The organism is Borborobacter arsenicus, from assembly GCF_003934165.1.
Lineage (GTDB): Bacteria > Pseudomonadota > Alphaproteobacteria > Rhizobiales > Rhizobiaceae > Pseudaminobacter > Pseudaminobacter arsenicus.
In genome coordinates this window covers 113,321-170,991 of record NZ_RKST01000006.1, presented here as the reverse complement: position 1 = coordinate 170,991, position 57,671 = coordinate 113,321, and the positions used below count along the sequence as shown (strand labels likewise).

The window sequence follows — 57,671 nt, the reverse complement described above, 5'->3', positions numbered from 1 at the left end:
TCGACCGTATCGACCACGAAGCCGGTGACACCGTTGTCAACGATCTCAGGCATCGCGCCTTCGTTCCAGGCGATGACCGGCGTGCCGAAGGCCATCGCCTCGATGACAACCAGCCCGAACGGCTCGGGCCAGTCGATGGGAAACAGCAATCCTGCCGCGTTGCCGAGGAAAGCCGGTTTTTCCGTCTCATCGATCTCGCCGATAAAATCGACCATATCGTGATCGAGCAGCGGTTCGACCACTTCGTGAAAATAGGGCCGGTCGTCATCGCCGATCTTGGCGGCGATCTTCAGTCGCATCCCGCTTCGGCGCGCGATCTCGATCGCCCGGTCGGGACGCTTGTCTCGTGACAGCCGGCCGAGAAAGGCCAGATATGGTTCACCGATGCCACGCTGAGATTCAGGCAGCGGCTCATAAAGGTCCAGCGGCAAGCCGTGATGGACGGTGCCGACCCAATTGGCGGCAGGCAACGGCCGCCTTTGGCGGTTCGATATGGAGATCATCGGAAAGCCCTGCCAAAGCGCATAGGCCGGGGCGAGGTCGCTATAGTCGAGACGCCCATGCGGCGTGGTGACGGTGCACTCGCGCATATGCTCGAACATCGGGAAATGCAGGAAGTGGCTGAGATGAAAATGCAAGATGTCGAATTCCGCCGCGCGGCGCTGGACCTCATGCAGCATGGCCAGGTGCGCGGCGATTGCCGATTTCAGCGGCGACGGGTCGAGCCGCAGGGCCCGTTCACGTACCACCGCCAGCCTAGCGCTCGTCTCCGCCTCTCCGGTGGCGAAAAGCGTGACATCGTGGCCGCGTGCGACCAGTTCTTCGGTAAGGTAGGAGACAATCCGCTCGGTGCCGCCATAAAGGCGTGGCGGGATGGCTTCGTAAAGCGGAGCGATCTGGGCAATTCTCATAAGTCTGCGTGTCGGTAAAATCTGGCCGGCAACCAGCCCGGGTGCCAAGCGGGAAACCGACAGCGGCCGCTTTGGTTCCTCAAAAACCGGAAGATGCGCCGTGCAGCGGCCGTCGCCACGCCATCAAAGGGCTGCAAAAATACGCCGCAAATAAGATCCAAGCGTCGCCGCGCGTACGATCATGAGCACGATCATCGCGAGCCAGAGGCCATGGTTGCCCAGAAGCTGCTGGAGAGCGATGGCAGACGCCAGAAAGACAAGGGTGGAGACAAACATGCTGTTGCGCAATTCGCATGTCCGCAATGCGCCGATGAAGACGCCGTCCAGCATGTAGCTGCCCACCGAAACGAGGGGAAGAATGACCACATAGGGCAGGAATTCCGCCGCCGCCAGCTGCACCTCGTTCTGGTTGGTGAGCAATGAAACGATCGCCGGGCCTGCAAGCGCGTAGCAGGCAGCAAAAAGCGTGGCCACCAGCGCTGCCCAGAGGAAGGCCGCCTTGATGACGCGATAAAGTGTATCGCGGTTCCGGGCGCCGATGGCGGCACCGACAAGCGTTTCGGTGGCGTGGGCAAACCCATCCAGGCCATAGGACATGAAGCTGTGGAGATTGAGCAGCACCGCATTCGCAGCCAGGATCGCGTCGCCCTCGGCCGCACCGCTGCGGGCAAACCAGCCAAAGCATATCAGCAGGAAAAGGGTGCGCAGGAATATGTCGCGATTGACGGCAAACAGGCGCAGCAGCGCCGTTCCGTCAAGGATATCGCGCCAGGCAATAGGAAAGGCGGAGCCGAACGGCTTGACGATGACCAACCCGGCGGCGAAGGCGATCCATTCGGCAATGGCCGTGCCGGCACCTATGCCGGCGACACCCCAATCGAAGACGAATACGAGGGTGAGGGTGGCGATCAGATTGATGAAATTGAGGGCGACCTGCAGCAGCAGCGACACCGTGACCCGCTGCTGCCCAAGCAGATAGCCGAGCAGCACGAAATTGCCGAGAGTGGCCGGAGCCGACCAGATGCGCGCGGAAGAATAGGCGGCCGCGCTTTCCTTGACCGCATCGCTGCCGCCCAGAAGCGTCAGCCCGATGTTGATGAGTGGCGTCTGCAAAAGGATGATGGCGGTGCCGCCGGTCGCGGCAACCAAAAGGGCGCGCAGGATATGCTTGCGCATCAGCACGGCATCCGATGCGCCCCAGGCCTGGGCGATCAGTCCCGTTGTCGCCATGCGCAGGAAGCCGAAGCTCCAGAACAGGAAATTGAACAGCACGCCGCTCAGCGCCACACCGCCGAGATACCAGGCGCCGGGCAGATGGCCAGCAACGGTGGTGTCGACCAGCGAAAGGATCGGTTGCGCCAGATTTGCCAGGATGATGGGAAGCGCCAGCGTGAGCATGCGGCGGTTCCAGTTCACCTGAGCCGCCACGGACCCCGACACATTCATTCTCCACAGGCTGCTCAATCAGCCCGGTCTTTTCCGCACTGAACTTTTCGTCGCGAGCCTATGCCGTGTTCGCGCCGCCGCCACAAGACGCGAAAGCCCCCGACCGAGGTTGTCTGTGTCCTCATGGACCCAGTTTCAGCCAATCTGTCATTCTGCTCTGGAAATTTGCGGCGCAAGACGCTAGGTAAGGCGCGTGCGGGACGGCCCGCACCTAAGGACGTTCGGGGACGGCCCCATTGATTTCGGAGATCCGAAGTAATGGTTGGCCAATTTGCCCGAACTCTCTCTTCACAATCACCATTCATTATGCCCGAGCCCGGCTTCGCCCACCGGGAGCAATCACGCGCGGCTATGCGTGATTGACGGCCGACGGCCGATACCCTCTCTTTCCAGACAAGGAAAATCTAGCATGGCATGGATCTATCTGTTTTTTGCGGGCCTGTTCGAAGTCGTCTGGGCCTCGACTATGAAGCAGTCCGAGGGCTTTACCAAGCTGACGCCGACAATCATCACCATGGTCGCGATGTTCATCAGCTTCGGGCTCCTGGCACTGGCGATGCGGACCCTGCCTCTGGGCTCCGCCTACGCCATTTGGACCGGCATTGGCGCGGTTGGAGCATTCATCGTTGGCCTCGTGTTTTTCAGCGAGCCAGCCACGATCTTCAGGATTGTCAGTGTCTGCCTGATCGTTGCCGGCCTGACCGGCCTGAAACTCAGCTCCGGGCACTGACGGCCGACGTCGGCCGCTTTCTCCAGCATTCGCACTCTCGCAACCTTTCGTGTCTATTTTCCAACACATGACGACCGAAAATTGCATCGAGCCGAATGCCGGCGTCTGGCTTCGCGCTTCCCTATCGCCGGACAATCCCCTACATTGCGGCCCTTCTGCGGGGGCGGGAGTTAAGTGTGCGGCGTGCGGGACTGTTGCGCAAAGCCTATCTGACCGCGTCCAGGATGCTTGAGTGAGAGTTCCGAAATCTAAAACTTCCCGGCGCCTTTGCCTGCTTTTAGGCACAAGTCTCGTCAGCAGCATGGTTGCTCTGGCGCCCGCACCGGCGTTCGAGCTGTTCGGCCTCAAGTTTTTCGAGGGTAAGAAGGCCGACGCCGAAGAGGTGATTGGTGATCCGCAAGCTTATTCGGTCGATGTCGCCGTCTCGGGCGAAGACAGCGACATCGAAAAAAAGCTCAAGGGTGCGTCGACCTTATGGAAGGACCGCGAAAAGCCGGCTTCGGGCGCCGCCGGGCTTCTGGCCAAGGCGCGCGGTGACTACCGCCGGCTGTTGGCCACACTCTACAGCGAAGGCCGCTATGGCGGCACGATCAGCATACTGGTGGATGGGCGTGAGGCTGCCGACCTGCCGCCCGATACCGTTCTGCCCGACCCGGCAGCCATTCATGTCTCGATCGACCCCGGCCCGGAATTCCTGTTCGGGCAAACCAGCATCGTCAATCGAGCGCCGCCGCCATCTTCGCGCCGTGACGAGGTGAAACTGCCGGAGGACGAGGGATTTGCGCCCGGACAGCTTGCCCGTTCCGGCGTCATCCTGCAGGCAGAACGTCTCGCCGTCGAGGCCTGGCGGCAGCAGGGCCATGCGAAGGCCAGGGTGGCGAGCCGCAGCGTCGAGGCAGCGCATGATCGCGACATCGTCGATGCTACGCTGACGCTAGAGCCCGGCCGCAAAGCCTATTATGCGCCTGTCACCGTCGAGGGCACCGAGCGGATCGACCCGAAATTCATCGCCTGGATGACGGGGCTCGAACCGGGGCAGGAATATGATCCTGACGATCTCGACCGCGCCACCAAAAGGCTGGGGCGGCTCGACGTCTTCCGCGCCATGCGCTTCCAGGAAGGTGACGAGATCGGCGCCGACGGATTCCTGCCGATGAACCTGGTGGTGCAGGAGCGTCTGCCGCGGCGTTTCGGCGTCGGCGCCAGCTATTCCACGCTGGATGGTGCCGGCTTCGAAGCCTATTGGCTGCACCGCAACCTGTTCGGCAGGGCCGAACGTCTTCGTCTCGAAGCCAAGGTCGCCGGTATTGGCGAGACCCTGGACCCGGCCGACTTCACCTACCGGATCGGGGCGACCTTCCTGAAGCCGGGCGTCTATACGCCCGACACCGATTTCGTCGCCTCGCTGATCGGCGACCGGGAGGTGCTGGAGCCCTATACCCGCACCTCGGTCAATGCCGAAGTCGGCTTCACCCATATGTTCACGCCGGAGCTTTCAGCGCGCTTGTTGCTCACCGGCGGCGTTTCGCGCTTCGATGACGATGTCTTCGGGAGACGAGAATTCGCCAATATCGGCCTGCTTGGCGGCGTTATCTATGACAGTCGCGACAACAAGGTCGACGCCACGGAAGGCTATTATTTCGAAGCCACGCTCGAACCCTTCTACGAATTCAACTACGGCAATGCCGCTGCGCGGATGACCGCCGAGGCCCGCGCCTATTACGGCTTCGGCGAAGACGATCGCATCGTCGCCGCGGGCCGCGTGAAGATCGGCAGCATCGGCGGCGCGCCGATCGACGAGATCGCGCCCGACAAGCTGTTCTTTGCCGGCGGCGGTGGTTCCGTTCGCGGCTACGCCTATCGCAATATCGGCTTGCCGGGCCCGGATGGCACGATAACAGGCGGACGCTCCCTGATCGAGGGCTCTGCCGAGTTGCGCGCCAGGGTGACCGACACAATAGGCCTCGTCGGATTTATCGATGCCGGCTATGTCGGGGCCGACACATTCCCGCATTTTTCGGAGGATCTGCGCCTGGGCGCGGGTGGGGGCCTGCGCTATCTCACCGGTCTCGGACCGATCCGGCTCGATGCGGCCGTACCGCTCGATCCGCGGGACGGCGACCCAGACGTCGCTTTCTATGTCGGAATAGGACAAGCGTTTTGACCCGGATCTTTCTGGCCATCGCCCTTTTCTTACTTGCCCTGCCGGCCCTTGCGCAGGACGAGCAGGCCGACCGCTCCTATTTCGTCGGCTTCGTCGAGGATCAGCTTTCCAGCCCCAACCGCCAGATACGCATCAACAATATCCAGGGCGCTCTCTCCTCCAATGCCACCATCGGCGAGATCACCATCGCCGACCGGGAGGGAATCTGGCTGCGTATCACCAATGCACGCATCGTATGGACGCGCTCCGCGCTGCTGCTGGGGCGGCTGAATATCGACACGCTCGCCGCCGATCGCATCGACGTGTTGCGCAAGCCGCTGCCCGACGAGAGTGCGCCGGCTCCCGAGGCAGGGGGATTCCGGGTGCCGGAACTGCCGATTTCCATTTCGCTTGGCGCGCTCGAGATCCCGCATGTCACTTTCGGCGAAGACGTGTTCGGGTTGGCGTCGGAAATGGCCATCACCGGCCGGCTGCAACTCGCCGGCGGCTCGCTCGACACCGCCCTTAACGTTACACGGCTGGATGGCCCAGGCGGCCAGCTCACCCTGACCGCCGCCTATGCCAATGCCAGCCAGGTGCTCAATCTCGATCTCAAGCTCGACGAACCGGCAAATGGCGTCGTTGCCAACCTCCTCAATATAGAGGGCCGCCCGCCGGTGGCGCTCGCCTTGCAGGGAGAGGGGCCGCTTGCCGAGCTCGACCTTGCTCTGACCCTTGATGCCGACGCCCAGCGTGTACTGACAGGCACCACCCGGTTGCGCCGGCAAAGCGACGGGCTTGCCTTCAACGCCGATGTCGAAGGCCCGATCGCACGGCTGATCTCGCCGAGGTTCCGTTCTTTCTTTGGAACCAATACGACGCTGCAGGCAGCCGGCTCCGTCAAGGATGGCGGAGGAATGGTCCTCGACAATCTCGACCTGCAAAGCGCGGCTCTCAAGGTTAAGGCAGCGGCACAAACTACAGCCGATGGTTTCCTCCAGCGGTTGACGCTCGATGCCAGCGTCGACAATGGCACGGCCGAGAAAGTGCTTCTGCCGCTTCCGGGCGAAAACACTGTGCAGCGCGCGGCCGTGAAGCTCGCTTTCGGCGATAGCGCGGGTGAGGAATGGACCGGCTCGGTCCAGATAGACGATCTTTCGACGGAAACCTTTTCATCGAAGTCGGTGGAAGTGCTTCTTTCGGGTCTGGCGCAGAACATCGCCACGCCGGCGGAACGCCGGATCACGTTTACGGCCACTGGCGGTGCGTCGGGCGTCACCGCCACCCGTGCCGATATCGCCGAAGCGCTTGGCGACCGGGTCACCCTCGACATCGGCGGTGACTGGCAGGCCGGGCAACCGGTCAAGCTGGCCAAGGCGCTGCTTGCCGCCAACGGCCTCAGCCTGTCGATGGAAGGCGATATTGCCGAATATGCCTTCAATGGCGACATCGGCATCAAGGCAAGCGCGCTGGCACCTTTCTCCGCCCTTGCCGGGCGAGACCTGTCCGGCGGCATCGATCTTGCCGCCAAGGGCGAGGTGAAGCCGCTGACCGGCGCTTTCGACCTCGCGCTGGACGGAACCGCCACCGGTCTTGGCATAGGCACCCCTGCCGCCGACAATCTTCTGGAAGGCCAGACCCGCATTACCGGCGGCATCGCCCGCGGCGAAACCGGTCTGATGGCGCGCCAGTTGCGCATCTTCAACGACCAGGTCGAGGTGACGGCGGATGGCAGCTTCGCCACCGGCGCGTCCGACTTCAACTTCGATCTTGCAATCAGCGATCTGGCGCTGGTGTCGGAAAAAGCTGCCGGCAGGCTGGCGGCCAAGGGACGCGCCAGCGGCAGCGATGGCCTCATCGGCCTGACCTTCGGCGCCGAAGTGCCCACCGGTTCTCTTGTCGGCAAGACGCTGCGGGAAGCGGTGATCGGCTTTGAAGGCACGCTGCGCGACAAGGACCTCAACGGCCAGCTGACCGGCAATGCCTTTCTCGACGGCGTCAGGGTCGAACTGGCATCGGCATTGGCCGTTTCGGAAAATGAAAAGCGCCTCGGCGACCTCGCATTTACCGCCGGTGGAGCGAAGATCACGGGCGACGTGACCCAGACCAGGGAAGGGCTGATCGAGGGCAAGCTGGTGCTCGACGCCGCCGACATCTCGACCGCCGCTGCCCTGCTGCTTCGCGAGGCGACCGGCGCCGTCAATGCCGATATCGCCCTCAGCCATCGCGGCGGCAAGCAGAACGCCGCCATCAGGGCCGATGCCAACGGGGTTGCGGTCGACACGATCAGGCTCGGCAAGGCCAATCTCGACGCCACGCTGGAGGATATCTTCAACGTCCCCATCGCCAATGGCACATTGGGCGCAAGCGACGTGTCGGCTGCCGGCATCGACATCGCCACCTTGCAGGCGACGGCCCGCCAGGAATTCCAGACCACCAATTTCAGCGCCGATGCGACGCTGAAGAACGGCACCACGGCTTCCACCACCGGAGCATTGTCGCCCGTCGAAGGCGGTTACCGCCTCGCCTTGCGTGATTTGGAGGTCCGGCAAGGCAATCTGGCAGCCCGGCTGGTCGAGCCCGCCGCCCTCCAGATGCGTGGCCAGAGGATCGGCATCGATAATTTGCTGCTCGATGTGGGCGGCGGGCGTGTTAGTGCACGCGGAGAGATTGCCGACCGGCTCGACCTGGCCGTGAACATAACGGATCTGCCGCTGGCGATCGCCAATACGATCAAGCCCGATCTGGCGCTTGCCGGAACCCTCAACGGCACGGCCAATATCGGCGGCACCCGCGCCCAGCCCGATATAAGCTTTTCGGCACAGGGCCGTTCACTTGCCGCCGCCGCATTGCGGCAGGCAGGGCTGCGCTCGATCAACCTCGACGCCGAGGGCACTTCCACCACGAGCCGGCTCAATGTGAAAGCCGCCGTCACCAGCCCGGAAGGCCTGCGTGCCACCGTCAACGGCGCGGTGCCGCTCGACAAGGGCGCTATGACGCTCGACGTTGCCCTCGAAGCATTTCCGCTGGCAGTCCTCAACGCGGTTGCCCCCGGCCAGGAGCTTGGCGGCACATTGTCGGGCACGGCCAGGCTGACAGGTACATTTGCCGACCCGGCTGCAGCCTTTACGCTGCGGGGCGCCGGGGTGCGTGCTGCAGCGCTTCAATCGGCAGGTGCCGCACCGCTTGAGATCAACGCGACAGGCAATTTCACCGGCAGGGTGCTGACGCTGTCTTCGGCCGAGGCCAACGGGCCGCAAGGGCTATCCGTCTCGGCCAGTGGCCGCCTGCCGGTTTCCGGCACCGGCGTGGAGCTTTCCGTGCGCGGCGAAGCCCCCTTGGCGCTTGCCAACCGGTTCCTCGCCGAGCGCGGGGCGCAGGTGAGCGGAACGCTGCAGGCGAATGCCACCGTTTCCGGCAGTCTTCAAAATCCCGTCATTCACGGAATGTTCTCGACACAGGGTGCGGAATTCATCGATCCCGAGAGCAACACCCGCCTGCGCTCCATCGCCGTCATGGGCACGATCGACGGTGATCGCGTCACGCTTCGCAACGCCTCGGCCAATCTGGCTGCGGGCGGTTCGGTTGCAGCCGCCGGCACCATATCGCTGGACGCGGCCGCCGCTTTCCCTGCCGATCTGCGCATCACTCTCAACGATGCCCGCTATGCCGATGGCAATCTGGTGGTCGCCACGGTCGGCGGTGTGCTGACTGTCACCGGCGGCCTGGCCCGTGACCCGCTGATTGCCGGCACGATTACCGTCAGCCGCGCTGAGATCACCGTGCCGGACAGTTTTGCCGGCGGGGCTGCAGCCCTCGACGTCAAGCATCGCAACGCCCCGGCAGGCGTTCAGGCGACGCTGAGACGGGCACGTGCCGACGACGGCACGCCGACACCGACCAGCAGGCCGAGCGTGGCGCGGCTCGATGTGACGGTGAACGCTCCTGCCCGCATATTCGTGCGCGGGCGTGGGCTCGATGCCGAGCTTGGTGGCTCGGTGCGGCTGACCGGGCCGGTCACCGATATCCACCCGGTCGGGGGCTTTGAACTCATCCGTGGCCGCCTCGGCATTCTCGGCCAGCGCATCACCTTCGACGAGGGCACGGTAACGCTGGTGGGCGACCTCGATCCGTTCCTGAACTTCGTCGCGCGTTCGGGCGGCAATGACATCACCGTCTTCATCACCGTCACCGGCAGGGCCTCCGACATCAGCGTGAAATTCTCCTCGCAGCCGGAACTGCCGGAAGACGAAGTGCTGGCGCGCCTGATCTTCAACCGCAGCATCAATGAATTGTCGGCCTTCCAGATCGCCCAGCTTGCGGCGGCCGCCGCCGAGCTTGCCGGCGGCTCCAACACCTCGCTGCTCGGCAGCCTGCGTGGCGCGACCGGCCTGGATGATCTCGATGTGGTGACCGATAGCGAGGGCAATGCGGCCCTGCGTGCCGGTCGTTATATCCAGGATAATATCTATCTGGGTGTCGAGGCGGGCGCCCAGGGCACGACGCGCGGTACGATCAATCTCGATATCACCGAGGATCTCAAGGCGCGCGGGGCGGTCGGCTCCGGCGGCGATTCGAGCCTCGGCGTCTTCTACGAAAAAGATTATTGAACCCTGTTCCGGCAAGCACGGCTGCGCATAAATTGGCGATGTCGAAGTTTCGCCTGCACAGGCATAGGCAAGCCCGCGCGATCAGTCTAATAGGGTCACCTTTGGCGATGCCCGCCCGAACGGAAACGCAAGACGGTCCAGAATTTGAGCTCCAGCCGTAGAAAGTCTGAAGTCGATCGAGGCGAGATCGTAGCCGTGATTCGGCGCGTTCTGGCCGAAAATGGCCGGGAATATGTTGGGTCCTATGCGATAGCGGCCGTTTGCATGGTCGCCGTGGCGCTCACGACCGCCTACCCCGCATGGATCATGCGCGACGTGATCGACGACATATTCTATCGCCAGCGCAGCGACCTGATCGTGCTGATCTGCGCATCGATCCTGGCGGCCTTCACCCTTCGCGGCGTGGCAAGCTATATGCAGGCCGTCATCCTGGCCAAGGTGGGAAACAATCTGGTCGCCCGCTACCAGAGGCGATTGTTCGACCATTTGATGAAGCTCGATGTCAGCTTCTTCACCGAGACGCGATCGGGCCATCTTGCCGCCCAGATCAACCAGAATGTCGGCGGCATCCGCGATCTGCTGTCGATGACGCTGACGGCTGTGGCGCGCGACCTGGTGTCGCTGGTGGCCCTGGTCACCGTCATGGTCATGCAGGACCCGCTGCTGTCGGTCATCGCGTTCCTTATCGGCCCGCCGCTCATCTATGCCGTCAACTATCTGATGCGGCGGCTGCGGCGTGTCACAAGGCAGGCGGTGGAGATCAATTCGCATCTGATAGGCTCCATGCAGGAAGCGACTCAGGGCGTGTCGGTGGTCAAGGCCTTCACCATGGAAAGCCAGCTTTCGCGCAAGATGAGCCAGCTCATCGACCATGCCGAGGAGCGCTCCAACAAGATCGCGCGCGTGTCGGAGCGATTGACGCCGATTTCCGAAATGCTGGCCGGTTTCGCCGTGGCGGGTGTCATCGCCTATGCCGGCTACCGCTCCACCCATGGCGGGTTGCTGCCGGGCTCGACCGTTTCCTTCATCACGGCGCTGTTGCTTGCCTACGATCCCGTCCGCCGTCTCGCACGCCTCCAGGTCGGGCTCGAGCGCTCGCTGGTCAATGCACGGATGATCTATGAGATCCTGGACATCGAGCCGCAGCAGGGCGACGCACCGGGGGCACCCGAACTGAAGGTGGACAAGGGCGAGGTCCGCTTCGAGAGGGTATCCTTCTCCTATGCGCCTGACCTGCCCGTGCTGAACGAAATCAGTTTCGTCGCCGCGGCCGGCAAGACCACCGCCATTGTCGGCGCCTCGGGAGCCGGCAAATCCACCATCACCGCACTGCTCGAAGGCTTCTACGATGTCGATAGCGGCTCGATCAGCATCGACGGACAGGACATATCCAAGGTCACCAAGGCCTCGCTGCGCAACGCGATCGCCTATGTCTCGCAACAGCCTTATCTCTTCGAGGGGACCATTGCCGATAATATCCGCTATGGCCGCGAAAGCGCGAATGATGGGGAGATCAGGCAGGCGGCCGATCTCGCTGCCGCCGACCAGTTCATCGGCCAGCAGCCGCAGGGCTATGATACTCTGGTTGGCGAAAACGGCGTGACTCTGTCGGGTGGCCAGCGCCAGCGCATCTCGATCGCCCGAGCCATCGTGCGGCAGGCCCCGATCCTGCTCCTCGACGAAGCGACCTCGGCGCTGGACAATGAATCGGAAGCACGTGTGCAAGAGGCGCTGGCCACGGTCATGGAAGGGCGCACGACCATCGTGATTGCCCACCGGCTTTCCACCGTGGTCAATGCCGATCATATCATCGTGCTGGAAGAGGGCCGGCTGGTAGAGGAAGGAACACACGACGCACTGATCACCAATCCGCATGGCGTCTATGCGCGCTTCCACCGACTGCAAAGCGGCAAGGGGCTCGGCCTGGTGGACGATACGAAACAGATGGAGCCCCCGGCCAAGGCTCCAGGGCCGGCACGGCCGACACGGAGAAAAACCGCATGAGCGATATGGGTCTTGTCATTGTCGGGGCAGGCGGCCGCATGGGCCAGACGCTGGTCCGCACGGTCCATTCAATGCCGGGTGCGCGGCTGGCGGGCGCAATCGAACGTCCCGGCTCGCCCTATGTCGGGCGCGATGCCGGCGAATTGGCCGGCATCGGCATCGTCAATGTTCCGATCACCGACGATCCGCTTCCGGCCTTTGCCAAGGCTGATGGGGTGATCGATTTCACGTCACCGGCGGCAAGCCGGGAATTTGCCGGCTATGCAGCCCAGGCCCGTATCGTCCATGTGATCGGCACCACCGGTTTCTCGGCCGAAGACGACGCTGCCATAGCCGCCGCGGCGCGGCACGCCACTATAGTCAAATCCGGCAATATGAGCCTTGGCGTCAATCTGCTGGCAGAGCTGGTGGAGCAGGCTGCCCGGGCGCTCGGGCCGGACGATTTCGACATCGAGATCCTCGAAATGCATCACCGCCACAAGGTCGATGCTCCGTCCGGAACCGCGCTTATGTTTGGCGAGGCGGCGGCAGCCGGCCGCGACATCAAGCTGCCGGACAACAGCGTGCGCGTAAGGGACGGCTATACCGGCCCCCGGCAGGCGGGCTCGATCGGCTTTGCCACGCTGCGCGGCGGCTCTGTGGTCGGCGACCATTCGGTCATCTTCGCCGGCGCCGGCGAACGCCTGACGCTTACCCATAATTCGGAAGACCGCTCGATCTTCGCCCGCGGCGCGGTAAAGGCCGCCCTTTGGGCCCATGGCCGCAAACCCGGCCTCTATTCCATGCACGACGTGCTGGGCCTGTCCTGAAGACTCGTGACGGACCAGCCTCCCCTTTCACCTTCAAGGAGCAAGTTATGACCGGAACCCTTGTGCTCGTGCGCCACGGCCAGAGCGAATGGAACCTGAAGAATCTTTTCACCGGTTGGCGCGACCCCGGCCTGACCGAGCGGGGCGTCGCCGAGGCCAAGGCAGCAGGCGCGAAACTTGCCGCGCGCGGCTTGAAGTTCGACATCGCCTTCACCTCCGCGCTGACGCGTGCCCAGAACACCTGCCAGTACATTTTGGATGCCACCGGCCAGGGCGATCTTGAGACCATCCGCAACGCGGCGCTGAACGAGCGCGACTATGGCGACCTCAACGGCCTCAACAAGGACGATGCGCGGGCAAAATGGGGCAAGGAGCAGGTGCATATATGGCGCCGCTCCTACGACACGCCCCCGCCCGGCGGCGAAAGCCTGAAGGACACCGGTGCGCGCGTATGGCCCTATTACATGCACGATATGCAGCCGCATGTGTTGCGCGGCGAAACCGTGCTGGTCGCCGCCCATGGCAATTCGCTGCGCGCGCTGATCATGGCGCTGGAGGGGATTTCGGGAGAGGAGATCGTCAACCTGGAACTCGGCACCGGCGTTCCCATTGTCTACAAGCTCAACGCCGATTCGACGGTGGCTTCAAAAGAGGTACTGGCCGGGTAAGGCTCCCGGCCCCGCGCTGGCAGGCGGCCATTTTGTCTCAACTTCGACCTGAAATGGTATTTCGGCAAAATGCGCGTTGACACGGTGACGCTGCCCGCTTACATCAGCGCCCACCAGCCCAGATGGCGGAATTGGTAGACGCGCACGGTTCAGGTCCGTGTGCCGCGAGGCGTGGAGGTTCGAGTCCTCTTCTGGGCACCATCATCCGCAGAGCCTGATTCATTCAGGCTCGCACCCTTATCTCCCTTTATTGAAGATCACGGCTGCGAGCGACAGGGTGTCGAGCGACACCGATCTGCTTGGGCTCAGGCAGCAATCCTGCGGCGATGAAGACAGGACAGGCATGGTCCCGGAGCCGGCCATGCCGATGCCGGCATCCGGCGCAAACATCGTCGAAATGATGTCGTTCCGCATACATTGCCGACAATTTTGCCTGAGCAAAACAGGCACGAGGCGTCCCCCCAAGGGTTCTCCGCAAAACCAAAAAGCCCCCGCCGTGGCGAGGGCCTTATTTGGTGCTGTCGAAGCTTGTTAACAGCCAGACCGCGTTTTCTGAACTGCTAGGCAGTAATTAGTACATATCATCCAACAATCAAAAATCAAAGCGTAAATACTTAATAGGAGAGAGACTATAAAAACAGAGGCGGATTCCTCTTGTGGAGGAATCCGCCCAGCAGATCAGAAGACGCCGTCTGACAGTAACTACATAGGTGGCCCATTCTGGTCAATCTGACATGAATGCACCTCAAGTAGCCTTCCGCTGCGTTGGAGGCAGCGCTTCTGTGGGTTGTAACTATGAGTTACGGCGTGTCGACACATTCAACTGTGGACGCTGGAGAGTCGGCACGACACCCACAATAGTAGATAATATTTACTGAGTCGCTTCGCCTGTCAAATTACATAAACTCATATGCCTTATATAGGTGGCGCATTTACTATATTAGCTTCATTTGACGTTCCCCAAAAAGTAAGCATTATACGAACAATTGTGAAGGTAGGGGGCGACATGACAGAGCGTGCATTTGCGTTCGATATTGGAACCAACAGCCTAGGCGGCTGTGTTTTCAAGCTAGATACTGACGGGCGCCCCATCGCTTTAGAACATATGCTTGTACGCATCTTCTCGGATGGCCGCGAGCCGAAATCCGGCAATTCGCTGGCCGAGGGGCGTCGCGTGGCGCGTGGCATGGCGCGCCGGCGTGACCGCTACAAGCGCCGGCGCAAGGCGGTTCTGCGCACGCTGACCGAATATGGCCTGATGCCGGCCGACCAGCAGGCGCGCAAGGAACTGCTGGCCGAAACCAGTGATCGCAGCCCGCGGGAGGCGGTCGAGCAAGCGCTTGCCGATGTCTACAATCTGCGGGCGCGGGCGCTGTCGGAAAAGCTGCCGCTGCATCATATCGGCCGGGCGCTGTTTCACCTCAACCAGCGCCGCGGCTTCAAGTCGAACCGCAAGGCGGATCGCAAAAGCAACGAGAAGGGCGCCATCGAGATCGGGGCCAATCGGCTGCATGAAAAAATGCAGGAGGCCGGCGCCCGCACGCTCGGCCAGTTCCTGGCCATGCGGCGCGCCAAAGGCGAATGGGTGCGCGTGCGTAGCGGCGCGCTCGGCGAGGAGGGCGCCGATGACGGGAGAAACTCAAAGACTACCTATGATTTCTATCCCGTCCGCAAACTGCTTGAAGAGGAATTCAATGCGATCTGGGAGATGCAGCAGCCATATTACCCTGAGGTGCTGACGGAGGATCGTCGCAGCCATCTGTTCAGGGTGATGTTCTATCAGCGGCCCCTCAAGGCGGCCATTGTCGGCAAATGCAGCTTCAATCCGGCTGAAACCCGTCTGCCCAAGGCGCATCCGCTGTTCCAGCAATTCCGGCTCTACAAGGAGGTCAATGAGCTGGAAATCGTGTTGCCCGACCAGTCCCACCGCAAGCTGACGCTCGATGAGCGTGATACCTTGGTGCGGCAGCTTAAAGGTATTCGGAAGACAACCTATAAAACGCTCAGGAAGACCCTCAAACTTTCTGGTTCGGAATTTCGCTTCAACAAGGAAACCGACAATCGCGTCGACATGATCGGCGACGAGGTTAATGCGGCGTTGTCGGACAAGAAGGCGTTCGGCAATCGCTGGGCGACCTTCTCCACTGACGAGCAATGGACGGTCATCGATCAACTGCGCGAGCAGGAAGATCCGCTTTCCCTGCATGAATGGCTGGTCGTAACCTACGGTGTTCCGGACGATGCGGCCGAGGTGGTGGCGAGCATCCATCTACCCGACGGCTATGGCCGGCTGGGCCTGACGGCTATATCGTCGATGCTGGAGGAACTGAAAGCCGACGTGATTCCCGAGGCGGAAGCGGCAAAGCGGGCAGGCTACGATCATGCCCTGGCGCCCACGGATGGTGATCTTGATCGGCTGCCCAAATACCAGGAAATTCTGGAGCGTCGCATTCCGCCGGGTACCGGCGAGCCCGACGACCCTTACGACGTCGCCAAGGGGCGCATCACCAACCCGACGGTGCACATCGCGCTGAACCAGATGCAACAGGTGGTGAACGGGCTCATCCGGCAATATGGCAAGCCGGAGCAGATCGCCATCGAGCTTGCCCGGGACTTGAAGCTTAACGAAAAAGAGAAAGCCGAAGTCAACCGCAAGATCGGTGAAAACACGCGTGCCGCCGCAAAGCGCTCTGAAAAGCTGCGCGAACTCGGCCAGAAGGACAATGGCCACAATCGCAACCTGCTGAAGCTGTGGGAGGAACTCAACCCGGACAATCCGGAGGACCGCGTCTGCATCTATACCGGCAGGCCGATCGGCATCCGCATGCTGTTTTCCGGCGCCGTCGATGTCGATCATATCCTGCCCTGGTCGCGCACGCTCGATGACAGCCAGGCAAACCGCATCCTCTGCGTGGTCGAGGCCAATCGCGTCAAACGCGATCGCGCGCCGGCCGAGGTGGCCGAATGGGCGAGCGATTACGACGCGATCCTGGAACGTGCCAACCGCCTGCCGCGTAACAAGCGTTGGCGCTTTGCCCGCGACGCGATGGAAAAATATCAGGACGAGGAGGACTTTCTTGCCCGGCAATTGACGGACACACAGTATCTGTCACGCCTGGCGCATGAATATCTTGTCGCGCTTTATCCCGCCGAGGAAGCCGATGGCGACGGTGTGCTGAAGCGCCGCCGGCATGTCCGCGTCATTCCAGGCCGCCTGACCGAGATGCTGCGGCGCAATTGGGGGCTGAACTCGATCCTGCCGGATCACAATTTCGCTGGCACCGCGCAGGCCAAGAACCGCAAGGATCATCGCCATCATGCCATTGACGCCGCCGTGGTCGGCGTCACCACGCGCAGCCTGCTGCAAAAGATCTCCACCCAGGCGGCCCTGCGCGAGACGATCGCGCTGGAGGAAACGGTTGCGGATATTCCCGAACCGTGGCCGACTTTCCGCGACGACCTCAAGGCCATGGTCGAGCGGATCGTCGTCAGCCATAAGCCCGACCACGGCACGCTGCCGAAGCCCGGTGAAAACGGGCGCACCGCCGGTCAGCTTCATAACGACACCGCCTATGGCATCACCGGCGAATGTGACGCGCGGGGAAACACCATCGTGGTACGGCGCAAGCCCTTCCTGTCGCTCACCGACAAGGACATCCCTAACATCCGCGATGATGAGTTGCGTCGCCGCCTCTATTCCGCCACCAGCGGCCTGACCGGCAGGGAGTTTGCTGCGGCGCTCGACTATTTTCGCAAGACCGACCAGAAATTCCATCGGATCCGCCATGTGCGGCTGACCGAATCCCTGTCAGTCATCCCGATCCGCGACAAAGAGGGCCGCGCCTACAAGGGCTATAAGGGCGACGCCAATTTCCGCTACGACGTGTGGGAATTGCCGGACGGCAAATGGGTCGCCGATGTCGTCACCATGTTCGACGCCCACCGGCCCGACCGGGACCCTCAGGCCGCCAGGCCGCATCCGGCTGCACGCAAGGTCCTGAGCCTGAAGCAGAACGACATGGTGGCCTATGAACACCCGAAGGACGGACTGACGATCGGCCGTGTCGTCAAATTCAGTACGGCCGGCCAGATTTATCTTGCCGGGCATAACGAGGCCGGCGCATTGAAGGCACGGGATGCCGATAAGGACGACCCGTTCAAATATTTTTCGAAGGCGGCCAGTGGGCTGCGTGAGATCGGCGCGCGCCAGCTCCGTGTCGATGGGACCGGGCGAGTGTTCGATCCCGGCCCGCAGGACCGGGAGACCCGGCTGGAGAGAAAGGCGAGGCTGGGAGATTAACCACAAAATACATATCTTCTGTGCACCTAGTGATTGTATATATATTATCATACAATTATGGAGCGTGTGGTCGATATTGAAACCGATGGGCTTTTCCTTGCTACGCATCGCGGCTTTCTGACCGTAAGCGAGGCGGGCGAGGAAAAAGGGCGTATCGCGCTTGATGATATCAGCGCGCTGATCGTGCATGCCCATGGCACGAGCTGGTCCAATTCGGTCATGCTGCGCCTGTCCGAGCGTGCGGTTCCGATCGTGATCTGCGGCACAAATCACGCACCGGTCGCCTGTGTCTGGCCCATGCAGGGCCATTACCAGCAGGGCGCGCGCATGCGTGCGCAGATTGGCGCTTCCCGCCCGCTCGGCAAGCAGATCTGGCGTCAGATCGTGGCGGCCAAGATACGCATGCAGGGTCATGTCCTGTCCTTGGCGGGAAAGGAGGCTGGCGCTTTTGATCTCCTGGCTCGCAAGGTGCGTTCGGGCGATCCCGACAATATCGAGGCGCAGGCCGCAAGGCGCTATTGGAAGGCTTTGTTCGGACCGGATTTTTCGCGTGATCGCACCGCAGACGGCGCCAACGCGCTCTTGAACTATGGTTATACCGTGCTGCGGGCCGCAGTCTCGCGGGCGGTTTGTGCGGCCGGTTTGCATCCGACCATCGGTGTGTTCCATGCCAACCGGGCCAATGCCTTTGCGCTTTCCGATGACCTGATGGAGCCCTACCGGCCGCTGGTTGATCGCATCGTGCTTGGAATGGTCGCCCAAGGAAATGTCGAGGTGACGAGCGAGGCCAAGCGTGAGCTGACGGCAATCACCACGCTCGATCTGGAGAATGGTGACGGCACCGTCTCGCCGCTCGGTGTCCAGGTCCAGCGTTTCGTCCACTCGGTTGCCACCAGCTTCGAGACAGGCAGTGTCTCGGTCGCACTGCCCAGCGGCAACGCAAGCTGCTCATCGGCATCGGCAACAAGCAGCTTAGCAGTTCAGAAAACGCGGTCCAGCGGCAACCGATTGGTGCCTTTCAGCACACCCTTGCCGAGCTTAGCAGTTCAGAAAACGCGGTCCAGCGGCAACAGGCGCGGCCTTCATGATGTGCCGCACAATAGCTTAGCAGTTCAGAAAACGCGGTCCAGCGGCAACACCGCTTGAACACGCGTTGGGCGGTGAATTAGCTTAGCAGTTCAGAAAACGCGGTCCAGCGGCAACGGCGAAGCGGCTGACCATAGGCTTCGCAGAAGCTTAGCAGTTCAGAAAACGCGGTCCAGCGGCAACAAAGCCAGGAGGCGCCCGTGGCGCGTGCGAAGCTTAGCAGTTCAGAAAACGCGGTCCAGCGGCAACGAAAGCGCCCAGTCATCACGGATCGAGCCTAGCTTAGCAGTTCAGAAAACGCGGTCCAGCGGCAACCAGCCACTGCAGGACACCGCCCATGCCGCGCAGCTTAGCAGTTCAGAAAACGCGGTCCAGCGGCAACTTTGGCGATCTGATGCCGATGAAGTATGGCAGCTTAGCAGTTCAGAAAACGCGGTCCAGCGGCAACTGCGGCCGGACGGTACCCGCGCGGCCGGCAGCTTAGCAGTTCAGAAAACGCGGTCCAGCGGCAACTATCGCGAAGCACGGCAGATGATCGGCGACAGCTTAGCAGTTCAGAAAACGCGGTCCAGCGGCAACGTTCTTTGCCTTGTTCAAGATTTCATCGAAAGCTTAGCAGTTCAGAAAACGCGGTCCAGCGGCAACTATCCGGGCCAGCGGTCAGCCTTGCGGCATAGCTTAGCAGTTCAGAAAACGCGGTCCAGCGGCAACGATCCGAATAAGTCAGATGAGGAAAACGCCAGCTTAGCAGTTCAGAAAACGCGGTCCAGCGGCAACTGATCGATATACTTCCACAATTCGGCCTTGAGCTTAGCAGTTCAGAAAACGCGGTCCAGCGGCAACTGGACGGGCTTTTTGCGTCTCTGCGGGAACAGCTTAGCAGTTCAGAAAACGCGGTCCAGCGGCAACTTGACGGCGACTTTCAGCTTGTCGGCGTTGAGCTTAGCAGTTCAGAAAACGCGGTCCAGCGGCAACCAACTGCGGACCTATGCGCTCGGCGCGATGAGCTTAGCAGTTCAGAAAACGCGGTCCAGCGGCAACGGCGCCGGAAGACGACCGCCTCGTCGACCTAGCTTAGCAGTTCAGAAAACGCGGTCCAGCGGCAACCAACCGCGGACCTATGCGCTCGGCGCGATGAGCTTAGCAGTTCAGAAAACGCGGTCCAGCGGCAACGGCGCCGGAAGACGACCGCCTCGTCGACCTAGCTTAGCAGTTCAGAAAACGCGGTCCAGCGGCAACCTGGCATCGTCACGGCAGAGCAGATCGCCCAGCTTAGCAGTTCAGAAAACGCGGTCCAGCGGCAACAGATAGGAACGGTAGGCGCGCAGAGGACCTAGCTTAGCAGTTCAGAAAACGCGGTCCAGCGGCAACGGAAGCGCAAAAGGTGAACTGATGAACAGAAGCTTAGCAGTTCAGAAAACGCGGTCCAGCGGCAACGCCGGTGCCATAAACCGTACCGGCGGGCTGAGCTTAGCAGTTCAGAAAACGCGGTCCAGCGGCAACACGTTGCTATTGACTGTCAGGGCATAGGCGAGCTTAGCAGTTCAGAAAACGCGGTCCAGCGGCAACAGTACGTATCTATTTACTGCCTCATTGGGCAGCTTAGCAGTTCAGAAAACGCGGTCCAGCGGCAACAAGAGGGACACGGCACGCCGTACGCAACGGAGCTTAGCAGTTCAGAAAACGCGGTCCAGCGGCAACCGTTGCCATAGACGGCAACGCCTACACGGAAGCTTAGCAGTTCAGAAAACGCGGTCCAGCGGCAACCTGAAGGCGAGTTGTTCACCGTTACACCAATAGCTTAGCAGTTCAGAAAACGCGGTCCAGCGGCAACAGGTCGGCAACCGGTTGTCTATTTCCCGGCTAGCTTAGCAGTTCAGAAAACGCGGTCCAGCGGCAACGCCAGCGGTTCGATGATTGCGGTTCGGCACAGCTTAGCAGTTCAGAAAACGCGGTCCAGCGGCAACTCGTTGATTCTCTGCTGCCAGAACTGCTTGAGCTTAGCAGTTCAGAAAACGCGGTCCAGCGGCAACGCCCGAAAGTGGTCAGAAGTAGGCTGGGTCAGCTTAGCAGTTCAGAAAACGCGGTCCAGCGGCAACTAGTGGTTGCCCTTTGCGTAGGCCCAGTTGAGCTTAGCCGTTCTGGCGCAGGGTTAGCCGCGTTCCATAGTGTTGCAAAATTTGCAGTGTCGCGGCCGGCCTTAATCGATGTCGAAGGAGACGCCTTGGGCGAGCGGCAGGGCGGTGGAATAGTTCACCGTGTTGGTGGCGCGGCGCATATAGGCCTTCCACGCATCCGATCCGCTCTCTCGGCCGCCGCCGGTCTCCTTCTCGCCGCCGAACGCCCCGCCGATCTCGGCGCCTGAGGTGCCGATATTGACATTGGCGATGCCGCAGTCCGAGCCCTCGGCCGACAGGAAACGCTCAGCTTCCTGCAGGTCACGGGTGAAGATCGAGGACGACAGGCCGGCCCCCACCGCATTATGCTCGCCGAGCACGGCGTCGAAGTCGGAATATTTCATGACATAGAGGATCGGCGCGAAGGTCTCCTCCGTCACCGGCGAAACCTGGCGCGGCATTTCCACGATAGCCGGGCGGACATAATAGGCCTGCGCCGGACCGGTCTCGACACGTTCGCCGCCGGTCACCGAGCCGCCGGCTGCACGTGCCTTGTCGAGCGCGGCCTGCATGCCGTCGAAAGCGGCCTTGTCGATCAGCGGCCCAACCAGCGCCGAGGTTTCCAGCGGGCTACCCACGGATACGCTCCGATAGGCTTTCTTCAGGCGTGGCACGAGTTGGTCATAGACGCTGTCATGCACGAACAGGCGGCGCAGCGTGGTGCAGCGCTGGCCGGCCGTGCCCATGGCGCCGAAGGCGATGGCGCGCAGCGCCATGTCAAGATCGGCCGACGGGCAGACGATGCCGGCATTGTTGCCGCCGAGTTCGAGGATGGCGCGGGCAAAGCGCCTGGCCAGCCTTGGCCCCACCTCACGGCCCATGCGGGTCGAGCCGGTGGCCGAGACCAGCGGCACCGTGGGGTGATCGACCAGCACCTCGCCGACGGCGCGGTCGCCGATCAGCACGGTGAGCAAATCGGCCGGCGCATCGGCGCCGAAGCGCATTGCCGCGCGGGCAAAGATCGCCTGGCAGGCCAACGCGGTCAGCGGCGTCTTTTCGGAAGGTTTCCACACCACCGCATCGCCGCAGACCAGCGCAAGCGCGGCATTCCACGACCACACCGCGACCGGGAAGTTGAAGGCCGAGATGACACCGACCACGCCGAGCGGATGCCAGGTCTCCATCATGCGGTGGCCGGGCCGTTCGGTGGCGATGGTGAGCCCATAGAGCTGGCGCGACAGCCCGACCGCGAAATCGCAGATGTCGATCATCTCCTGCACCTCGCCCTGCCCCTCGGAGGCGATCTTGCCGACCTCGATCGAGACCAGCCGGCCGAGGTCTTCCTTGTGGGCGCGCAACTCCTCGCCGAGCAGGCGTACCAGTTCGCCGCGGCGCGGCGCCGGCACCATGCGCCAGGCCTTGAAGGCCTCATGCGCAGCCTCGATCGCCCTGCCGGCATCGGCAGGCATGATCGTCTTCAGTGCCGCGATCTCTTCGCCCGTCACCGGGCTGTAGACGACAAGATCGCCGCCCGAAAGCGCCTCGGCGGCCACGCCCAGCCGCGAAAGAAGCTCGGAGGTTTCCTGCTGCACATTCATCTTGAAATTCCTTCCTGGTCTCGCGGCCGTCCGCCTGCACCTGTTCCTGGAGAGGTGCCGGGGCCGTTGCCTGCTGGAGTCTGCGGCGATGCCCATGTGCCTGGCCGCAATTATATGTCGATGGCGTAGCGTGCCGGCAAAGGCGCCGTCAACTGGCGACTTGGCTTAAAGAATTGAACAAAAAGACTGAAAGTGTCTCATCGGCCTATGGACGGCGCGTGATTGTTATGTTTGACTGTATATATCGATCCGCTGTCTGACACGGATCATCACGCACCATTTGGGGGAAATGTCATGCTGGCATGCAAGGGTTTCGGATTGGGGATGGCGGCCGCCATTGGCGGCATCGCGGCTCTGCTGATCTCAGGGGTGCCAGCTGCCCTTGCGCAGGAAAATGTCACGGTGTTTGCCGCAGCGAGCCTGAAGAATGCGCTAGATGACATCAACACCGCCTGTGAGGCCGATGTCGGTGAAAAGGCGACGATTTCCTATGCCGGCAGTTCCGCACTTGCCAAGCAGATAGAACAGGGCGCACCCGCCGACATCTTCATTTCGGCCGATCTCGACTGGATGGAATATTTGTCGGAAAAGAACCTGACGAAGAAGGATACGGAAACCAGGCTGCTGGGTAACCGCATCGTTCTGGTCGCGCCTGCCGATTCTTCGGTCACCGCCGAGATCAAGGACGGCTTCGATCTTGCCGGGCTGGTCGGCGATGGCAAGCTGGCGATGGCGAACACGGATTCCGTTCCCGCCGGCAAATATGGCAAGGCTGCGCTGGAAAAGCTCGGCGCATGGGCCGCGGTGGAAGGCAAGGTCGCTCAATCCGAGAATGTCCGTGCCGCACTTGCCCTGGTGGCAACGGGCGAAGCGCCCTTCGGCATCGTCTATCAGACCGACGCGGCAGCCGAACCGAAGGTGAAGATCGTCGCCCAGTTTCCCGAAGACAGCCATCCGCCCATAATCTATCCGGTCGCTCAACTTGCCGAATCCAAGGACGATGATGCCGGTGCTTTCCTGAAGTGCCTGCAGTCGTCGAAGGCAAGGGAGCTTTTCGAGGCACAGGGTTTCACGGTATTGCTGCCGCCAGTGTCCAATTAAGGGTCTGAACCTCAGGCATGGAGTGGCTGCATCTCAGTCCGGAAGAGTGGATCGCGGTCCGGCTCTCCATAAAGGTTTCGATCTGGGCCACGGTGGCAAGCCTGCCGCTGGGGATCCTGATCGCCTATGTGCTCGCCCGCAAGGAGTTCTGGGGCAAGGCTGCGCTCAACGGCATCGTCCATCTGCCGTTGATCCTGCCGCCGGTGGTCACAGGCTATCTGCTGCTCTTGACCTTCGGGCGCCGCGGTCCCATCGGGGCGTTCCTCGACCAGAATTTCGGCATCGTCTTTTCCTTCCGCTGGACCGGTGCCGCACTCGCCTGCGGCGTCATGGCTTTTCCGCTGATGGTGCGCGCCATAAGGCTGTCGATCGAGGCGGTGGACCGCAAGCTTGAGGCGGCGGCGGGCACGCTCGGCGCCAGCCCGCCCTTCGTTTTTGCCACCATCACGCTGCCGCTGGTGCTGCCCGGCATCATCGCCGGCATGATCCTGTCCTTCGCCAAGGCGATGGGCGAATTTGGCGCCACCATCACCTTCGTCTCCAACATTCCGGGCGAAACCCAGACACTTCCTTCCGCCATCTACACCTTCACCCAGGTGCCGGGCGGCGACCTTGGTGCGCTGCGGCTGACGCTGGTGTCGATCGTCATTGCGATGATTGCGCTCGTTGTGTCGGAAGTGCTGGCCCGCCGTGTCAGCCGGCGAATGGACATCGAATGACGCTGCTGGTCGATATTCGCCACCGCCTCGGCAGTTTCGAACTGGAGGCGGGCTTCGAAAGCAGCGGCCGATTGACCGCGCTGTTCGGCACGTCCGGCTCGGGCAAGACCTCGTTGGTCAATCTGATCGCCGGCCTGATCAGGCCCATGCAGGGCCGCATCCTGGTCGATGGGCGGGTGCTGGTCGATACGGCAAAGCGCATTTTCGTGCCGATGCATCGGCGCCGCATCGGCTATGTCTTCCAGGATGCGCGGCTGTTTCCGCATATGACGGTGAGCCAGAACCTGCGCTATGGCCGCTTTTTTACGCCGGCCGGCGAACGCTATGCCGAACTGGACGCTGTGGTCGATCTGCTCGGCATCGGCCATCTGCTCGATCGCCGGCCGAGCCTGCTTTCGGGCGGCGAAAAGCAGCGCGTGGCGATCGGCCGGGCGCTGATCGCCAGTCCGAAGCTGATCCTGATGGACGAGCCGCTCGCCTCGCTTGACGATGCGCGCAAGGCCGAGATCATGCCCTATATCGAAAGGCTGCGCGACGAGGCCCGAATCCCGATCGTCTATGTCAGCCATTCGGTTGCCGAAGTGGCCAGGCTCGCCACCGATATCGTGATGCTCGCAGGGGGAAAGGTTTCGGCATCCGGCCCGGCGCAAGACATATTGCGGCGGCTCGACCTGTTGCCGGCAGAAGAGCGCCATCAGGGCGGCTCGCTGCTGGAGATGATAGTGGCCGAGCACGACACCGCCTTCGGCATGTCGGTGCTACGCTCGCCGGCCGGCGAGATTCGCATCTTCGGCCACGACGCGCTTGTGGGCAGCCGGGTGCGGGTGCGGATCCGGGCCAATGACGTCATGGTCGCAACGCAGCCGCCGGAGGGCCTGAGCGCCTTGAACGTGCTGTCCGGCAAGGTCAGCCAGGTCCGCGAAGGGCCCGGCATGCTCAGCGACGTCACGATTGATTGCGGCGGCCAGCCTGTCATCGCCCGCATCACCAGCCGGTCGGCGCGGATGCTTGACCTGAAGCCCGGCCAGTCGGCCTTTGCCGTCATCAAGACGGTCAGTTTCGATCCCGACAGCACGACGCGCGGCATCACGATCTGAGCATACGTACTCATTAGCCTCAGGCAGGCTGTGCACACGCGCCTTGTTTTTCCTGCTTCGAGCGAAGATAAGGACGGTAGGGCAGTGCGTGTCGCGTCATGCGATGCGCCTTGAGTTCTTGTTTTTCGCATGTCGGTATCCAGAAACCGGATCCACTTTCGGGCGACATGTTTCAGACTGAGAGGCGACAGTGCCGTCACTGAGCTTGCGGGTAAATCTCGACCCCGATGGTCGCATCGGACCGGGTAAGATTGAACTCCTTGAGCAGATTGCCGCCTTCGGCTCGATCTCGGCTGGCGCGCGCCAGATGAACATGTCCTACAAACATGCCTGGGATCTGGTCGAGGAAATGAACAAGCTGTTCGGCAAGCCGGTGGTTGCAGCCCAGACCGGCGGCAAGCGCGGCGGCGGCGCCCAGCTCACGCCGGTCGGGCTTGCCATAGTGAGCCGGTTTCGTGCGATCGAACGTGCCGCCGCCTCGGCGGCCGAACAGCATCTCGCCGCGCTCCAGGCCGAGATCGTGTCGGGTTGATCGGCGGGCCCGAAGTATCTCACTGCATATAAGGCAAGGGTCCTCCGGGCTGAGGCGTGGTCAGCTTCTGGCGAGCGGCGGGGATGCGGCCAGGCCCAGCCGATAGCTGCGCCAGGCCGAATGCACGAAGCCGGCTGCCGTGAGCCCCCACACGGCAAGCGCAATCCACACCATGGCGAATGACACGCTTTGCAGCGGCGGGAAATCGGCCGCCAGCGCCAGCCGGCGCGTCGCCAGCGCATACATGCCGAGCGGAAACACCAGGCTCCACAGCATCGGCGTGTAGACGATCGGCACCCGGTAGGCGATGTGCTTCCATACGCCCAGCACTACCAGCAGCGGGATCCACCACGTCGCCCAGCCCCACATCAGCAGGGTCACGCCGTCGATAAAGGGGCGCATGGAGGCGAGGAAAGGCATGTCGCTATCCGTCAGTATCAGTGCCGAGCCGGCATTGGTGCTGATAGCCGCCGCACCCATCACCACCCAGAGTAACGGCGTGATGTCGTCAGGCTCCACATCGAGGAAGAAGATGCGGTGGGCAAACAGCACGATGAATATGGCATAGAGTCCGAGGCCCACGCCCCACAGCACATGGATGAGCACAAAGACAAGCGGACCCGTCTGGCCGAGCGCGGGCGCGACCACCGTACCGAGCACGACCAGCGATTCCGTGCCGACGATGGCGATCAGCCACCCGCCATGGACGACATTGGCGCCCTGTGTGCTGTTGAGGAAAATCAATACGCCGAAACTGAAATAGATCAGCGCTAGCCAGGCTGCGAAGGCAAACAGCCACAGGAAAAGCACGGCCGTCTCGCCGCCGCGCAGGGCGACACCTGCCCCGAAGACATCGGTGCCGGCCACGATGCTGAAGAAGGAGAAGACTAGGCGCGGATTGACGAGATCGGACCAAAGCAATGTCCGGAACCGAAGGAGGCGCAGCAGGGTAAAGCCAATCAGGACGGGATAGGCGACCAGATTGACGAAGAAAAGAATATCCGACAGCAGCCGGTATTGCTCATGAAAGAGCGCGTTGGAGATGATGCCGGTCGCCATGACCAGCGCAAAGCAGCCGGGATAGAGCGCGGCGATCTGGCCATCCAGCCACCCGGCAAGGCTCGTCAATGGCCGGCTGCTGGTATTCATTTGCATTGTCCCCATGGCGGTTCGAGCCCAATGGCGGATGATTTACCAAGGCATCGGGCTTTGCTTGCGCGCTCCCTCTTGCCAAAGATGCACGAGAATGTCAGCCCGCTCTTTGGCGCATGAATGAGGAGAAGCCGTCATGTCCTTTGCCAAGCTCGACGAACTCGGCCGCAAGCTGGAAGCGCTGGAACATGCGCTGGCCATTCTGGGCGCAGACGAGGCGACCCACATGGCGGTGGGCGGCGGCGAGAAGCGCGCCGAGGCGATGGCTGCCCTGGCCGGAATGCATCATGCCCGCGCCACCGCACCCGAAATCGCCGACTGGATCGAGGCGGCTGAAAACGAGGCGCTGGACGAAGAGCAACAAGTGGCACTGCGCGAATTCAGGCGCCACTACACCAATCTGACCTGCCTGCCGGTGGAGTTCGTCGAGCGCCAGACCACGACACGCCTGCGCTGTGAGCAGCTTTGGCGTGACCTGCGCGCCAAGAATGACTGGAGCGGTTTCCTGCCCGCGCTCGAAGGCGTGGTGGCGCTGGTGCGCGAAGAGGCGGCGATGCGAGCCGAGGTTCTTCACCTCGACCCCTACGATGCGCTGATGGAGCAGTTCGACCCCGGCCACCGCGCCGCCGACATCACGCCGGTCTTTGCCGAACTGAAGGCCTTCCTGAGGGGTTTCGTGCCCCAGGCGCTGGCGGTGCAGGAGGAAAGGCTGGCGAAAACGCCGCTGCGGCCGCTTTCGGGAACCTATCCGGTCGAGCGCCAGCGCGAACTTGGCCTCGCCATGATGGCGGCGGTCGGCTTCGACCTCACGCGCGGCAGCCTGTCGGTCTCGCACCATCCCTTCTGCGGCGGCGTGCCCACGGATGTGCGCATCACCACCCGCTACCGGACCACCGAATTCCTGTCGGCGCTGATGGGCGTTCTGCACGAGACGGGGCACGCCATGTATGAGCAGAACCTGCCGCAAAAATGGGCGCATTGGCCGCTCGGCAAGGCGCGCGGCATGGCCATGCATGAAAGCCAGAGCCTGTTCGTGGAAAAGCAGCTCGGCCGCAATCCCGCCTTCTGGGACTGGGCGCTGCCGTTGGTCGAGCAGCATCTCGGCGAGAAATGGAGCAAGGCGGATATATTGCCGCATGTCCACCATGTCGCGCGGGGGTTGATCCGCGTCGATGCCGACGAAGTCACCTACCCGCTGCATGTCATATTGCGCTACGAACTGGAGCAGGAGCTGGTTGCCGGACGGCTTTCCGTTTCCGACCTGCCCGAGGCCTGGGACGCCAAGATGCGCGACACTCTCGGCCTGTCCACCATCGACACGCCACAGGACGGGCCGATGCAGGACGTGCACTGGCCGAGCGGCGCCTTCGGTTATTTCCCGTCCTACACGCTGGGCGCCATGATGGCCGCGCAGCAATGGGCGGCAATCATTCGGCTCAATCCCGGCATCGATGGCGACATCGCCAAAGGCCGTTTCGACATGGTGACGGATTGGCGGCACGACAATATCTGGTCGCTCGCCTCCAGCCGTTCGACGCCCGAGATCATGAAGCTCGCGACCGGCGAGACGCTCAATGCCCGCTATTTCACCGGACACCTGACGCAACGCTACGGGGCGTGAGCACGTTCGAAAGTGATATCAGGCGAACGGGTTGACGATCCGCAAGCGCTCTTCGATCGCAGTTCCATGCTGCATGTCTTCCGACCAGAAGGTGGCGCAGCCGCCCTGGAGGGCTGCAGCCAGCATCAGGGCATCGAAGAATGACAACGCGTAACGCTCGGCCAGGCGAAGCGCGCGGGAATGTGTGTCCAGATCGACAGGCAGAATGGTCTTGGCGAGACTTCTGATTGCCCCGAGAGCATCGTGGGTTTCTTCCCATGACATGCCGAGCTTACGCCTCGCCACATTGGCAAACTCGTTCAGGCACTGAACGCTGATGACGCAGCCCTTGGCCAGCAGCTTTTCTGCAGTGACGGCGCGCGGATCGGTGGTGAATGCATAGATGAGGACGTTCGTGTCGAGAAACTCATCCGGTGCAGACATCAGCGCGCATTCGCCTCGCCGCGGTCGAACTTCCAGCCAACGGGGAGCGGCTTGCGCAACTGCCTTATGCGCTGAAGCGCCCGCTCTCGGCTAAGGTCCAGCTCGATATCGAATGCACGCTCGCCCGCGATGCGGATGTTGATTTCGTCGCCTTCCTTCAGTTGCAAGGCTTCGACGACCGTAGCGGGCAACCTTACGGCAAGGCTGTTGCCCCATTTTGCGACCTGCATGACAGTCTCCTAGATATACACACTAAATGTATATCTGACTCTGTGCAGGTCAAGACTTGGGAGAAATCTACTCCGCCGCCTGGAAGGCGGTCGCGCCGGTTTCGAACTGGAGCTTGGCTAGTTCCGCATAGATGCCGCCCTTGCGCACCAGGCTGGCATGGGTGCCTTCCTCGACAATGCGGCCCTCATCCAGCACCAATATGCGGTCTGCCTTGAGCACCGTTGCCAGGCGGTGGGCAATGACGATGGTCGTGCGCTCGGCCATCAGCCTTTCCAGCGCCGTCTGCACTAGCGTTTCGCTCTGGGCATCCAGCGCCGAGGTCGCCTCGTCGAGAAGCAGGATCGGCGCGTCACGCAATATGGCACGAGCAATCGCCACGCGCTGGCGCTGGCCGCCCGAGAGCATGACGCCGCGCTCGCCGACCGGCGTCTCATAGCCGCGCTCGAGTTTCTCAATGAACTCGTCGGCAAGTGCGGCCTTGGCTGCCGCCTCGATTTCGGCGCGGGAGGCGCCGGGCCGGCCGAAGGCAATGTTTTCGGCCACCGAAGTGGCGAAAATGGTCACGTCCTGCGGCACGATGGCCGTGCGGGCGCGCACGGCCTGCGGATCGGCCTTGTCGATCTCCACGCCATCGATCAGCACCGTGCCGCTGTCGGGATCGTAGAAGCGCAGGATCAGCGAAAACACCGTGCTCTTGCCGGCGCCCGAAGGCCCGACGATCGCCACCGTCTCGCCCGGCTTTACCGTAAAGCTCAACTCGTGCAGCGCCGGTTTGTCGGGCCGTGCCGGATAGGCGAAGGAAACGTCGCGGAACTCGACGAGTCCTTTGGGCGTCTTCGGCAAGGCTTGTGGCTTGGCCGGAGCGGCTATGGCCGGCACTTCGGCCAGGATCTCGGTCAGTCTTTCGGCAGCGCCCGCTGCTTGGCTCAGTTCGCCCCACACTTCCGACAGCGCACCGAGCGCGCCGGCGGCAAACACCGAATAGAGCAGGAACTGGCCGAGCGTGCCGGCCGACAGCGTGCCGGCGAGCACGTCGCGCGAACCGAACCACAGCACGGCCACCACCGAGGAAAAAATGGTGAAGATGGCGAAGAAGGTCAGGAAGGAGCGGGCAAAGACCGAGGCGCGAGCCGCCTTGAAGGCGATGTCGACGGCATTCGCGAAGTGGCCGGTTACCAGCCTTTCATTGGTGAAGGCCTGCAGGATGCGCACCGCGCCGATCTGCTCGCTGGCATAGGCGGTGGCATCGGCCAGCATGTCCTGTGCCGCGCGCGACTTGCGCCGCACCGAGCGGCCGAAGGCGACCAGCGGCAGCACGATTACCGGTATGGCGGCGATGACCAGGCCCGACAGTTTGGGACTGGTGATCACCATCATGGCGACCGCGCCTAGGCCGAGGATGATATTGCGCAGTGCCACCGATGCGGTTGCTCCGACGGCCGATTTCACCTGCGTGGTATCGGCCGTCAGTCGCGAGATGATCTCGCCGGATTGCGCCGTATCGAAGAAGGCGGGTGACAGCGCCGTCACATGCGAAAAGACATCGCGGCGGATATCGGCCACGATGCGTTCCCCAAGCGTGATGACGAAATAGTAGCGGCTCGCCGAGGCCAGTGCCAATATTGCCGCAATGACCACCAGCATGGAGAAGTAGTTGGCGATGAAGCTGGAATCGGAGTTGGAAAAGCCATGGTCGATCATGCGGCGCACGGCAATCGGCAGCGTCAGCGTAGTGGCTGCCGCCAGAACGAGCGATATCAGCGAGCCGACGACCAGCAGGCGATAGCGCAGCAAATAGGGGGCAAGGCGTCTTAGCGGCTTGAGCGAGCGCCGGCGGTTTTCCTGCCCGCCTCCTTCTGTTTTCGCCATGTCGCCGGTCCCTTCGGTCGCATGGCGCGAAAGCGCTTTAGCGGCCTTGTGATTCAATTTCGCCTGATGTATACGCACGCCGACCGTTTTTGAAGCCGTGGCCCTTGAATAGCTGCGGCTTCGGGTTTTTCAAAAGGGGCGCATCGCCGCAGGCGCAAGCCGTGAGCCGCAGCGCGACAGCCAGGACCAGACCGATGAAGAGCGATATCCATCCCGACTACCACACCATCAAGGTCGTCATGACCGACGGCACCGAATACATGACCCGTTCGACCTGGGGTTCGGAAGGCGAGACGATGAATCTCGACATCGACCCCACCACGCATCCGGCCTGGACCGGCGGCCAGCAGACCCTGCTCGACCGCGGCGGCCGCCTTTCGAAGTTCAAGAAGCGCTACGAAGGCCTCGGAATCTGAGCCGAATCCTTCCGATTTCGGACGGAAAATTCCCAAAAACCCGCCTTTCCGGCGGGTTTTTTCATGTTTTCACGCTGTTTTTCAGTCAAAAATCTGCCGCAACCGGCCGTTAACCTTCTGTTAAACATAAGCTTGCCTTCGGTAGGCTACAGGCGCATTTTCCACCGTTATTAGGGGCGGGGTACGCGACCGCAGGCCGCAAATGTGGCACCAGTCGGCGCGACGAAGAATATTGAGGCAAAAGGATGAGCGAGCCTTCGATGGGAAGCGGCAACACGATCAGATTGGCGGAGCGGCGGGTGTTCTCGCACTCCTTCAAGCCGCTTTACGACGAGGGCATGGGTCTCGTGGAGCAGACCGCCGAATATCTCGACGGCAAGGGGCGGGTGGAAGCCAAGAACCTGTCGCGGCTGGCGGCGACCCTTTATGCTGCCGAATCCATGCGGCTGACCACGCGCCTGATGCAGGTCGCCTCCTGGCTGCTTTTGCAGCGCGCCGCCAATTCCGGCGAGATGACGCGCGACCAGGTGGCCGAGGAAAAAGCCAAGGTTCGGCTCGACACGGCCTCGGCGCGCGAGGATGCGGCCGGCTGGAGCGAACTGCCATCGGCGTTCCTGGATCTGGTCAATCGCTCGCTCAGCCTGCAGGCACTGGTGCGGCGCATGGATGAAGAGATCTATGGCGGCGGTGCCCCGGCAGCTTCATCCGCACGCCGCAGCAACCCGGTCTCCGACCAGATCACACTCCTGCGCACCGCCTTTGCCGGGGGGTGACCGTTTCTGGTTTGTTCACAATTTCCTGACATGACACTCCGGCGGAGGTAAGGTCGCCGGATGAGGGAAACGATTCGCATCATCGGTATCGATCCGGGGCTTCGACGCACCGGTTGGGGCGTCGTCGAGACGTCGGGCAATTCGCTGCGCTTCGTTGCCGCAGGAACCGTCCGCTCCGACGACAAGGCAACGCTGGCGACAAGGCTCTGTCAACTTCATGACGGGCTCTGCGAGATTCTCGTGCGCCAAGGTCCGCAGGAAGCGGCGGTGGAAGCAACCTTCGTCAACAAGGACCCCGCCGCCACGCTCAAGCTCGGCCAGGCGCGCGGCATTGCCATGTTGGTGCCGGCCCGCGCCGGACTGCTGGTGGCCGAATATGCGCCCAATGCGGTCAAGAAGGCAGTGATCGGCGTCGGCCATGGCGACAAGACGCAAATCCAGATGATGGTGAAAGTCCTGCTGCCGCGGGCGCAGTTTGACGGCGCCGATGCCGCCGATGCACTGGCCATCGCCATCTGCCACGCACATCACCGCCAGAGCGCGGCGTCGAGGCTTGCCGCGCTCGCGGGCTGACAGGTAAATGTTCTTGACTTGTTCTAGTAGTTTCGGTTAGGTAATACCATAGAGGTATTACTATGCGCGTTACTGAAAAAGGCCAGATTACTATCCCCAAACGAATCCGGGATCGGCTTGGGATCGGCCCCGGCAGCGAGGTCCAATTCGTTGAGCGGGATGCCGTCGTCGTGCTGGAGAAGCGGGAGATGGCAGTCGATGAGGGAAGGCCGACTTTCGAGGAATGGGCTGCGAGTGTGGCCGGCACTTTCGACACGATGGGAATGGACGGGAAGGCCTATGTGGATTGGCTGAGGGGACCGCGTGAAGATCTCGACCCTCGTTGATACCAACGTCCTGATCGACATTCTTGGTCCGGCGGAACTCGAAACCCGGCGCTGGTCGCTGGCGGCTCTCAAGCATGCCTTTGGCGAAGGACCGATAGTTTTCAGTGCGATCGTCTGGGCCGAGCTTTCGAAGCCCTCTCTTGGTGAAGAGGCGCTATCGCAGGCATTCGCCTGGCTTCGGCCTTTACGCGAGGACTTTCCTTTCGACGCGGCTTTCTCTGCGGGAGCGGCCCACACATATTACCGCCTGCGTGGCGGGAAACGGGAAAGAACCCTGCCGGACTTTCTTATCGGTGCGCATGCAATGGTGGCCGGACATCGCCTGCTGACACGTGATGCGGGCAGATATCGCTCGTATTTTCCCCATCTCAATATATTGAGCCCCGAAACCTACGCGCTGGAGGACGAGTAGATGATCGGCAAGCTCAAGGGTACGGTAGACGAGATCGGTGAGGACCACTGCGTCGTCGATGTGCATGGCGTCGGCTATGTCGCCCATTGCTCGACGCGCACGCTGGCCGCGCTGCCCGGTGCGGGTGAAGCGGTGGTGCTGTTCATTGAAACCTATGTGCGCGAGGACATGATCCGGCTCTACGGCTTCCAGACCGCGCTGGAGCGCGAATGGTTCCGCCTGCTGCAGAACAATGTGCAGGGTGTCGGCGCCAAGGTGGCGCTTGCGGTGCTGTCCACGCTGCCGCCGGCCGACCTTGCCAATGCGATCGCGCTGCGCGACATCGCCATGGTCAGCCGCGCGCCGGGCGTCGGCAAGAAGGTGGCCGAGCGTATCGTCACCGAATTGAAGAACAAGGCCCCGGCGCTGGCGGGTGCCGCCACCGGCACCATCGGCCTCAAGCAGGAACTCGGCGAAGGCGTGGCGCCCGCACCGATTGCCGATGCGGTGTCGGCATTGGTCAATCTCGGCTATTCGCGCGACATCGCCGCCAATGCGGTATCGGCGGCGCTGAAGGCGGCCGGCGAGGGCGCGGATTCCTCGCAGCTGATCCGGCTTGGCCTGAAGGAACTGGCGCGGTGATTGTGCCCTTGCCCGAGGGCGTCCGTCATGCGAGGACGGTCACATGAGCACCAACCCCCGCCTCATCACCCCGGAAAAGCGCGGCGAGGATGTCGATGCCACGCTGCGGCCGCAGACGCTGGACGAATTCGTAGGTCAGGCGGCGGCGCGCGCCAATCTGAAAGTATTCATCGAGGCGGCAAAAGGGCGTGGCGAGGCACTCGACCATGTGTTGTTCGTCGGCCCGCCGGGATTGGGCAAGACCACGCTGGCGCAGATCATGGCGCGTGAGATGGGTGTCAATTTCCGCTCGACCTCCGGCCCGGTCATCGCCAAGGCGGGCGACCTGGCCGCGCTGCTCACCAATCTGGAAGAGCGGGACGTTCTGTTTATCGACGAAATCCACCGGCTCAATCCGGCGGTCGAGGAAATCCTCTATCCGGCGATGGAGGACTACCAGCTCGACCTCATCATCGGCGAAGGGCCGGCGGCACGCTCGGTCAAGATCGATCTTGCCCGTTTCACGCTGGTTGCCGCCACCACGCGGCTTGGCCTGCTCACCAATCCGCTGCGCGACCGCTTCGGCATCCCGGTCCGGCTCAATTTCTACACGGTTGAGGAACTGGAGATGATCGTGCGTCGCGGCGCACGCATTCTCGGCATGCCGCTTGGCGAAGATGGTGCGCTGGAAATCGCCAGACGCGCCCGTGGAACGCCGCGCATCGCCGGAAGGCTGCTGCGCCGGGTGCGCGATTTCGCCTCCGTTGCCGGGGCCGATCATGTCGGCCGGCAGGTTGCCGATGAGGCGCTGACCCGGCTGGAGGTCGATGCGCTTGGGCTGGACGCGCTCGACCGCCGCTATCTTTCAATGATTGCGATGAATTTCGGTGGCGGGCCTGTCGGCATCGAAACCATCGCGGCCGGTCTGTCGGAACCGCGCGACGCCATCGAGGACATTATCGAGCCCTATCTGATCCAGCAGGGCTTCATCCAGCGCACGCCGCGCGGCCGCGTGCTTACCGCCAATGCCTGGAAACATCTCGGACTGGAAATGCCGCGCGACGTTGCCGTCCAGCAGATCAGCCTGTTTCAGGAAGAGTAGCTTCGCCGGTCAGGCCACGAAACGCCGCGGGCGTCTGGCCGCTCCGCTCCCGGAAAGCCCGGATGAAATGCGAGGAATCGCAAAAGCCGGATTCGATCGCGATTGCCGTAATCGAGCGGTTGGAATGCCTCAACAGATATTCGGCATGTTCCAGCCTGATCATCTTGAAGGCATGTGTCGGTGAGGTGCCGATCCTGGCCTGAAACCGCCGCTCGATCTGGCGCCTGTTGACCCCAAGCCGCCTGGCGACTTCGTCGATCGAGATCGGCGTGTCGATATTCTGCTGCATCAGGATCAGCGCCTTCTTCACCAGCGGATCGCCGCTGCGCAGGTCGAGCGGGATGCCCGGCTGCGGTGTCTCGGCCCGCTCCGCCTCGTCGATGATCATGATGTGAAGGCTCTTGGTCGCTTCGGCGCGGCCGACATGGCGCTCGACCAGGAAGGCGGCCAGATGCGCCGAGCTAGCGCCACCCGAACAGGTCAGCCGGTCGCGGTCGACCACGAAGATCTGGTCCGACACCGGCTTGAGCCCGTCGAACTGCTCCAGGAAATCATCATGGTGGAACCAGCTGACGCAGCAGCGATAGCCATCCATCAGGCCGATGCGGTGCAGGATGAAGGCGCCGGTGCAGACGCCAACCAGCGGCACGCCCGCCTCGGCGGCGGCATGAAGAAAATGCACATAGTCGGGATGCAGATTGGCGACCTCGTCGATCAGTCCGCCCACCACCACGATATAGTCGAAGCGCGAAGGGTCGCCCAGCCGCTCCTCCGGCTGCACCGTGATGCCGGAACTGGCGGTGATCGGCTCCATCGTGGTGGACAGCACGCGCCAGCCGCAACGGATCGGGCGGCTGCGGTCGCCCTCGTCGGCCGCCAGCCGCAGCACATCGACGAAATTGGCGAAGGCGCACAGCGTGAAGCGGCGTGCCAGGATGAAGCCGACCGATAGCCGCAACTTGTCGGTTGGGTTTCTCATCGGGATTCTCGGCCCGGAAGCCATTGCCATTCTCCGCGGAAACATTTCGGTCGGATTCTGCATGCTGTCGCAAAGATAACATTACGATGACGCACCCATTCTGTTCAAGCCGGCCAGAGATGCGAAGATCGGCGTCACGGTGAAATCAGGTTCCGGCGATGACCCATTTTTCCTTTTCCTCCCTGCTGCGCAATGCGGTCAGCGGCAACAAGAACTGGCAGAGGCAATGGCCGGACGCCGAGCCGAAGGCCGAATATGACGTCATTATCGTGGGTGCTGGCGGCCATGGTCTCGGCGCGGCCTATTATTTGGCCAAGGAGCACGGCATCACCAATGTCGCGGTGATCGAGAAGGGCTGGCTCGGCGGCGGCAATACCGGCCGCAACACCACCATCATCCGCTCCAACTACCTCTATGACGAAAGCGCCAGGCTTTACGACCATGCGCTCGATCTCTGGGAGGGACTGAGCCAGGAGCTGAATTACAACGTCATGTTCTCGCAGCGCGGCGTGATGATGCTTGCCCATTCCGTGCATGATGTGCAGAGCTTCAAGCGCCATCTCCATTCCAACCGCCTCAATGGCGTCGACAATGAATGGCTGACGCCCGAGCAGGCGAAGGAATATTGCCCGCCGCTCAACATCGCCAAGGATGCGCGCTTTCCGGTGATGGGTGCGACCCTGCAGCGGCGTGGCGGCGTCGCCCGTCACGATGCGGTCGCCTGGGGCTATGCCCGCGCCGCCGCTGCGCGCGGCGTCGATATCATCCAGAACTGCCCGGTGACGGCGATCCGCCGCGATGCCTCCGGCAAGGTTATGGGCGTCGATACGCCGCGCGGCTTCATCAAGGCCAAGAAGGTTGGCGTGTCGGCGGCCGGCAGCACCTCCGTGGTGATGGATACGGCCGGGGTGCGCCTGCCGCTCGAAAGCTATCCGCTACAGGCGCTGGTGTCGGAGCCGGTCAAGCCGGTCTTCCCCTGCGTGGTCATGTCCAACACGGTGCATGCCTATATCAGCCAGTCCGACAAGGGCGAGCTGGTCATCGGTTCAGGCACCGACCAGTATGTGTCCTACAGCCAGCGCGGCGGCATGCATCTGATCGAGCATACCGTGTCGGCCATCTGCGAAGTGTTCCCGATCTTCACGCGCATGCGCATGCTGCGCAAATGGGGCGGCATCGTCGATGTCACGCCCGACCGCTCGCCGATCATCGGCAAGACGCCGGTTGAAGGCCTCTATGTCAATTGCGGCTGGGGCACCGGCGGCTTCAAGGCAACGCCTGGTTCGGCGCATGTCTTTGCCCACACCATCGCGCGGGGTGAGCCGCACCCGATCAATGCGCCCTATACGCTGGAGCGCTTTACCACCGGGCGGCTGATCGACGAGGCGGCGGCCGCCGCCGTTGCGCACTGAGGGAGGGACGACATGCTGCTCATAAGATGCCCCTATTGTGCTGTCGAGCGCCCCGAAGTCGAATTCGCCTATGCCGGTGAGGCGCATATCGCCCGCCCGCAGGATCCTTCGGCGCTGAGCGACGAGCAGTGGAAGGACCATCTGTTTATCCGCTCCAATCCGCGCGGCACCCATTTCGAGCGCTGGCGCCATATCCATGGCTGCGGCCGCTTCTTCAATGCGGTGCGCGACACCGTCAGCGACAAATTCGCCATGACCTACAAGGCCGGCTTGCCGCGTCCGAGCGAAGCCGAGATCGGGAAGGCACGTTCATGAGCACCCATCGCATATCCGCAAAGGGCCGGGTCGATCACGGCAAGCCGGTCCGCTTCACCTTCAATGGCCAGCGTTTCGAGGGCCGCAAAGGCGATACGCTCGCCTCGGCCTTGCTCGCCAATGGCGTGCATCTCATCGGCCGCTCGTTCAAATATCACCGGCCGCGCGGCATTCTGTCTTCAGGCTCGGAAGAGCCGAACGCGCTGGTCGGCGTCAGCCGTGGCGTGGGCCGCTCGGAGCCCAACACCCGTGCCACCGTGCTGGAGGTCTTCGAGGGGCTGAGCACGGTCAGCCAGAACCATTGGCCCTCGCTGAAGCGCGATGTCGGCGCGATCAATGACGCATTCTACATGCTTTTTTCGGCCGGCTTCTACTACAAGACCTTCATGTGGCCGAAGAGCTTCTGGAACAAGGTCTACGAGCCCTTCATTCGTGGTGCCGCCGGCCTTGGCAAGTCGCCTTCGCTGCCGGACCCCGACACCTATGCCAGCCGCTATGCCCATTGCGACGTGCTGGTGGTCGGCTCCGGCCCGGCCGGGCTCGCGGCAGCGCTTGAGGCCGGCCGCAGCGGCGCTAAGGTCATTCTGGTGGACGAGCAGGCGGAGCTTGGCGGTTCGCTGCTGTCGGAGCCGGATACAGGCATCGACGGACAGCCGGCCTGGCAGTGGCTGAAGGCTGCGAGCGACGAACTTGCCGCCTTGAAGAATGTCACCGTGCTTACCCGCACCACGGCCATGGGCTATTATCACGAGAATTTCCTTGGCCTGTGCCAGCGGCTGACTGACCACCTGGACACATTGCCGGAAGGCGCGCCGCGCGAGCGCATGTGGCGCGTGCGCGCAAAGCAGGTGGTGCTGGCGCAAGGCTCGATCGAAAAGCCGTTGGTGTTCGATGGCAATGACCGCCCCGGCGTCATGCTGGCGGGAGCCGCGCGCACCTATCTCAACCGTTATGGGGTGAAGGTGGGCAATCGCGCCGTGGTCGTTACCTCGCACGATTCCGCCTGGCTTGCCGCGATTGATCTGGCCGAAGTCGGCGTGAAGGTCGCGGCCATCGTCGATATCCGCTCATCCGTTTCGGACCATCTCGTCCGGCTCGCCAGGGCGCATGGTATCGAGGTGCTGACCGGCTGGACGGCGACCGGAACCAGGGGTCGGCTGCGGGTTTCGGCAGTGCGCGTCAATCCCGTCGGCACGAATGGCAAGGCAGGCCGCGCGCGTGTGATCGCCTGCGACACGGTGCTGATGTGCGGCGGCTGGACGCCGAGCGTCCATCTGTTCTCGCACACCAAGGGCAAGCTCGACTGGGACGAGGAACGCCAGATGTTCCTGCCCGGCGCGCCGACCGAAGAAACCCGCTGCGCCGGCGCCGGCAATGGCACGTTCGGCTTGGCAGGGGCCCTGCGCGAGGGCGCTGCCGCCGGTGCCGAAGCCGCCGCCGATGCCGGCTTCAAGGCAAAGGCCTCCGACTATCGGGTCGAAGGCGACTTCGAATGCACCGGCATCAGCGTCAGGGAATTGCCGACCGACCGCAACCCGTCGAGCGCCAAGGCCTTCGTCGATTTCCAGAACGACGTCACCGCCAAGGACATCAGGCTTGCGGTGCGTGAAGGCTTCCTGTCGATCGAGCACATCAAGCGCTACACAACCACCGGCATGGCGACCGATCAGGGCAAGACCTCCAACATCAACGGCCTTGCCATCGCTTCCGACGCGGTGAAGCGTCCGGCACCGGCGGTGGGCCTGACAACCTTCCGCCCGCCCTATACGCCGACCACCTTCGGCGCGTTTGCCGGCTATAATCGCGGTTCCCTGTTCGAGGTGACGCGAAAGACGGCAATCGACGGCTGGGCTGAGGAGAACGGCGCGGTGTTCGAGCCTGTCTCGCTGTGGCGGCGGGCATGGTATTTCCCGCGGCCCGGCGAAACGATGCATCAGGCCGTGGCGCGCGAATGCCGGGCCACACGCCAGTCGCTCGGCATGTTCGATGCGTCCACGCTAGGCAAGATCGAGATTGTCGGGCCGGATGCGGCCGAATTCATGAACCGCATGTACACCAATGCCTGGTCGAAGCTCGCGCCGGGGCGGCTCCGCTATGGCCTGCTGCTCGGCGAGGACGGTTTCATCCGCGACGACGGCGTCATCGGCCGCCTGAGCGCTGATCGCTTCCATGTCACCACCACCAGCGGCGGCGCGGCGCGCGTGCTGGCCATGATGGAGGATTATCTGCAGACCGAGTGGCCCGATCTGAAGGTCTGGCTCACCTCCACCACCGAGCAATGGGCTGTCATCGCCCTCAACGGGCCTAATGCACGCAAACTGATCGAGCCTTTCGTGGAAGGCATCGACCTGTCGGACGCAGCCTTGCCGCATATGTCGGTGGCTGAAGGGAGGATCTGCGGCGTGCCGACCCGGCTGTTCCGCGTCTCCTTCACCGGCGAGCTCGGCTTCGAGATCAATGTGCCGTCGCGCTATGGCCGTGCCGTCTGGGAAACGCTCTATGAGGCGGGGCGCCAATACGACATCACGCCTTATGGCACCGAGACCATGCATGTGCTGCGCGCCGAGAAGGGCTATATCGTGGTCGGCCAGGATACCGACGGCACGCTGACCCCGGACGATGCCGGGCTCGGCTGGGCGATCGGCAAGGCCAAGCCGGATTTCGTCGGCAAGCGTTCGCTGACGCGGTCCGACATGCTGAGCCCCGGCCGCAAGCAGCTGGTCGGCCTGCTCACCCGCGATCCCGCTACAGTGCTGGAGGAGGGTGCGCAGATCGTCGACGATCCCAGCCAGGCTTTGCCGATGAAGATGATCGGTCATGTCACTTCATCCTATTGGAGCGAGGCGCTAGGCCGTTCGATCGCACTTGCCGTCATCGAGGGCGGACGCGCGCGCCAGGGCCAGACCATCCATGTGCCGATGCCGGGCAAGGCACATGCCGCCGAGATCACCGGCACGGTGTTTCTCGACCCTGAAAACAAGCGCCTCAACGCTTAAGGAACGTTGCTATGCTGCAGGAATATCGCCGCCTTGAGGGAAGCCGTATCGCCGCCCCCGATAGCGCTCTCGCCATCGCAATGGCCGATGATTGCACCCGCTTCAGCCTGCGCATCGCCGAAGAGGGCATCGCTCAGGCCGGCAAGGCATTCGGCGTCGCACTGCCGAAACAGATCGGCGGGATGACCGCTGCCGGCGGCCGGTTGGCCCTTTGCCTCGGGCCGGACGAATGGCAGTTGATGGCGCCGCTGGACGAGCGCGACGCGCTCGAAGCTGCTTTTGCCGCGCTCTATGCCAAGGTGCCGCACAGCCTGGTCGATATCAGCCACCGCGAGGTAGGCATCGTTGTGGAGGGCAGGGATGCGGCTCTGGCGCTGCGCTCCGCCTGCCCGCTCGACCTCGACGAAATGGCTGTCGGCAGTGCCACCCGCACCATTTTCGACAAGGCGCAGATCGTCCTGATCCGCCAGGGCCAGGACAGCTTCCGCATCGAGGTCTGGCAATCCTTTGCCGATCACGTCTGGGGCATCCTGCAGGCGGCAGGCCGCGAGATTGCGCTCGAAATCTGAATTGGAGGTAATGATGACCCTGCACCAGACCAACCTCGACGCCTCGCTGGGGGATTCCGAGATTGCCGCCGCCATCGGCCGGGAACTCGATCGCCAGCAAAACCAGATCGAACTGATCGCCTCGGAAAACATCGTGTCGCGAGATGTCCTTATCGCGCAGGGCTCGGTGCTGACCAACAAATATGCCGAAGGCTATCCGGGCCGCCGCTATTATGGCGGCTGCGAATTTGTCGACGAGGTCGAGACGCTGGCCATCGAGCGGGCCAAGAAGCTGTTCAATTGCGGCTTTGCCAATGTCCAGCCGCATTCGGGCGCGCAGGCCAACCAGGCGGTGTTCCTGGCGCTGCTGTCGCCGGGCGACCGCATTATGGGCATGTCGCTCGCCCATGGCGGCCATCTTACCCATGGCTCGCCCGTCACTATGTCCGGCAAGTGGTTCGACGTGGTCAGCTATGAGGTGCGCCAGTCCGACCAGCAGATCGACTATGACGATCTGCGCGCCCGCGCGCTTGAGATGCGGCCGAAGCTGATCGTTGCCGGTGCATCCGCCTATCCGCGCGCCATCGACTTTGCCGCCTTCCGTCGCATCGCCGACGAGATCGGTGCCTGGCTGATGGTCGACATGGCCCATTATGCCGGGCTGGTCGCGGCCGGGCTCTATCCCGAGCCGCTGCCGCATGCCCATGTGGTGACCACCACCACCCACAAGACGCTGCGCGGGCCGCGCGGCGGCATGATCCTGACCAATGACGAAGCGCTGGCCAAAAAGTTCAATTCGGCGGTGTTTCCGGGCAATCAGGGCGGTCCGCTGATGCACGTGATTGCCGCCAAGGCCGTAGCCTTCGGCGAAGCCTTGCAGCCTCAGTTCAAGGCCTATGCCGGGCAGGTTGTCGCCAATGCCAAGGCGCTCAGCCAGACACTGCTTGCCGGTGGGCTCGACATCGTCTCGGGCGGCACCGACTGCCATATGGTGCTGGTCGATCTGCGGCCGAAGGGCGTGAAGGGCCGCGATGCCGAACAGGCGCTGGAGCGCGCCGGTCTCACCTGCAACAAGAATTCGATCCCCTTCGATCCGGAAAAGCCGGCGGTGACCTCCGGCGTGCGCCTCGGCACCTCGGCGGGCACCACGCGCGGCCTCGGCGAGGCGGAGTTCCGTCGCATCGGCGAATTGATCCTCAAAGTCATTGACGCGCTAGCTGAGAAGGGCGCTGAAGGCGACGCGGTTGTAGAGGCCGCGGTGCTGGGCGAGGTGCGCGAGCTCTGCCGCCGCTTCCCGATCTACGCTTAGGGTATGATCCCGAAAAGTTGCAGACTTTTCGGGCCTTTCCGTGCTTTTGCCGCGGTGAAGCGGGCGTGCTGATCTAGCCGGCTCGGGAACCCGTAGCCCTCGCGGTGCGTTACGCGGCATCGTCACGGAAAGGGTCCATGGAGCAGCTTATCGAGGAATTCGGCCATCCGACCTGGACCTCGTTCCCGGTCATCATGGCGCGGTTGCTGCTTGCGGCGGTCTTTGGCGCCCTCATCGGTTTCGAGCGTGAATGGCGAAACCGGCCGGCCGGTTTGCGAACCCATATTTTGGTGTGCGTGGCCGCCGCGACCTTCTCCATACTCACCATAGAGATCATCCATGCGCCGATGTTCGCCTCGGAAGCGTCCCGCTTCGACCCGATCCGTGCGGTGGAGGCGGTGACTGCCGGGGTGGCCTTCCTGGCTGCCGGCACGATCCTGTTTGCGCGCGGCGAGGTGCACGGCCTGACCACGGGGGCCGGCATGTGGCTTGCCGGCGCTATCGGCGTTGCTTGCGGATTCGGGCTTTGGCAGATCGCAGGTTTTGCAACCTTTGTCGCCCTGGTCGTCCTGGGCTTCCTGCAGCGCCTTGAAGTACGAAGCCCCTCCCGCCCGCCGGCTGGCAGCGAAGAGGGCGAAAAGCCGATGGAGAGCCTGAAGAAGACGAAGGGAAAGGCTGGCCGGTCCTGAGTATTGCAATGCCGGAGCGGCTTGTGCAGGCAGGCATGCCGTTGCGATTGCCGAAATGCCGAAAGATTGGTATGAGCGGCTGAATGGAAGAGCTTTTCGGACATCCGGCCTATAAGGGCTTCGTGCTGCAGGACCACAAGCGCCTGCCCAGCCGGTTCTTTGCCCGGATTTCAGGCGCGCTTAGCTGCCGACTTTCCTGAGCTTTCGCGTCTCGTTTGCGAGATTTCCGGCGGCATGCCGGCCATTGGTTCCAGAACTCCCGATACATCGACGGATGTCAGATCATGAACGCACCACGCACCCTCTACGACAAGATATTCGACGACCACGTCGTCGACCGCCAGGACGACGGCACCTGCCTGCTCTATATCGACCGACATCTCGTGCATGAGGTCACCAGTCCGCAGGCCTTCGAGGGGCTGCGCATGTCGGGCCGCAATGTCCGCCATCCGGAGCGGACGCTGGCCGTGGTCGATCACAACGTGCCGACCTCGCCCGATCGCGTCAACGGCATCAAGAACGAGGAAAGCCGCATCCAGGTCGAGGCGCTGGCAAAGAATGCCGCCGACTTCGGCGTCGAATATTATTCCGAGAAGGATCGCCGCCAGGGCATCGTCCATATCATCGGACCGGAGCAGGGCTTCACGCTGCCCGGCATGACCATCGTCTGCGGCGACAGCCACACCTCGACTCATGGCGCTTTCGGCGCGCTTGCCCATGGCATCGGCACCTCCGAGGTCGAGCACGTCCTAGCCACCCAGACGCTGATCCAGCAGAAGGCCAAGAACATGCTGGTGCGCGTCGACGGGCAACTGCCTGAGGGCGTCACCGCCAAGGACATCATCCTTGCCATCATCGGCGAGATCGGCACCGCCGGCGGCACCGGCTATGTCATCGAATATGCCGGCGAGGCGATCCGCGCGCTGTCTATGGAAGGCCGCATGACGGTCTGCAACATGTCGATCGAGGGTGGCGCCCGCGCTGGCCTGATTGCGCCCGACGAAACGACCTTCGCCTATGTCAAGGACAAGCCGCGTGCGCCGAAGGGCCATGCGTGGGACATGGCGCTCGACTATTGGAAGACGCTGAAGACGGATGAAGGCGCGCATTTCGACAAGGTGGTGGTGCTCGACGCAGCCAAACTGCCGCCGATCGTCACCTGGGGCTCCTCGCCCGAGGATGTTGTGGCCGTCACCGGCGTGGTTCCCGATCCCGATCTCATCGAGGACGAGAACAAGCGCAATTCCAAGAAGCGCGCGCTCGAATATATGGGGCTGACCGCCGGCACCAAGATCACCGACATCGAGATCGACCGGGTTTTCATCGGCTCCTGCACCAATGGCCGCATCGAAGACCTGCGCGCCGTGGCTGCCGTCGCCAAGGGCAGACAAGTCAATCCGCGCGTCAACGCCATGATCGTTCCGGGTTCCGGCCTGGTGAAGGAACAGGCCGAGGCCGAAGGGCTCGACAAGATCTTCATCGAGGCCGGCTTCGACTGGCGCGAGCCGGGCTGCTCCATGTGCCTTGCCATGAATGACGACCGGCTGAAGCCGCATGAGCGCTGCGCCTCCACCTCGAATCGCAATTTCGAGGGCCGCCAGGGCTTCAAGGGCCGTACCCATCTGGTGTCGCCGGCCATGGCCGCGGCTGCCGCGATCGCCGGCCGTTTCGTCGACATTCGAGACTGGCAGTAAAGCTTGCATGGGGCGGTCGGCATCTGTCCGGTCGCCCCAGCGAACCCCGCCTCACAATGCCCGCTCTTTTTTGCCTTTGCGCCGGATTGTGGCCTGCCGCTTAACCGGTTGTTTGGCCCTTCGCGCTAGTGTGCTGCTATCGCGGGCGGAGCAGCGGGCAGTATCCTGGGCTGGGAACTATTCATTGAATTCTTGATGCCGATGCTGTCGGCCATCCTGGCGATGGCGTTCTTCGTGCTTTGGACCTATCAGCGCCAGCGCAAATATATTCTGATCCTCTGCCTCTCCTACCTGGCCGTTGGCGGCGGTTTCCTGCTCCATTATGTGACTTTGCCAATTGGCCTTCTGGGCACCAAATTCCTCGCCAATTCGCTGTTTGCGGTGGCCGTGCTCGGCCTGTCGACGGCGATGATCGCGCGTCAGGGCCGGCAGGTGCCATGGCCCGTCCTTGGCGGCCTGGTGCTGGTTGGCATGGCGGCCCTATCATGGTTCATGTTTGTCGATCCGAGCCTGATCAAGCGCCTCTTCGCCGTCAATTTCACCTTCGCGGCGGTGGCCTTCGTGGTGGCGGCCGAATTGCGCGCATCGGTACGCAACCAGCTTGCCGACCGCGCCCTGATGGTGGTGGCGATCCTGGGCGGGTTCAATTTCCTTATCCGCCCTATCATCACCGTCTGGCTCGATGGTTCCTATGACGAAAGCTATTCGGATTTCTACACGTCCGCATCCTGGGTGTTCCTGAATTTCTCAGCGGTGCTTTTCTCGGTGCTGATCACCCTTTGCCTCGTCACCGGCATCGCGATGGACGTTTTTGAGGAGTTGCAGACCGAATCCCACACCGACCCATTGTCGGGACTGCTCAATCGCCGCGGCTTCGAGGGTGAGGCGCTGCTCTGTCTGGATCAGTCGGTGCGCAAGGGATTGCCGGTTGCCCTGGTGCTCGCCGATCTCGATCACTTCAAGGCGATCAACGACACCTATGGCCATTCGGTCGGCGACCGGGTGATCTCCGCCTTTGGCGCCCATTTGCGTGCCGCAGGCGGCAAGGGCGCCGTTGTTGCCCGCATCGGGGGCGAGGAGTTTGCGGTCGTCCTGCCGGCTGTCGACCTGGCGACGGCGCGGCTTTTTGCCGAAGGCGTAAGAGCATCCTTCTCGCGGGACGGTATCCTCGGCCTGTCGGCAAATCCCGGAAGGGTCACCGCAAGTTTCGGCGTCGCTGCCCTCGGCATGGGCGAAGACCTTGCCGGGCTGATCTGCCGCGCCGACGATGCCCTTTACAAGGCCAAGAAGGGCGGTCGCGACAGCGTCTGTCTTGCCCATCAGCATGTCAACGGGCGGAGTGCTTCAGCGCTGCGGCCGTGAGGGCAAGGGTCACGCCGAAACCGAAAAATTGATCAGCCTGGCAGCTGAAAAATACGACCCGCAAATCGCGCGTTAACCGCTTTTTTGGCGAAACGTGATTGTTTCCGCCGACAAGGGAGCGCGCGACGCATGAATGGCGGAGGATTCATCCTGGCAATCAATCTGGCCGTCGCGGGTCTGTTGTCTGCATCCTTTGCGCTGGTTGCTGTCTATGACCGCAAGGAGATGGCGGCGCGCTGGATTGCCTGCTGCTATGCCGTCGGCGCGCTCTACTATCTCGTCGAATTCTCCATCGCGACCTTCGGGTCGCCGCGCCTGGCGATCGTTGCCTCCTTCGCCACCTTTCTGGTGGCCATGGCCCTGTTCAATGTCGGCATGGCACGAAAATACCATGTACCGGTGCCTTGGCGCCTGCTGGGTGTCGTGTTCGTCGTTTCGGTCGTCGCCTGCTATTCCATCCAGGACATGCCGCGCCAGTCCTTCACGCGCATGCTGTATTACCAGACGCCCTATTTCGTCATGCAGGCCATAGGTGCCTGGATCGTCTGGAAGGCGCGGGCGCGAGGTAGGCTCGACACGCTCCTGATGTGGCTGCTTGCGGCCAGTTCGCTGCAATTCCTCAGCAAGCCCTTCTTGTCTTACTTTCTGGGCGGCACCGGCCTCACCGCGCAGCAATATATCCGCACCGATTACGCGCTGTTTTCGCAATCGATGGGAACGGTGTTCGCAATGGCGATCGCGCTCCTGCTCCTCGTCATCCTGGCGCGCGACATACTCACTGGCGTCACTGCCCTGTCGGAGACCGATTCCCTGTCGAGCCTGTTCAATCGCGGCGGCTTCGAGCATCATGCCGAGATTGCATTGCGCATGGCCGAGAGGCGCGGCACGCCGCTTGCCCTCGTTTTGTGCGACCTCGACCACTTCAAGGCGATAAACGACAATTTCGGCCATGCCTCGGGCGACAGCGTGATCAAGCGATTTGCAAGCTTTCTGCACACGGCTGCCGAGCACCATTTGGCCGGCCGGATCGGCGGCGAGGAATTCGCAGTCATCCTGCCCGGCACCAATCTAACGGCGGCCAGGCTTTTTGCCGAAGGCGCCCGCAGCGCCTTTTCCGGCCTGCCGATCAGCGGCCTTCCGGACAGCCAGCGCGTGACGGCAAGCTTCGGGGTGGCTGAATATGCCGCCGGTGAAACGCTTTCGGAACTCCTGATCCGTGCCGACAAAGCCCTTTACGAGGCCAAGAAGGATGGCCGCGACTGCGTGCGCCTTGCATTCACGCCGCCCATGCCTGGAAGGCCCGGTATATCGACGCTGCCGCACTGATCGGCGGCGTCAAGCAAGGGCGGCGCGCTTCATATAGTCGTTGGACCGTTACCGGCAGGGGCCGCCCCTGAGCGGGATCACGCCCTGGTCGAAGCCGTACATGTAGCTGCGGCCTTTCACCAGCACCGGTGGGCGAAAGCAACCAGCTGTCTTTTCCGCCTCGTCAAGATAGACGACCCGCGGATCGTGGTCTCGCATATATCGCGACAGTTCCCGCGCCTGTTGGCCCTGGCCGACTATGATCCGCTTGTAGCCGGCCCCACTGTTGATGACGAGATTGCCGAAACTGTCTGCATATACGCGGTCACCGCCTGCCGTCGCCGGTGCTGCAAGGCCGATGGCGAAACCGGCCGCGAGCGCCGGCAGGAGCCATGTTTCGAGCTTTCCCAACCGCATGCGCCATCTCCTTTGGACCGGAACGTTCCCGAGAGAAGAATTAACGCTTTGTTAACCTTTGTTAAGAGGGGGTGTGGTGCGCCGTCCAAAAATTAGCCGGTATGGTTAATTTGGCCGCTGCCCGCTAAGAGCGCCTTTTCATCGCCACAAAAAGAAGCGTTCCATCGCGGGTCCAACTGCGCGGGGGCGATTCTTCGAACGACGAGGATAGCGATACGCATGGCGGATAAACGTGATTTCGGCAGGCTGCCGGGCAACTCGGCGCTGCTATTGGCCGTGGTTTTGCTGGCTTCCTGCGTTTCGCAGGGTGATGGAGGTGAGGTTGCCACCGCTGCCGTCCAGCCAGCGCAAGCAACCTATCGATGCGAATCGGGCGTGAGCCTGACGATAGAGAATTTCGGCGCGTCCGTGCGACTGACCGACCCTGAAGGCGAGCAGGTCGAATTGCCGGCTGCACCCGCCTCGCAACGCTCCCGCTACGGCCAGACGCCCTATGCGCTGGTGCTGGAAGGCGAGGAAGCGCTTTACATGAAAAACGGTAAGACGCCCCTGACCTGCAGGCGCTGATTCGCTTGTGTGCGGTGCAACAGATCAGTCTTTCGTCTAAGGCTGAAACTCCCTTAAGCTCCAACCGCTAATTGTAGGTCGGCTTCAATCGATTTGAAGCTAATTGCATGCTTTGAAAGGGATCGGCTCTCCCGTAATAGATGCATGCAAACAGCTTTGAGCCTTTGACGCGGTGCGAAAAGAGCATTAGAAGCCGGCTGTCCGAAGTCGTATTCCGAAAAGGGGCAGTCGCTTTCGCGCATCGGAATCCCGGGCGCCGGAAAGGGGAGCCATGAGCAAGTCACCAGCCACCCGGGCGAGGCCGCTCTCGCCCCATCTGACCATCTACAAGCCGCCGATCACCATGACGATGTCGATCCTGCATCGCATCACCGGCGGAGCGCTTTATTTCGGCACGCTGCTGGTTGCCTGGTGGCTGATCGCCGCGGCGGTGTCCGAGCAGTATTTCGATTTCGTCAATGGCATTTTCGGCTCCTGGTTCGGCCGGCTGGTTCTGTTCGGATACACATGGGCGCTGATGCATCATCTGGCGGGTGGCGTGCGCCATCTGGTCTGGGATACCGGTGCCGGGCTTGAAAAGCACACCGCCAGCAAGATCGGCTGGGCGACCCTCGTCGCCTCCGTCGCGTTGACCGTGCTCATCTGGATTGCCGGCTATATGGCGCGGGGGGCATGAAGATGAACGATATGCGCACCCCTCTCGGCAAGGTCCGCGGCCTCGGTTCGGCCAAGGAAGGCACGGAGCATTTCTGGCGCCAGCGCCTGACGGCGGTGGCCAATATTCCGCTCGTCCTGTTCTTTGTCGGGCTGCTGATTTCGCTCAACGGCGCCGACTACGCCCAGGTGCGGTCGGTGCTGTCGAACCCCTTCGTGGCACTGATCTTGTCCCTGGTCCTGTTCTCCGGCCTCTATCACATGCGGCTCGGCATGCAGGTCATCATCGAGGACTATGTCCATGGCCATGGCGCCAGGGTCACGTTGATCATGCTCAACACGTTCTTTAGCGTCGTGGTCGGTTTTGCTTCGATTTTCGCGCTGCTCAAACTGGTATTCGGGGGCTGACAGTGGCCAAGGATCAAACTGGAACGCGTTCTGCCTCGGCCGGCAAAGGCTACACCTTCGTCGATCACAAATTCGACGTCGTGGTCGTCGGGGCCGGTGGATCGGGCCTTCGCGCCACCCTCGGCATGGCCGAGCAGGGGTTGAAGACAGCCTGTATCACCAAGGTCTTCCCGACCCGCTCGCACACGGTCGCCGCGCAAGGCGGCATTGCCGCCTCGCTGTCCAATATGGGGCCGGACAATTGGCAGTGGCATATGTATGACACCGTCAAGGGCTCCGACTGGCTCGGCGACATGGACGCCATGGAATATATGGTGCGCCAGGCGCCTGCGGCCGTCTACGAACTGGAGCATTACGGCGTTCCCTTCTCGCGCACCGAGGAAGGCCGGATCTATCAGCGGCCCTTCGGCGGCCACATGCAGAATTTCGGCGACGGTCCGCCCGTGCAGCGCACCTGCGCAGCCGCCGACCGGACCGGACACGCGATCCTGCATACGCTTTACGGCCAGTCGCTGAAGCACAATGCGCAGTTCTTCATCGAATATTTCGCGCTCGACCTCATCATGACGGATGGCGTATGCACCGGCGTCGTCGCCTGGAACCTCGATGACGGCACCATTCACCGCTTCTCGGCCAAGATGGTCGTGCTGGCGACGGGCGGCTATGGCCGCTCCTATTTCTCCGCCACCTCCGCGCATACCTGCACGGGCGATGGCGGCGGCATGGCCGCGCGTGCCGGCCTTGCGCTGCAGGACATGGAGTTCGTGCAGTTCCACCCGACCGGCATCTATGGAGCGGGCTGCCTCATCACCGAGGGCGCGCGCGGCGAAGGCGGCTATCTCGTCAACTCCGAGGGCGAGCGCTTCATGGAGCGCTACGCGCCGTCGGCCAAGGACCTTGCCTCGCGCGACGTGGTTTCGCGCTGCATGACGATGGAAATCCGTGAAGGCCGGGGCGTGGGCAAGAACAAGGATCACATCTTCCTGCATCTCGACCATCTCGACCCGGCCGTGCTGCATGAACGCCTGCCGGGCATCTCCGAATCGGCCAAGATCTTCGCCGGCGTCGACGTCACCCGCGAGCCGATCCCGGTGTTGCCGACCGTGCACTACAATATGGGCGGCGTCCCCACCAATTACTGGGGCGAGGTTCTCAATCCGACCACCGACGATCCCGACCGCGTCCAGCCTGGCCTGATGGCGGTGGGCGAAGCGGGCTGCGCGTCCGTCCACGGCGCCAACCGGCTCGGCTCCAACTCGCTGATCGACCTGGTCGTGTTCGGTCGTGCCGCCGCCATCCGCGCTGGCGAGGTGATCGACCGTGCGGCACCGATCCCGGCGATCAACGAAAAGGCGGTCGACAAGATCATGGATCGCTTCGACCGGCTGCGCCATGCCGATGGTGGCACGCCGACTGCCGTGCTGCGTGAGAAAATGCAGCGCGCCATGCAGGAAGACGCCGCCGTCTTCCGTACCCAGGAAACCCTCGAGGAGGGATGCAAGCGCGTGTCGGCGATCTGGGGCGAGTTGAAGGACCTCAAGGTCTTCGACCGCTCGATGATCTGGAATTCCGACCTGGTGGAGACGCTGGAGCTGGAGAACCTGATGGCCAACGCCATCACCACCGTCTACGGCGCCGAGGCCCGCAAGGAAAGCCGCGGGGCGCATGCGCGCGAGGACTTCTCCGAGCGCGACGACGCCAATTGGCGCAAGCATACATTGGCCCATCTGGCCGAGGACGGCACCGTCACGCTGAGCTATCGCCCGGTTCATACCGAGCCGCTGCTGAGCGAAGAAGAAGGCGGCATCAGCCGGGCCAAGATCGCGCCCAAGGCGCGGGTATATTGATCGAGGACTGAGCAGAGATGGTCGAACTCGCACTTCCCAAGAATTCCCAGATCAAGCAGGGAAAAACCTGGCCGAAGCCGGAAGGCGCGACCAATCTGCGCGAATACCGCATCTATCGCTGGTCGCCGGACGATGACGAGAATCCGAGCATCGACACCTATTTCGTCGACATGGACGATTGCGGGCCGATGGTGCTCGACGCACTGCTCTGGATCAAAAACAAGATCGACCCGACGCTGACGCTGCGCCGCTCCTGCCGCGAAGGCATTTGCGGCTCCTGCGCGATGAATATCGACGGCTCCAACACGCTCGCCTGCACCAAGGGCTGCGACGACATTTCCGGCGCGGTGAAGATCTATCCGTTGCCGCATATGCCGGTGGTCAAGGACCTCGTTCCGGACCTCACCAATTTCTACGCCCAGCATGCCTCGATCGAGCCGTGGCTGAAGACGGTGTCGCCGGAGCCGGCCAAGGAATGGCTGCAAAGCCATGACGACCGCGCCAAACTCGACGGCCTCTATGAGTGCATCCTGTGCGCCTGCTGCTCCACCTCCTGCCCGAGCTATTGGTGGAACGGCGACCGCTATCTCGGACCGGCGGTGCTACTGCAGGCCTATCGCTGGCTGATCGACTCACGCGACGAGGCGACCGGCGAGCGGCTCGACAATCTGGAAGATCCGTTCCGGCTCTATCGCTGCCACACCATCATGAATTGCGCGCAGACCTGCCCCAAGGGCCTCAATCCGGCCAAGGCGATCGCCGAGATCAAGAAGATGATGGTGGAGCGAAGGGTTTAGCCCTTCCCCCCTTGCGGACCAACGCCTGACTTCGAACCATCGGAGCGCGCCGACCAAACGTCGTCGCGCTCTTTTCTTTTGACGGAGAATTGTCCTTTCCGTAGGCCGGTCGGGAATTCCGGACTGGTTTGCGGGAATGTTGTTGCGCCGGTTGTTTTGTGCCAATAGCTGCGGCATGGAAGCTACAACCGATCTCCCCGTCCTCACCCCCTCCGAAGCCCGCGTGCTTGGCTGCCTGATCGAGAAGAAGGAGCTGACGCCCGACGTCTATCCGCTCACGCTCAACGCCGCCCATGCCGCCGCCAACCAGAAGACGGCCCGTGAGCCGGTCATGGTCCTGGAACAGATGGAGGTGCACCGGGCGCTGAAGCTGCTGGAACAGAAGCAACTGGTGCGCCAGGTCTTCGGTTCGCGGGTCGAGCGCTACGAGCATCTTGCCGCGCAGCGCTTTTCACTGACTTCGCAGCAAATCGCCATTCTGGGCCTGCTTCTGCTGCGCGGGCCGCAGACGGCCAATGAGCTTCTGGCGCGCAGCGAGCGCATGGCGCGGTTTCCGTCCGTGGACGACCTTCGCGGCGAGCTTGACATGCTGATCGGCAAGCGCCCGGCGCTGGTGCAAGAGGTCGGGCGCGGTCCTGGCCAGCGCGAGGACCGCTACGCCCATCTCTTGAGTGGGGCGGTCGATGTTGCCGCACTTGCAGCTCAGCGCGGCACAGCTTCCCAGCCGGCATCGGATCTTGTCACCCGGATCGAGGCGCTGGAGGAAGAAGTCGCCGTCTTGCGCGCACGCCTGGATGCGCTGAGCGCCTGAGCTTAGGGTCGAAGATCAGCTCTGGAGCATTTCGTGGCACGCCTAAATCACGCGAGCGTGTTCCAGCTTGATTTTGAAAGTTTTTGCGGGTCGGTTAGGTCTTGCCGCAGGAGGATTTTTCCATGCTTCGCAAGGCCGTCACCCTGAGCACATTCACGCTTGCCGCCGCGCTTATGTTGCCGGCAGGTGCAGCACTTTCCAAGTCGCAGACGGCGATCTTTGCCGGCGGCTGTTTCTGGTGCGTGGAATCGGATTTCGACTCGGTGCCGGGCGTGATCTCCACCACCTCCGGCTATATCGGCGGGACATCGCAAAATCCGACCTATGAGGACCATACGGCAGCCGGTCATCGCGAGGCGGTGAGGATCGAATTCGACGATGCCAAGGTCAGCTACGATCAGCTGCTCGACGTGTTCTGGCATTCGGTCGACCCGACCGATGGCGGCGGCCAGTTCTGCGACCGCGGCCACAGCTACACCACCGCCATCTATGCGGTCGATATGCAACAGCTCGCCGAAGCACGGAAATCCGAGGCGGCGGTTGCGGCTGTGCTGAAGAAGCCTGTCGCGACCGAGATTGCGCCCGCACCTTCCTTCTGGCCGGCCGAGGATTATCATCAGGATTACTATCGGAAGAATCCGCTGCGCTACAAATATTACCGCTATGCCTGCGGCCGCGACGCGCGGCTGGAAGAAGTGTGGGGCAGCGCCGCCCGTCAGGGCATTGCCGCCCACTGAATCCTGGCCCTAACCGGCGCCGATTGTTCACTTGGCGGCTGGCCAGCCCGTCTGCACATTGTTCCTGACACTATCCGGCGATGTCACCCTGATTGTCAGCTATCGAGAGCAGTTGCAGTTCAGAGCGCAGACGATCCGGGTCTGACAGTGCCGTTTCGATCACCGCATGGAGACGCCGCCAGATCGGCAGCGCCCCGGTCAGAACCGTCCGACCGGCTGGCGTCAGTTGCAGCAGTCGGGCACGCCCGTCCGTCGGGTCGGGTGCCGTCACGATGAGGCCGCGACGCTCGAGCGGCTTGAGATTTGCGGTCAAGGTCGTCCTGTCCATCGCCAGTAGTGCCGCAACGCTTCCGAGGTTAGGAGGCTTCGGCCTATTGAGCGACATAAGGAGAGAGAACTGGCCGCTGGTGATGCCGGCGGGCTTTAGCGCGACATCGAAACGGCGTGCAAGCGCGCGCGCCGCCCTCTGCATATGCAGGCACATGCAGGTGTCGCGCACCAGAAGGGTGGTTTCGAAGGCGAGGTTGGCAGGAGCGTGCATCTGAAAGGTTGACATCCATGGATTTCTTACGTTGATATCAACATAAGTGGGGAGAGGTCAATCGCATCGACAACCGCGGGGTCGCCCACTGCCTAGGCGTGCCTTGGCAGCTTGATGTCGCGTGATGCCACCGAAGAGATAAGGAGACGACGACCATGAAGATCGTGACCAGCCTCAGTTTCCAAGGCCAGTGCCGCGAGGCGTTCGAGCTCTATGCCAAGATTCTGGGCGGGAAAATCACCGCCGCCATGCCCTATGGTGACGCGCCTCCGGACATGCCGATCACAGGTGAGAAGTACAAGACCTGGTTGATGCACTGCTGGCTCGAGGTCGGCGACCAGGCTCTGATGGGCGCGGACATGGATGTCGGCTGGGCGCCCAACGTCGATAAACCGAAAAACGGCTTCGACGTCACCCTGCACACCGAAGACAAGGCACAGGCTCAACGCTGGTTCGACCAACTGTCCGAAGGTGGCAAGGCGGTGATGCCCTTCGGCGAGACCTTCTGGTCCCCCGGCTTCGGCTCCCTGATCGACAGGTTCGGCATACCGTGGATGATCAACGTTGTTCCTTCAGGTGACTGGAAGCCGTCGCAGGGCTGATGCCGTGCGCCGAAAACACCGCCAGAAGAATGCAACCTGAAGCCGGCGCCGCGGCGCCGCCACGTCCTTGGGGTATGACCTTTGCACCGGGCATCCGGGCAGTGTGGCGGCCGCTGTCTTCTGCTGAAGCTCAGCAATTTCAGACGACGCGGCCACCCTCGCGCCATACCGCGCGGACGATGGGAACGCCCGCCGGCCGCCGCACGCGCACCAGATCCGCGCGCAGGCCGGTGGCGATGCGGCCACGATCGCTTAAGCCCACCGCTTCGGCGGGATTGGCGGTCACCAGCCTAACGCTCTCCGGCAGGGACATGCCGCCGTCGTCATCGGCCAGCACGAACGGCGCATGGATCAGGCTGAACGGCACATAGTCGGACGACAGCACGTCCAGCACGTGGGCGTCGGCCAGCGTCCTTGCGGAGATATTTCTCGAATGGGATTTGCCGCGCACGATATTGGGGGCGCCCATCAGCACCGCCATGCCGGCTTCATGCGAGGCCCTGGCCGCTTCTATGCTGGTCGGGAACTCGGCCAGACGCACGCCGAAGCCTTTCGATTCCTCGACATGTTCGACGGTGGCGTCGTCATGGCTTGCCACTGCGATGCCGCGTTCGGCACAGGCATCGGCGATCGCGCGGCGATGCGGAGCGGCATAGCGTCCCGACTCCTCGATGCGGCGGGCGACAAAGCGCTCGAACTCGACGTCCGACAGGCCGCATTTCTTCTTGTAGTAGATCGTGTAGGCGTCAAGGGTCTGGAACTGGCGCTGGCCGGGCGCGTGGTCCATCAGCGATGCCAGCCTGACCTGGGGATCGGCGGTGAAGTCCTCGAAATGATCGAGCACGTCTGCGGATGAAACCTCGCAGCGCAGATGGATCAGGTGGTCGGCGCGCAACCGATCCTCGCTCTGGGCGGCCGCGATGGCGTCGGCAATGGCGCGCATCTCGCCGCGCTTGAAGCCGGCATTCTCGTCCGAACCGAGCCGCAGGCAATCGAACACCGTGGTTATTCCCGACGCTGCGACCTGCGCGTCATGTGCCTGCAGGGCGGCTATGCTGTCCCATACCACTCCGGGGCGAGGGCTGTAGTGCTGCTCCAGATGGTCGGTGTGGAGTTCGACCAGCCCTGGGATCAGGTAGTCGCCGTCCATGTCCTCGCCGCCGGCGGTGCTACCTGCGTCTATGGCTGAGACAAGACCGTCACGCATGACGATGGAGCCACGGACGATCTCGTCTTCGAGGACAATCCGGGCATTGGTCAGAATGGTTTCCTGCGGCATGTCAGGCATACTTTCTCGTATCGGCCTTGCCGAAACGGTGGCTTGAATGAACGGTGAAATCGGCGCCGAGCTCAGGCCGGGCCGCCCGCGCCAGCGTCTTGTCGGGTGAAGCTGTGAGGCAGACGGCGCAGCGCATCATAGGAACAGCTTGCGCAGGCGTTGCGAAAGCAAGTCGAGCAGCGACACGGTGATCAGCATGATGATCAGCATCGCCGACGCCTGCGGGTAGTAGAAACCGCGTATGGCCTCGAACAGCACCTGGCCGATGCCGCCGGCGCCGATGACGCCGAGCACGGTGGCGGCGCGGACATTGGATTCGAAACGGTAGAGCGCGTAGGACGTCCACAGCGGCATGACCTGCGGCACCACGCCGAAGATGATCTCCTGCAGACGCGAGGCGCCGGTGGCGCGGATTGCCTCCACGGGTCGCGCGTCGATCGCCTCCACCGCCTCGGAGAAGAGCTTGGCCAGAATGCCGGTGGTGTGGATGAACAGCGCCATCACGCCGGCGAACGGGCCGAGGCCCACGGCGACGACGAAAAGCACGGCAAAGACCAACTCATGGATCGAGCGGCAGGCGTCCATGACGCGGCGCACCGGCTGCACGACGTACCAGGGAGCGAGATTGCGGGCCGAGAGGATGCCGAAGGGCACTGCGAAGACCGCGGCGAGGAAGGTTCCCCACAGCGCGATCTGGATCGTGATCAGCATTTCCTCGATGTAGTAGCGCCATTGCGAGAAATCGGGCCGCAGGAAGCCGCTGGCATATTCCGCCATGTTGCCGGCGTCGCTGAACAGATACGTCCAGCGGGACATCTCGGCCGGAGCCCAGCTCCAGACGAGCAGGATAAGGAGCGCAACCCATGTGGCCCAGGTCCCCAGGCTGCGGGACCATTCTCGTTCCACTTCGGGGCGAGCGGAGGCAACGGACGCGATCTTGGCGGTCTGGTCCATGGGTAGTGTCCTGGAAAATGCGCCGGCTGCCACCCAATGGCAGCCGGCAATTTATGCTGGGTCGGATTTGGGGGCGGTC

Annotated in this window: 49 protein-coding genes, 1 tRNA gene, 1 pseudogene and 1 CRISPR repeat array (2 of these 52 running past the window's edge); of the genes and pseudogenes, 38 read left to right on the top strand and 13 right to left on the bottom strand. The window is 62.6% G+C overall.

Annotated features, from left to right (window positions below):
* Both EET67_RS11505 and EET67_RS11500 read right to left on the bottom strand, forming a co-directional pair.
* Positions 1–911 carry the 5' portion of a glycosyltransferase family 4 protein gene (locus EET67_RS11505; RefSeq protein ID WP_128626318.1) on the bottom strand. It extends 181 nt beyond the left edge of the window, so 911 of the gene's 1,092 nt are visible here — the first part of the coding sequence; the start codon lies at positions 909–911; the stop codon falls past the left edge of the window.
* Positions 912–1,034: 123 nt separating this feature from the next.
* On the bottom strand, positions 1,035–2,351 hold the full coding sequence (locus EET67_RS11500) for an MATE family efflux transporter (RefSeq protein ID WP_210211117.1): 1,317 nt from the start codon (positions 2,349–2,351) through the stop codon (positions 1,035–1,037).
* Between the two features lie 415 nt (positions 2,352–2,766).
* On the opposite strand from EET67_RS11500, the gene sugE reads away from it, so the two are divergent.
* The 9 genes and pseudogenes from sugE to cas1 form a co-directional block, all read left to right on the top strand.
* Positions 2,767–3,087, top strand: a complete 321-nt coding sequence (gene sugE / locus EET67_RS11495; protein WP_128626317.1) for a quaternary ammonium compound efflux SMR transporter SugE — start codon at positions 2,767–2,769, stop codon at positions 3,085–3,087.
* A gap of 301 nt (positions 3,088–3,388) precedes the next feature.
* Positions 3,389–5,251 carry an autotransporter assembly complex protein TamA gene (locus EET67_RS11490; RefSeq protein ID WP_128626316.1) on the top strand — a complete coding sequence of 621 codons (1,863 nt, stop codon included), beginning with the start codon at positions 3,389–3,391 and terminating at the stop codon, positions 5,249–5,251.
* Positions 5,248–9,840, top strand: a complete 4,593-nt coding sequence (locus EET67_RS11485; protein WP_128626315.1) for a translocation/assembly module TamB domain-containing protein — start codon at positions 5,248–5,250, stop codon at positions 9,838–9,840. The genes EET67_RS11490 and EET67_RS11485 overlap by 4 nt, the downstream gene beginning before the upstream one ends.
* Before the next feature lie 144 nt (positions 9,841–9,984).
* Positions 9,985–11,844 carry an ABC transporter ATP-binding protein gene (locus tag EET67_RS11480; RefSeq protein ID WP_128626314.1) on the top strand — a complete coding sequence of 620 codons (1,860 nt, stop codon included), beginning with the start codon at positions 9,985–9,987 and terminating at the stop codon, positions 11,842–11,844.
* Positions 11,841–12,653 carry a 4-hydroxy-tetrahydrodipicolinate reductase gene (gene dapB, locus EET67_RS11475; RefSeq protein ID WP_128626313.1) on the top strand — a complete coding sequence of 271 codons (813 nt, stop codon included), beginning with the start codon at positions 11,841–11,843 and terminating at the stop codon, positions 12,651–12,653. Before EET67_RS11480 ends, dapB begins: the two co-directional genes overlap by 4 nt.
* Before the next feature lie 47 nt (positions 12,654–12,700).
* Positions 12,701–13,321: a 2,3-bisphosphoglycerate-dependent phosphoglycerate mutase gene (locus EET67_RS11470; RefSeq protein ID WP_128626312.1), complete on the top strand. Its 621-nt coding sequence runs from the start codon at positions 12,701–12,703 to the stop codon at positions 13,319–13,321.
* Between the two features lie 116 nt (positions 13,322–13,437).
* Positions 13,438–13,522 (top strand) — tRNA-Leu (locus EET67_RS11465).
* Between the two features lie 805 nt (positions 13,523–14,327).
* Positions 14,328–17,621: a type II CRISPR RNA-guided endonuclease Cas9 gene (cas9, locus tag EET67_RS11460; protein ID WP_128626311.1), complete on the top strand. Its 3,294-nt coding sequence runs from the start codon at positions 14,328–14,330 to the stop codon at positions 17,619–17,621.
* Positions 17,622–17,678: 57 nt separating this feature from the next.
* A pseudogene (cas1, locus tag EET67_RS11455) lies at positions 17,679–18,494 on the top strand (type II CRISPR-associated endonuclease Cas1); the annotation flags it as partial.
* A 96-nt stretch (positions 18,495–18,590) separates the two neighbouring features.
* Positions 18,591–20,806: direct repeats of the CRISPR family, unit length 36 nt; unit sequence AGCTTAGCAGTTCAGAAAACGCGGTCCAGCGGCAAC.
* Positions 20,807–20,907: 101 nt separating this feature from the next.
* Here the strand turns inward: cas1 and amaB are convergent.
* The gene (amaB, locus tag EET67_RS11450) at positions 20,908–22,422 is read right to left on the bottom strand and encodes an L-piperidine-6-carboxylate dehydrogenase (protein WP_128626310.1); all 1,515 of its coding nucleotides are present in this window, start codon (positions 22,420–22,422) and stop codon (positions 20,908–20,910) included.
* Between the two features lie 294 nt (positions 22,423–22,716).
* Here amaB and modA point away from each other — a divergent pair, with 294 nt between their 5' ends.
* The 4 genes from modA (at position 22,717) to EET67_RS11430 (ending at position 25,871) form a co-directional block, all read left to right on the top strand.
* The gene (modA, locus tag EET67_RS11445; protein WP_128626309.1) at positions 22,717–23,523 is read left to right on the top strand and encodes a molybdate ABC transporter substrate-binding protein; all 807 of its coding nucleotides are present in this window, start codon (positions 22,717–22,719) and stop codon (positions 23,521–23,523) included.
* Between the two features lie 17 nt (positions 23,524–23,540).
* Entirely contained in the window at positions 23,541–24,242 is a 702-nt protein-coding gene (gene modB / locus EET67_RS11440) for a molybdate ABC transporter permease subunit (RefSeq protein WP_128626308.1), read from the top strand.
* Positions 24,239–25,339: a molybdenum ABC transporter ATP-binding protein gene (gene modC / locus EET67_RS11435; RefSeq protein ID WP_128626307.1), complete on the top strand. Its 1,101-nt coding sequence runs from the start codon at positions 24,239–24,241 to the stop codon at positions 25,337–25,339. The genes modB and modC overlap by 4 nt, the downstream gene beginning before the upstream one ends.
* Before the next feature lie 190 nt (positions 25,340–25,529).
* Positions 25,530–25,871, top strand: a complete 342-nt coding sequence (locus tag EET67_RS11430) for a winged helix-turn-helix domain-containing protein (protein WP_128626306.1) — start codon at positions 25,530–25,532, stop codon at positions 25,869–25,871.
* Positions 25,872–25,931: 60 nt separating this feature from the next.
* Here the strand turns inward: EET67_RS11430 and EET67_RS11425 are convergent, their stop codons facing one another.
* Complete coding sequence (locus EET67_RS11425) at positions 25,932–27,020, bottom strand: tellurite resistance/C4-dicarboxylate transporter family protein (RefSeq protein ID WP_165899872.1); 1,089 nt, start codon at positions 27,018–27,020, stop codon at positions 25,932–25,934.
* A gap of 139 nt (positions 27,021–27,159) precedes the next feature.
* Between EET67_RS11425 and EET67_RS11420 the strand changes: the two genes are divergently transcribed.
* Entirely contained in the window at positions 27,160–28,644 is a 1,485-nt protein-coding gene (locus EET67_RS11420) for a carboxypeptidase M32 (RefSeq protein ID WP_128626304.1), read from the top strand.
* An 18-nt stretch (positions 28,645–28,662) separates the two neighbouring features.
* Here the strand turns inward: EET67_RS11420 and EET67_RS11415 are convergent, their stop codons facing one another.
* From EET67_RS11415 to EET67_RS11405, 3 genes are all read right to left on the bottom strand, one after another.
* Positions 28,663–29,067, bottom strand: coding sequence for a PIN domain-containing protein (locus EET67_RS11415; RefSeq protein WP_128626303.1), 405 nt, complete (start codon positions 29,065–29,067; stop codon positions 28,663–28,665).
* Entirely contained in the window at positions 29,067–29,297 is a 231-nt protein-coding gene (locus EET67_RS11410; protein WP_128626302.1) for an AbrB/MazE/SpoVT family DNA-binding domain-containing protein, read from the bottom strand. The genes EET67_RS11415 and EET67_RS11410 overlap by 1 nt, the downstream gene beginning before the upstream one ends.
* Before the next feature lie 67 nt (positions 29,298–29,364).
* The gene (locus tag EET67_RS11405) at positions 29,365–31,167 is read right to left on the bottom strand and encodes an ABC transporter transmembrane domain-containing protein (RefSeq protein ID WP_128626301.1); all 1,803 of its coding nucleotides are present in this window, start codon (positions 31,165–31,167) and stop codon (positions 29,365–29,367) included.
* A 194-nt stretch (positions 31,168–31,361) separates the two neighbouring features.
* Between EET67_RS11405 and rpmE the strand changes: the two genes are divergently transcribed.
* From rpmE to ruvB, 7 genes are all read left to right on the top strand, one after another.
* Positions 31,362–31,583, top strand: a complete 222-nt coding sequence (rpmE, locus tag EET67_RS11400; protein WP_128626300.1) for a 50S ribosomal protein L31 — start codon at positions 31,362–31,364, stop codon at positions 31,581–31,583.
* 245 nt (positions 31,584–31,828) lie between these two features.
* Positions 31,829–32,356, top strand: a complete 528-nt coding sequence (gene rcdA, locus EET67_RS11395; protein WP_128626299.1) for a protease adaptor protein RcdA — start codon at positions 31,829–31,831, stop codon at positions 32,354–32,356.
* 60 nt (positions 32,357–32,416) lie between these two features.
* Positions 32,417–32,929, top strand: a complete 513-nt coding sequence (ruvC, locus tag EET67_RS11390) for a crossover junction endodeoxyribonuclease RuvC (protein WP_128626298.1) — start codon at positions 32,417–32,419, stop codon at positions 32,927–32,929.
* A 62-nt stretch (positions 32,930–32,991) separates the two neighbouring features.
* Positions 32,992–33,255, top strand: a complete 264-nt coding sequence (locus EET67_RS11385; RefSeq protein WP_128626297.1) for an AbrB/MazE/SpoVT family DNA-binding domain-containing protein — start codon at positions 32,992–32,994, stop codon at positions 33,253–33,255.
* A complete protein-coding gene (locus tag EET67_RS11380) occupies positions 33,233–33,667 on the top strand; it encodes a type II toxin-antitoxin system VapC family toxin (RefSeq protein ID WP_128626296.1) in 435 nt (144 codons plus the stop codon). The genes EET67_RS11385 and EET67_RS11380 overlap by 23 nt, the downstream gene beginning before the upstream one ends.
* The gene (gene ruvA / locus EET67_RS11375; protein WP_128626295.1) at positions 33,668–34,288 is read left to right on the top strand and encodes a Holliday junction branch migration protein RuvA; all 621 of its coding nucleotides are present in this window, start codon (positions 33,668–33,670) and stop codon (positions 34,286–34,288) included.
* Positions 34,289–34,331: 43 nt separating this feature from the next.
* Positions 34,332–35,369, top strand: a complete 1,038-nt coding sequence (ruvB, locus tag EET67_RS11370) for a Holliday junction branch migration DNA helicase RuvB (RefSeq protein ID WP_128626294.1) — start codon at positions 34,332–34,334, stop codon at positions 35,367–35,369.
* On the opposite strand, the gene EET67_RS11365 is transcribed toward ruvB, so the two are convergent.
* The gene (locus EET67_RS11365; protein WP_245450864.1) at positions 35,347–36,348 is read right to left on the bottom strand and encodes a GlxA family transcriptional regulator; all 1,002 of its coding nucleotides are present in this window, start codon (positions 36,346–36,348) and stop codon (positions 35,347–35,349) included. The genes ruvB and EET67_RS11365 overlap by 23 nt on opposite strands.
* A 158-nt stretch (positions 36,349–36,506) precedes the next feature.
* Here EET67_RS11365 and EET67_RS11360 point away from each other — a divergent pair, with 158 nt between their 5' ends.
* From EET67_RS11360 to EET67_RS11315, 9 genes are all read left to right on the top strand, one after another.
* Positions 36,507–37,760 carry a sarcosine oxidase subunit beta family protein gene (locus tag EET67_RS11360; protein ID WP_128626292.1) on the top strand — a complete coding sequence of 418 codons (1,254 nt, stop codon included), beginning with the start codon at positions 36,507–36,509 and terminating at the stop codon, positions 37,758–37,760.
* A gap of 12 nt (positions 37,761–37,772) precedes the next feature.
* Complete coding sequence (locus tag EET67_RS11355; protein ID WP_128626291.1) at positions 37,773–38,075, top strand: sarcosine oxidase subunit delta; 303 nt, start codon at positions 37,773–37,775, stop codon at positions 38,073–38,075.
* Positions 38,072–41,071 carry a sarcosine oxidase subunit alpha gene (locus tag EET67_RS11350; RefSeq protein ID WP_128626290.1) on the top strand — a complete coding sequence of 1,000 codons (3,000 nt, stop codon included), beginning with the start codon at positions 38,072–38,074 and terminating at the stop codon, positions 41,069–41,071. The genes EET67_RS11355 and EET67_RS11350 overlap by 4 nt, the downstream gene beginning before the upstream one ends.
* 11 nt (positions 41,072–41,082) lie before the next feature.
* On the top strand, positions 41,083–41,640 hold the full coding sequence (locus EET67_RS11345) for a sarcosine oxidase subunit gamma (protein WP_128626289.1): 558 nt from the start codon (positions 41,083–41,085) through the stop codon (positions 41,638–41,640).
* Positions 41,641–41,653: 13 nt separating this feature from the next.
* Positions 41,654–42,928 carry a serine hydroxymethyltransferase gene (gene glyA / locus EET67_RS11340; RefSeq protein WP_128626288.1) on the top strand — a complete coding sequence of 425 codons (1,275 nt, stop codon included), beginning with the start codon at positions 41,654–41,656 and terminating at the stop codon, positions 42,926–42,928.
* A 137-nt stretch (positions 42,929–43,065) separates the two neighbouring features.
* Positions 43,066–43,617 carry an MgtC/SapB family protein gene (locus EET67_RS11335; protein WP_128626287.1) on the top strand — a complete coding sequence of 184 codons (552 nt, stop codon included), beginning with the start codon at positions 43,066–43,068 and terminating at the stop codon, positions 43,615–43,617.
* 284 nt (positions 43,618–43,901) lie between these two features.
* A complete protein-coding gene (gene leuC, locus EET67_RS11325) occupies positions 43,902–45,311 on the top strand; it encodes a 3-isopropylmalate dehydratase large subunit (protein ID WP_128626285.1) in 1,410 nt (469 codons plus the stop codon).
* A 195-nt stretch (positions 45,312–45,506) separates the two neighbouring features.
* Positions 45,507–46,673, top strand: coding sequence for a GGDEF domain-containing protein (locus EET67_RS11320; protein WP_128626284.1), 1,167 nt, complete (start codon positions 45,507–45,509; stop codon positions 46,671–46,673).
* A gap of 129 nt (positions 46,674–46,802) precedes the next feature.
* Entirely contained in the window at positions 46,803–47,999 is a 1,197-nt protein-coding gene (locus tag EET67_RS11315; RefSeq protein ID WP_128626283.1) for a GGDEF domain-containing protein, read from the top strand.
* Between the two features lie 48 nt (positions 48,000–48,047).
* On the opposite strand, the gene EET67_RS11310 is transcribed toward EET67_RS11315, so the two are convergent.
* Positions 48,048–48,395 carry a hypothetical protein gene (locus EET67_RS11310; protein WP_128626282.1) on the bottom strand — a complete coding sequence of 116 codons (348 nt, stop codon included), beginning with the start codon at positions 48,393–48,395 and terminating at the stop codon, positions 48,048–48,050.
* Between the two features lie 219 nt (positions 48,396–48,614).
* Here EET67_RS11310 and EET67_RS11305 point away from each other — a divergent pair, with 219 nt between their 5' ends.
* From EET67_RS11305 to msrA, 7 genes are all read left to right on the top strand, one after another.
* A complete protein-coding gene (locus EET67_RS11305) occupies positions 48,615–48,962 on the top strand; it encodes a hypothetical protein (RefSeq protein ID WP_128626281.1) in 348 nt (115 codons plus the stop codon).
* Positions 48,963–49,233: 271 nt separating this feature from the next.
* On the top strand, positions 49,234–49,638 hold the full coding sequence (gene sdhC, locus EET67_RS11300; RefSeq protein ID WP_128626280.1) for a succinate dehydrogenase, cytochrome b556 subunit: 405 nt from the start codon (positions 49,234–49,236) through the stop codon (positions 49,636–49,638).
* 2 nt (positions 49,639–49,640) lie between these two features.
* Entirely contained in the window at positions 49,641–50,024 is a 384-nt protein-coding gene (gene sdhD, locus EET67_RS11295) for a succinate dehydrogenase, hydrophobic membrane anchor protein (protein WP_128626279.1), read from the top strand.
* Between the two features lie 2 nt (positions 50,025–50,026).
* The gene (sdhA, locus tag EET67_RS11290) at positions 50,027–51,871 is read left to right on the top strand and encodes a succinate dehydrogenase flavoprotein subunit (protein ID WP_128626278.1); all 1,845 of its coding nucleotides are present in this window, start codon (positions 50,027–50,029) and stop codon (positions 51,869–51,871) included.
* Between the two features lie 17 nt (positions 51,872–51,888).
* Entirely contained in the window at positions 51,889–52,668 is a 780-nt protein-coding gene (locus tag EET67_RS11285) for a succinate dehydrogenase iron-sulfur subunit (protein WP_128626277.1), read from the top strand.
* Positions 52,669–52,843: 175 nt separating this feature from the next.
* A complete protein-coding gene (locus EET67_RS11280) occupies positions 52,844–53,479 on the top strand; it encodes a YceH family protein (RefSeq protein ID WP_128626276.1) in 636 nt (211 codons plus the stop codon).
* A gap of 122 nt (positions 53,480–53,601) precedes the next feature.
* The gene (msrA, locus tag EET67_RS11275) at positions 53,602–54,216 is read left to right on the top strand and encodes a peptide-methionine (S)-S-oxide reductase MsrA (RefSeq protein WP_128626275.1); all 615 of its coding nucleotides are present in this window, start codon (positions 53,602–53,604) and stop codon (positions 54,214–54,216) included.
* A gap of 70 nt (positions 54,217–54,286) precedes the next feature.
* On the opposite strand, the gene EET67_RS11270 is transcribed toward msrA, so the two are convergent.
* Entirely contained in the window at positions 54,287–54,757 is a 471-nt protein-coding gene (locus EET67_RS11270; protein WP_128626469.1) for a MarR family winged helix-turn-helix transcriptional regulator, read from the bottom strand.
* A gap of 155 nt (positions 54,758–54,912) precedes the next feature.
* Between EET67_RS11270 and EET67_RS11265 the strand changes: the two genes are divergently transcribed.
* Positions 54,913–55,359: a VOC family protein gene (locus EET67_RS11265; protein WP_128626274.1), complete on the top strand. Its 447-nt coding sequence runs from the start codon at positions 54,913–54,915 to the stop codon at positions 55,357–55,359.
* Positions 55,360–55,498: 139 nt separating this feature from the next.
* Here the strand turns inward: EET67_RS11265 and EET67_RS11260 are convergent, their stop codons facing one another.
* From EET67_RS11260 to phnD, 3 genes are all read right to left on the bottom strand, one after another.
* The gene (locus EET67_RS11260; RefSeq protein ID WP_128626468.1) at positions 55,499–56,638 is read right to left on the bottom strand and encodes an alpha-D-ribose 1-methylphosphonate 5-triphosphate diphosphatase; all 1,140 of its coding nucleotides are present in this window, start codon (positions 56,636–56,638) and stop codon (positions 55,499–55,501) included.
* 135 nt (positions 56,639–56,773) lie between these two features.
* Positions 56,774–57,592 (bottom strand): phosphonate ABC transporter, permease protein PhnE, encoded by an 819-nt coding sequence (gene phnE / locus EET67_RS11255; RefSeq protein ID WP_128626273.1) that lies wholly within the window; start codon positions 57,590–57,592, stop codon positions 56,774–56,776.
* A gap of 77 nt (positions 57,593–57,669) precedes the next feature.
* A protein-coding gene (phnD, locus tag EET67_RS11250; RefSeq protein ID WP_128626272.1) for a phosphonate ABC transporter substrate-binding protein crosses the window boundary here: on the bottom strand, positions 57,670–57,671 show a 2-nt sliver of it. The gene runs 988 nt beyond the window's last position; just 2 of its 990 coding nucleotides fall inside the window; its start codon lies off the right edge, out of view — the gene reads right to left on this strand; its stop codon straddles the right edge of the window (only 2 of its three bases are visible, at positions 57,670–57,671).

What these genes read in the sequence shown, in the direction of transcription:
- sugE (WP_128626317.1), top strand. Translation starts at nt 2,767, where the DNA reads ATGGCATGGATCTATCTGTTTTTTGCGGGCCTGTTCGAAGTCGTCTGG.
- EET67_RS11490 (WP_128626316.1), top strand. Translation starts at nt 3,389, where the DNA reads ATGGTTGCTCTGGCGCCCGCACCGGCGTTCGAGCTGTTCGGCCTCAAG.
- dapB (WP_128626313.1), top strand. Translation starts at nt 11,841, where the DNA reads ATGAGCGATATGGGTCTTGTCATTGTCGGGGCAGGCGGCCGCATGGGC.
- EET67_RS11470 (WP_128626312.1), top strand. Translation starts at nt 12,701, where the DNA reads ATGACCGGAACCCTTGTGCTCGTGCGCCACGGCCAGAGCGAATGGAAC.
- cas9 (WP_128626311.1), top strand. Translation starts at nt 14,328, where the DNA reads ATGACAGAGCGTGCATTTGCGTTCGATATTGGAACCAACAGCCTAGGC.
- amaB (WP_128626310.1), bottom strand. Translation starts at nt 22,422, where the DNA reads ATGAATGTGCAGCAGGAAACCTCCGAGCTTCTTTCGCGGCTGGGCGTG.
- modA (WP_128626309.1), top strand. Translation starts at nt 22,717, where the DNA reads ATGCTGGCATGCAAGGGTTTCGGATTGGGGATGGCGGCCGCCATTGGC.
- modB (WP_128626308.1), top strand. Translation starts at nt 23,541, where the DNA reads ATGGAGTGGCTGCATCTCAGTCCGGAAGAGTGGATCGCGGTCCGGCTC.
- modC (WP_128626307.1), top strand. Translation starts at nt 24,239, where the DNA reads ATGACGCTGCTGGTCGATATTCGCCACCGCCTCGGCAGTTTCGAACTG.
- EET67_RS11425 (WP_165899872.1), bottom strand. Translation starts at nt 27,020, where the DNA reads ATGAATACCAGCAGCCGGCCATTGACGAGCCTTGCCGGGTGGCTGGAT.
- EET67_RS11420 (WP_128626304.1), top strand. Translation starts at nt 27,160, where the DNA reads ATGTCCTTTGCCAAGCTCGACGAACTCGGCCGCAAGCTGGAAGCGCTG.
- EET67_RS11415 (WP_128626303.1), bottom strand. Translation starts at nt 29,067, where the DNA reads ATGTCTGCACCGGATGAGTTTCTCGACACGAACGTCCTCATCTATGCA.
- EET67_RS11410 (WP_128626302.1), bottom strand. Translation starts at nt 29,297, where the DNA reads ATGCAGGTCGCAAAATGGGGCAACAGCCTTGCCGTAAGGTTGCCCGCT.
- EET67_RS11405 (WP_128626301.1), bottom strand. Translation starts at nt 31,167, where the DNA reads ATGGCGAAAACAGAAGGAGGCGGGCAGGAAAACCGCCGGCGCTCGCTC.
- rpmE (WP_128626300.1), top strand. Translation starts at nt 31,362, where the DNA reads ATGAAGAGCGATATCCATCCCGACTACCACACCATCAAGGTCGTCATG.
- rcdA (WP_128626299.1), top strand. Translation starts at nt 31,829, where the DNA reads ATGAGCGAGCCTTCGATGGGAAGCGGCAACACGATCAGATTGGCGGAG.
- ruvC (WP_128626298.1), top strand. Translation starts at nt 32,417, where the DNA reads ATGAGGGAAACGATTCGCATCATCGGTATCGATCCGGGGCTTCGACGC.
- EET67_RS11385 (WP_128626297.1), top strand. Translation starts at nt 32,992, where the DNA reads ATGCGCGTTACTGAAAAAGGCCAGATTACTATCCCCAAACGAATCCGG.
- ruvA (WP_128626295.1), top strand. Translation starts at nt 33,668, where the DNA reads ATGATCGGCAAGCTCAAGGGTACGGTAGACGAGATCGGTGAGGACCAC.
- ruvB (WP_128626294.1), top strand. Translation starts at nt 34,332, where the DNA reads ATGAGCACCAACCCCCGCCTCATCACCCCGGAAAAGCGCGGCGAGGAT.
- EET67_RS11365 (WP_245450864.1), bottom strand. Translation starts at nt 36,348, where the DNA reads ATGAGAAACCCAACCGACAAGTTGCGGCTATCGGTCGGCTTCATCCTG.
- EET67_RS11360 (WP_128626292.1), top strand. Translation starts at nt 36,507, where the DNA reads ATGACCCATTTTTCCTTTTCCTCCCTGCTGCGCAATGCGGTCAGCGGC.
- EET67_RS11355 (WP_128626291.1), top strand. Translation starts at nt 37,773, where the DNA reads ATGCTGCTCATAAGATGCCCCTATTGTGCTGTCGAGCGCCCCGAAGTC.
- EET67_RS11350 (WP_128626290.1), top strand. Translation starts at nt 38,072, where the DNA reads ATGAGCACCCATCGCATATCCGCAAAGGGCCGGGTCGATCACGGCAAG.
- EET67_RS11345 (WP_128626289.1), top strand. Translation starts at nt 41,083, where the DNA reads ATGCTGCAGGAATATCGCCGCCTTGAGGGAAGCCGTATCGCCGCCCCC.
- glyA (WP_128626288.1), top strand. Translation starts at nt 41,654, where the DNA reads ATGACCCTGCACCAGACCAACCTCGACGCCTCGCTGGGGGATTCCGAG.
- EET67_RS11335 (WP_128626287.1), top strand. Translation starts at nt 43,066, where the DNA reads ATGGAGCAGCTTATCGAGGAATTCGGCCATCCGACCTGGACCTCGTTC.
- leuC (WP_128626285.1), top strand. Translation starts at nt 43,902, where the DNA reads ATGAACGCACCACGCACCCTCTACGACAAGATATTCGACGACCACGTC.
- EET67_RS11320 (WP_128626284.1), top strand. Translation starts at nt 45,507, where the DNA reads ATGCCGATGCTGTCGGCCATCCTGGCGATGGCGTTCTTCGTGCTTTGG.
- EET67_RS11315 (WP_128626283.1), top strand. Translation starts at nt 46,803, where the DNA reads ATGAATGGCGGAGGATTCATCCTGGCAATCAATCTGGCCGTCGCGGGT.
- EET67_RS11310 (WP_128626282.1), bottom strand. Translation starts at nt 48,395, where the DNA reads ATGCGGTTGGGAAAGCTCGAAACATGGCTCCTGCCGGCGCTCGCGGCC.
- EET67_RS11305 (WP_128626281.1), top strand. Translation starts at nt 48,615, where the DNA reads ATGGCGGATAAACGTGATTTCGGCAGGCTGCCGGGCAACTCGGCGCTG.
- sdhC (WP_128626280.1), top strand. Translation starts at nt 49,234, where the DNA reads ATGAGCAAGTCACCAGCCACCCGGGCGAGGCCGCTCTCGCCCCATCTG.
- sdhD (WP_128626279.1), top strand. Translation starts at nt 49,641, where the DNA reads ATGAACGATATGCGCACCCCTCTCGGCAAGGTCCGCGGCCTCGGTTCG.
- EET67_RS11285 (WP_128626277.1), top strand. Translation starts at nt 51,889, where the DNA reads ATGGTCGAACTCGCACTTCCCAAGAATTCCCAGATCAAGCAGGGAAAA.
- EET67_RS11280 (WP_128626276.1), top strand. Translation starts at nt 52,844, where the DNA reads ATGGAAGCTACAACCGATCTCCCCGTCCTCACCCCCTCCGAAGCCCGC.
- msrA (WP_128626275.1), top strand. Translation starts at nt 53,602, where the DNA reads ATGCTTCGCAAGGCCGTCACCCTGAGCACATTCACGCTTGCCGCCGCG.
- EET67_RS11270 (WP_128626469.1), bottom strand. Translation starts at nt 54,757, where the DNA reads ATGCACGCTCCTGCCAACCTCGCCTTCGAAACCACCCTTCTGGTGCGC.
- EET67_RS11265 (WP_128626274.1), top strand. Translation starts at nt 54,913, where the DNA reads ATGAAGATCGTGACCAGCCTCAGTTTCCAAGGCCAGTGCCGCGAGGCG.
- EET67_RS11260 (WP_128626468.1), bottom strand. Translation starts at nt 56,638, where the DNA reads ATGCCGCAGGAAACCATTCTGACCAATGCCCGGATTGTCCTCGAAGAC.
- phnE (WP_128626273.1), bottom strand. Translation starts at nt 57,592, where the DNA reads ATGGACCAGACCGCCAAGATCGCGTCCGTTGCCTCCGCTCGCCCCGAA.